The following is a 56,143-nucleotide window of genomic DNA, read 5'->3' on the forward strand; positions in this document are numbered from 1 at the left end:
ACGAATCTCAAGGGTGGACATGTGCTTAGGACTCCTTCGAGAGCGAGACGAGGACGTCATCGCCGTCGATCTTCACTGTGTAGACGTTCACGGGTTGGGTCGCGGGCGGCCCGGTGGGCTTGCCGGTCTGGATGTCGAAGCACGAGCCGTGCAGCCAGCACTCCAGCGTGCCGTCGTAGACCTCTCCCTCGCTGAGCTTGACCTCGGCGTGGGAGCAGACGTCGTGCAGGGCGAAGACGTCCTCGCCCTTGCGGACGAGCGCCACCGGCGTCTCGTCCGAACCGACCTCGACGCCGAGAACACCCCCGTCGGGGATGTCCTCGACCTTGCAGACCTTCTCGAAGCTCATACCGCGAGTTCCGCCTCTACCGCGTTCATCACGCGCTCGCGGATCTCGTCGATCTCGATCTTCTCGATGAGCTGGCCGAGGAAGCCCAGCACGACCAGGCGGCGAGCCTCGTCGTGCGGGATGCCGCGGGCCTGGAGGTAGAACAGGTGCTCGTCGTCGAGGCGGCCGGAGGCGGAGGCGTGCCCCGCTCCCGCGACCTCGCCGGTGAGGATCTCCAGGTTGGGCACCGAGTCGGCGCGGGCGCCGTCGGTCAGGATGAGGTTGCGGTTGAGCTCGTAGGTGTCGGTGCCCTCGGCCTCGACCCTGATGATCACGTCGCCGATCCAGACGGCGTGCGCGTTCTCGCCCTGCAAGGCGCCGCGGTAGTCGACGTTGCTCTTGCAGTTGGGCTGCGAGTGGTCGACCAGCAGGCGGTGCTCCAGGTGCTGCCCGGCGTCCACGAAGTAGACGCCCGACATGTCGGCGTCGCCGCCCGGCGCGGTGTAGGTGACGCTGGGCGACAGGCGTACGAGGTCGCCGCCGAGCGTCACCACGAAGCTGCGGAACGTCGCGTCCTTGGCGAGCTGCGCGTGGTGGTGCGAGACGTGCACCGCGTCGTCGTCCCAGTCCTGGAGGCTGACGACCTTCAGGTTGGCGCCGTCGCCCACGACGAACTCGATGTTGTCGGCGTAGACGGCGCTGCCCTTGTGGTCGAGCACGAGCACGGCCTCGGCCATCGGCTCCACCTTGACCACGATGTGGCCGAAGACGGCGCCGCCGCCCTCGCCCGCGGGCTCGCCGGTCAGCGTCAGCACGGTGGGCCTGGAGGTGACGGCCTCGCGCGGCACCGTGATCACGGTGGCCTTCTCGAAGCTGTTCCACGCCTGCGCGCTGACCCGGTCGCCCGGCATGAACGACTTGCCCACGCGGGCGTCGTCGCGGCCGACCGTCTCGACGGTCACCTCGGGGGCCGCGTCCACGTCCAGGCGGACGTGGCCGACCGCCGCCGAGGAGGCCGCCTTGCCGTTGTGCAGGCCCTTCAGGCGCGAGAGCGGCGTGAAGCGCCAGGACTCCTCGCGCCCGGTCGGGACCTCGAAGTCGCCCAGGTCGTAGGACGCCTTCTCGTGCAGGGTCGACAGGGGCTTCTCGTTCAGGCCCATCAGCCGACGGCTCCTTCCATCTGCAGCTCGATCAGCCGGTTGAGCTCGAGCGCGTATTCCATGGGCAGCTCACGCGCGATCGGCTCGACGAAGCCGCGCACGATCATCGCCATCGCCTCGTCCTCATCGAGCCCGCGGCTCATGAGGTAGAACAGCTGGTCCTCGCTGACCTTGGAGACCGTGGCCTCGTGACCCATCGAGACGTCGTCCTCGCGGACGTCGACGTAGGGGTAGGTGTCGGAGCGGCTGATCTGGTCGACCAGCAGGGCGTCGCACTTGACGGTGCTGGCGCTGCCGTGGGCGCCCTCGTCGATCTGCACCAGGCCGCGGTAGGAGGTACGGCCGCCGCCGCGCGCCACCGACTTGGAGATCACGGTGGAGCTGGTGTTGGGCGCCAGGTGCACCATCTTGGAGCCGGCGTCCTGGTGCTGGCCCTCGCCCGCGAACGCGACGCTCAGCGTCTCGCCCTTGGCGTGCTCGCCCATCAGGTAGACGGCCGGGTACTTCATCGTGACCTTGGAGCCGATGTTGCCGTCGATCCACTCCATGGTCGCGCCCTCGTAGGCGACGGCGCGCTTGGTGACCAGGTTGTAGACGTTGTTCGACCAGTTCTGGATGGTCGTGTAACGGCAGCGGGCGTTCTTCTTCACGATGATCTCCACGACCGCGCTGTGCAGCGAGTCGGAGGAGTAGATCGGCGCGGTGCAGCCCTCGACGTAATGGACGTAGCTGTTCTCGTCCACGATGATCAGGGTCCGCTCGAACTGGCCCATGTTCTCGGTGTTGATCCGGAAGTACGCCTGCAGCGGGATCTCGACCTCGACGTTCGGCGGCACGTAGATGAACGAGCCACCGGACCACACGGAGGTGTTGAGCGCGGCGAACTTGTTGTCGCCGACCGGGATCACCGAGCCGAAGTACTCCTTGAAGAGCTCCTCGTGCTCCTTCAGGCCCGTGTCGGTGTCGACGAAGATGACGCCCTTCTCCTCAAGGTCCTCACGGATCTTGTGGTAGACGACCTCCGACTCGTACTGGGCCGCGACACCGGCGATGAGGCGCTGCTTCTCCGCCTCCGGGATGCCGAGCTTGTCGTAGGTGTTCTTGATGTCCTCGGGCAGCTCGTCCCAGGAAGCGGCCTGCTTCTCGGTGGAGCGCACGAAGTACTTGATGTTGTCGAAATCGATGCCGGTGAGGTCAGAGCCCCAGGTGGGCAGCGGCTTCCTGTCGAACAGGCGGAGGCCCTTCAGGCGAAGGTCGAGCATCCACTCCGGCTCGTTCTTCAGCTCGGAGATGTTGCGTACGACCTCCTCGGACAGGCCGCGCTTGGCCGCCGCACCCGCGGCATCCGGGTCGGCCCAGCCGAACTTGTAATTCCCGAGGCCTTCCAGCTCCGGGCGGTCGGTGACAGTCACCTTCCGGTCTCCTTGCTCTTGTCTCTATGTGCGGAATCGGCCAATGACTGCGGGCTCACGTGCGTCGTGCACACCCCGTCGCCATGGGCGATCGTGGCCAGGCGCTGCACCGGCGTGCCGAGCAGTTGCGCGAACGCCTCCGTCTCGGCCTCACACAGCTGCGGGAACTCCGCCGCCGCGTGCGCCACCGGGCAGTGATGCTGGCAGAGCTGGTCGCCGCCCGACTTGGCCTTGCTGGCCGAGGCGGCATACCCCTCTGCCGACAGCGCCTGCGCCAGCACGTGCACGCGCTGGTCCGCCGGCACCGTCCGCATGACCGGCTCCAGCCGCTTGAGCAGGCTTGCCACCTGCTCGCGGGCGAAGTCGGCCACGGCTTGTTCTCCCATGCGCTCGGCCAGGAAACGAAGTGCGCTCCCGGCGAGGTCGTCGTAGGCGTGCTCGAAAGCACTGCGCCCCGCGTCGGTGATCGCGAACAGCTTGGCCGGCCGTCCGCGCCCGCGCTGTCCGCGCGGGCGCACCGTACGAGGCTCGATCATCCCGTCGGCCAGCAGGGCGTCGAGATGACGCCGGACGGCGGCGGGCGTGAGCCCGAGCCGTTCACCCAGAGCGGCTGCCGCGACGGGACCATGCTCCAGGATCAGCCGGGCGACGCGGGCACGGGTGCCGCGCTCTCCACCTGGCTCCATCAAGGGCATGTTTTTCACAACATCAGTGTGCCGTAATTCCTTCCCGGTTCACAAACGGATCCGACCAGGGACGGGAATGGAATTTGTCACGCAGGGTAGGCTTACCTAACTTCTCGCCCGGCCCAGGATCGTGAACGTCAGGGCCGAGCAGAGGAAGAGTCCGAGCATGACACATGCCATGGGCACCGCGGAGCCCGTACCGGCAAGTCCGACCAGCGGGGCCGCGGCCGCGCCGAGCGCGAACTGCAGCACACCCGTCAGCGCGGAGGCGCTGCCGGCCACCTGGGCGGGCTGGGAGCCGAGCGCCAGCGCGCCGGTGCCGGGCATGACCAGGCCCTGGCCCAGCATGATGACGACCAGTCCGCCGACGATGCCCCACAGGCCCAGGTCCGCCAGCGCGGCGGTCATCAGCAGGGCCGCGCCGACCAGGGCGATGCCGAGGCCGATGCGCACGAGCAGGACGGGCGGAACCCGGCCCGACAGCCGGCCGCCGAACTGGGCGGCGGCGATTAGGCCGAAGGCGTTCAGGCCGAAGATGAGCGAGTACTGCTGCGGCGTGGCGCCGTACACCTCCTGGAGCACGAACGGCGAGCCCGCGATGTAGCCGAACATGGCCGCGAAGGCCAGGCCGCCGGTCAGCGCGAAGCCCATGAACGTGCGGTCGCGCAGGAGCCGCCAGAAGGTGCTCACGGTGTGCTTGAGCCCGCCGCTCTCGCGCGCGGCCGGGGGCAGCGTCTCGCGCACGCCCGCCAGCACGGCGATCAGCAGCACCACGCCGGCGATGCTGAGCGCCACGAACACGCCGCGCCACGAGGTGAACGCGAGCAGTTGCGCCCCCGCGATGGGGGCCAGGATCGGGGCCAGGCCGCTGACGAGCATCAGGGTGGCGAAGATGCGGGCGATGGCCGCCCCGTCGTACAGGTCGCGCACGACTGCTCGCACGATGACCAGCGCGGCGCCGCCCAGCATGCCCTGCAGCAGGCGGAAGGCGATGAGCATGGGCACCGAGGGCGCGAACGCGCACAGCAGCGAGGCGAGCATGAACCCGGCCACGCCCACCATCAGCGGCACCCGCCGCCCGCGCACGTCGCTGAGGGGCCCGGCGATGACCTGGCCGACCGACACGCCGATGAGACAGGCGGTCAGCGTGAGCTGGACCTGCGCCTCCCCGCTGAGCATCTCGGAGGTGATGGCGGGCAGGGCCGGCAGGTACATGTCGATGGACAGCGGGCCGATCGCCGACAACGCGCCAAGGATGAGCAGCAGCAGTCCGCGACCGCTCTTCTGTTGTGGTTGGACGACGGCGGGCGTGGCGATTTCTGCCACGGACATGCCTGGACCCCTCTCCTCGCAAAGATGTTTGGCCCCACGCGGGCCGAGGAATCAAACCAGGTTCCGGTCCTCCTAATTCCCGGTTATCAGATATTTCCCGAGATTTCGGTCTATTGGCGCGTACGAGCCGCGGAACGGTCCAGACGCGGCCATGTCGAGCGCGGCGTTCCCCCGCGGGGCGGACCCCCTGCCGGAGTCCCTAAACTCGTGGCCATGGATTCCCCAGCCGTCGAGATCGTCGACCTGGTCAAACGCTACGGCGGCAACACCGCCGTCGACGGCCTCACCCTCCGCGCCGAGCGCGCGGCCGTCACCGCGGTCCTCGGGCCCAACGGCGCGGGCAAGACCTCCACGGTGGAGATCTGCGAGGGGTTCCGCAAGGCCGACGCGGGCACCGTCAAGGTTCTGGGCCTGGCGCCCGCGCTGCCCGAACTGCGCGCGCGGGTGGGGATCATGCTGCAGGCGGGCGGCGTGCCGCCGGCCATGCGCTGCGCCGAGTGGCTGCGGCTGGTCTCGCGCTTCTACGCCCGGCCGCTCGACCCGGGGGCGCTGCTGGAGCGGCTGGGGCTGACCGAGCACGTACGCACCCCGTACCGGCGGCTGTCGGGCGGCCAGCAGCAGCGGCTGTCCCTGGCCGCGGCCGTCGTCGGACGGCCCGAGCTGGTCTTCCTCGACGAGCCGACCGCCGGCCTCGACCCGCAGGCCCGGCACGCCTGCTGGGAGCTGATCGGCGAGCTGCGCCTGGCGGGCGTGTCGGTCGTGCTGACCACGCACCACATGGACGAGGCCGAGCGGCTGGCCGACCACGTCGTCATCATCGACAGAGGGCGCGTGGTGGCCGCGGGCACCCCCGCCTCGCTGACCGGGGCCGAGCGGCAACTGCGCTTCAGGGCGCGGCCCGGGCTGGCGCTGGAGGAGCTGCTCAACGCGCTCCCGGCGGGCAGCGCGGCGAAGGAGTCGCCGGCCGGTCACTACATCATCGAGGGCCTGGTGGGCCCCGAACTGCTGGCCACGGTGACGGCCTGGTGCGCGGCCGAGGGCGTCACGGCCGACGACCTGCGCATCGAGCGCCGCACCCTCGAAGACGTCTTTCTCGAACTGACCGGCAGGGAGCTGCGATGAACGCGCCCAGGCCGCTCCCCGAGCCCATTTACAGGAAGCCCCGATGAGCACGCCCGACTCCACCGCCGCGCTGGACTTCACCCCCGCTTCCGGCGCCGCGCCGTTCCCGCGCATGGTGCTGGCGCAGGCGGGCGCGGAGGTCCGCGCGATGTTGCGCAACGGTGAGCAGCTCCTGCTCACGCTGATCATCCCGGTGCTGCTGCTGGCCGGCTTCTCGCTGGCGCCGCTGATCGACGTCGGCGGCGGGTCGCGGGTGGACTTCCTGGTGCCCGGCGTGCTGGCGCTGGCGGTGATGTCCACGGCCTTCACCGGGCAGGCCATCGCGACCGGCTTCGAGCGCCGGTACGGCGTGCTCAAGCGGCTGGGCGCCACCCCGCTGTCCAGGGGCGGGCTCATGCTGGCCAAGACGGCGGCCGTGGCGGGCGTGGAGGTGCTCCAGGCCGTGATCATCGTGGTCGTGGGGCTGGCGCTGGGATGGCGGCCACAGGGGTCGTTCCTCAGCGCGGCGCTGCTGATCGTGCTGGGCACGGCGGCCTTCAGCGGGCTCGGGCTGCTCATGGCGGGCGTGCTGCGCGCGGAGGCCACGCTGGCGGCGGCCAACCTGGTGTATCTGGTGCTGCTGGGGGTGGGCGGGGTGGTGTTCCCGCTGAGCAAGTTCCCCGCCGGGATGCGGCCGGTGCTGGAGGCGCTGCCCATCTCGGCGCTGACCGGCGGGCTGCGCGCGGTGCTCGCCCAGGGCGCGGCGCTGCCGCTGGTCCCGGTGGCCGTGCTCATCTGCTGGGCGGTGCTGTCGCTGGGGCTGGTCTCGCGGCTGTTCCGCTGGGAGTGACGGCTGGCCTCACGCCTGTTCCGCTGAGAGTACGGCCGGTCTCACACCTGTTGCGCCGAGAGTGACGGCTGGCCTCGCCTGTTTCGAGAGGGACGGCGGCTACCCGGGTACGGGCGCGGGTCGTTCAGTGCGCAGGGCCGTGTAGCGGCGGCGGGTGAGGGCGGCGACGGCGGTCAGCGGGATCGCCGCGCCGGCCGCCAGGCCGAACAGCAGCCCGTACCGGCCGTCCTCCGCCAGCGGCCCCGCGGCCCACGAGGCCACCGCGCTGCCCACGAACAACGCGCAGGCGAAGAACGCGATCGTGGTCCCCCGCGCCTCGGGCACGATCGAGGTGGCCCAGGTCTGCAACGAGGAGTGCAGGAACGACCATCCGCCGCCGAGCAGCAGCGCCGTGACGACCACGACGGGCACGCTGACGTGCACCGCCACGAGGGCGAACCCCGCGCAGAGCTGCGCGCCCCCGACGACCATCAGGACGGGCGCGGGCCAGCGGCCCGACAGGTGCTTGACGAGCTTGGAGAAGGCCCACAGCCCCAGCCCGTACGCGGTGATCGCCAGCCCCGCCACGGCGGCGGCCAGCCCGGTGTGCTGCAACGCGGTGGCCAGGAACGGCATCGCGCCGAGCATGATCGCCCCTTCGGTGAAGGCCAGCCCGAAGACCAGCAGCGCCCACCGGTGCCCGAGCACGACGCCCAGATGGCGCAGCACCCCTCCCCCTGCCCCCTCGTGCCGGGGCGGCTCGGGCAGCGAGCGCAGCGACAGCGCGCAGGCCAGGGCGCAGGCGGCGGGCACGGCGAAGGCCACCCGCCAGTCCACCAGGCCCGCGACCACCCCGCCCAGGCCCGTGGCCAGGGCCGTGCCGAGGGCGGCGGCGGCCATGAGGTCCGTCAGGGCGCGCTGGCGTACCGAGGAGTGCACGGTGTCGCCCACATACGTCAGGCCCGTGGGGATGATCGCGCCGAAGCAGGCGCCCGTCACGACCCTGGCCACCACGAGCGCCGCCAGGGCGGGCATCAGCGCCGAGACCGCGCCCGCCGCCGCCGCGCCGTACAGCGCCCAGCGCATCACCCGCACCCGGCCGAACCGGTCGGACAGCAGGCCCCACAGCGGCTGGGTCAGCCCGTAGGCCAGGTAGTAGCCGCTGGCCGCGGCGACGGAGCCGGACAGCGGGACGTGCAGGTCCGCGGCGATGAGCACGAGCATGGGGCTCACGGCGAAGCGGTCGAAACTGCTGACGAACGAGGAGATGGACAGGGCCAGCGGCGGGCGGGCGAGGGTCTCGGGCTTTGCGGGGGCTTTCATATGTCCTTGTCCAGGAATAACGGCACAGCAAGCAATAGACCACCTTAAAGGGGGTCATGTCGGAGGCGTTGAGTAGGCTCTGACGGTTGCCCCGGCTTCGCCGTCCCTCTGCCTCGCCGTCCCTCTGACCAGCCGTCCCCCTGATTCGCCGTCCCTCTGCCTCGCCGTCCCCCTGACTCGCCAACCCTTGCTTCGCCTTGAGGAGTTCCGTGACCGCCTTCGCCCTCGACGACCCGCTCGGCCGTGGACCCGGCCTGCCCAGGCCGGGAAGCCTGCTGCGCACCGCGGCGGACTCGATCCCGCCCTCCGGGCTGGTGCTGCTGGCCATCTTCTCGGTGCAGCTCGGCGCGGGCTTCGCCAAGGAGTTGTTCGCGTCGTTGTCGCCGAGCGCGGTGGTGTTCCTGCGCATCGCGGCCGGGGCGCTCATCATGGGCACGCTCGTCCGGCCCAAGCTGAAGGGGCTGTCCTGGGGCGACTGGGCGGTCGGGGTCGGCTTCGGCCTGACGCTCGCCGTGATGAACCTGTCCTTCTACGAGGCCCTGGCGCGGCTGCCGATGGGGATCGCGGTGGCGATCGAGTTCCTCGGGCCGCTGGGCGTGGCGGTGGCGGCCTCACGGCGGCGGATCGACCTGCTGTGGGTCGGGCTGGCGGGGGCCGGCGTGGTGCTGCTGGCCCCGTGGGGCGACTCGGCGTCGGTGAGCTGGGCCGGCATCGGGTTCGCGATGGTGGCCGGGGCGTGCTGGGCCGGGTACATCCTGTTGTCGGCGGCGGCCGGGCGGCGCTTTCCCGGGACGAGCGGGTTGTCGATCGCGATGCTCGTCTCGGCCGTGGCGATCGCCCCGATCGGGGTCACGACCGGTGGCGCGGAGCTGTTGCAGCCGGAGTTGCTGCTGATCGGGCTGGGTGTGGGGCTGCTGTCGTCGGTGATCCCGTACTCGCTGGAGCTGCAGGCGCTGCGGCGGATGCCCAAGCACGTGTTCGGCATCCTGATGAGCCTGGAGCCGGGCGTGGCGGCGCTGATCGGGGTGCTGCTGCTGGGCGAGTTCCTGCAGGTGCAGCAGTGGGCGGCGATCATCTGCATCGTGGCGGCCAGCCTGGGCTCGACCCGGACGGGCAGAAAGTAGCCGCCCCGCCGGACCGGAGCGGCGGGAGCTGAGCCCCCGGAGCCAGCGGACCACGATGGCGGGGATGTGAGTCTCCGGACTGCCGGACCGGCGCCGCGGAATGTGAGTCTCCGGGCCGCCGCGCGCCCGTGGGTTGGGGTCTCGGGCGCGCGGCGGAGGGCTCGGCTCGGTGGGCGGGTGTGCCGAGCCCGGGAAGGTCAGCGGAGTGCGGGTGTCCGCTTGACCAGGCATATGCCGGAAATATCCGGCCCATTGCGGACCAGGATGATAGGGCGGGCAGCGTTCGCACAAGGCGTCGCTGCGTCGGCCCGCATTGAGATTACCGCCATTGGCGAGTGTCCGATCCCCAAATGTCGGAACTTCATGCGCAATGCCGGAACTTAACGGCTCAGTGCTCCGCCCAGATGCCCCGTACGTGACCGATGTGCTCCGCCATGAGCTGCGCGACGGCCTTGCCGTCACCCCTCTTGAGCGCGTCGAGCAGCGCGAGATGTTCCCTGGCGGAATCGGCCAGGGTGCCGCGCTCGGAGAGCTGGGACAGGCCATACAGCCGGGCCCGGTTGCGCAGGTCGCGCACCACCGAGACCAGGTGGGCGTTGCCGCACAGGGACAGCAGCTCGACGTGGAAGCGCAGGTCGGCGTCGATGTAGGCGAGCAGGTCGCCCCGCTCGCTGGCCGAGACGATCTCCTCGGCGATGGGCCGCAGCCGCTCGAACTCCTCCGCCCGCGAGCTGTCGGCCAGCCTGGCCACCGTGGGCACCTCGATGAGCTGGCGGATCTCGGTGAGCTCGTCGAGGTCGCGGTCGGACAGTTCGGTGACCCGGAAGCCCTTGTTGCGCACGGCCTCGACCAGGCCCTCCTTGGCCAGGTCGAGCATGGCCTCGCGGACCGGCGTGGCCGAGACGCCGAACTGGGCGGCCAGGACGGGCGCGGAGTAGACCACCCCCGGCCGCATCTCACCTGTGATCAGCGCGGCGCGCAGCGCGTGCGCGACCTGTTCGCGCAGGCTCTGTCGCTCTCCCACCATCGGCAGGTCGAGCCGCTCCTCGGCAGCCATCGGCCCATCCCTTTCCATGTCTATGCCTCGTAAGCGGCAGCCGCGACCACGAGGTCCTCCCACGCCATGCCTGTGCTCTTGAACACGCGCGGCCCCGAACCCGCGACCACCCGCCCGGCGATCAGCTCGGCGAGATTGCCGGCGATGTGACGGGAGGTGATCGTACCCCGGTGGATCGGAACGAGGAGGTCCCCCGCCTCTTCCAGCGCGGCCGCCCTGGCCTCGACGACCACGGTGGCGCGGGCGACGAGATCGCCGTCGAGTTCGCGGGCGTCGGGCTCGTGCGAGCCGACCGCGACGACGGTGACGCCGTCGCGGGCGAGCTTACCGGGGAACAGCGGCTCCCTGGCGGTGGTGCAGCAGGCGACGAGGTCGGCCTCGCCGAGCGCCCGCTCCACCTCCCGCGTGTCGCCGGCGGCCAGGGCCCGCGCGGTCAGGCCGAGCGCGCGGCAGCGGCCGGCGAGGGCGCCGGCCCGGTCCGCGTCGCGCCCGACCACGGTGACCTCCTCGACCGGCCGCACCTCGCGCAGCGCCAGTACGTGCCCCCACGCCTGCGGCCCGCTCCCGAACACCACCAGCCGCCGCGCCCCCGGCTCGGCCAGGTGCCGGACTGCCAGGGCGGAGACGGCGGGCGTGCGCAGCGAGGTGAGCGCGATCCCGTCCATGGCCGCCAGCGGGGCCAGGGTGTCGCCGTCGAACAGCAGGTACGTCCCCTGGATCCGGGGCAGTCCCCTGCCGGGGTTGTCCGGGGCGACGCCGGCGACCTTGACCCCGGCGTACCGGCGGGTGGCCGCGGGCATGAGCAGCAACTGGCCCGCGGGCACATCGACGACGGACCGCTGCGGCGTGGCCTCCGGGTCGAGCCCGTCCCGCAGCGCGTCCTCCAGCACCGTCACGGCCCGGTCCATCGGCACCAGCCGCTCCAGCGTGGCGGCGTCCAGGTACGGCGGCCCGCTCATCGCAGCACGCACCCGGTCCGGTTCACAGCTCGAACCCTTCGGGGAACGGGTCGCGCGGGTCCAGGAAGTACTGGGCGGTGCCGGTGATCCAGGCCCGGCCGTTGATCGACGGCAGCACCGCGGTCCGCCCGCCCACCTCGGTCTCCTCCAGCAGCCGCCCGATGAACCTGGTGCCGATGAAGGATTCGTTGACGAAGTCCCTGCCCAGCGGCAGCTCGCCGCGGGCGTGCAGCTGGGCCATGCGGGCGCTGGTGCCGGTGCCGCACGGCGAGCGGTCGAACCAGCCCGGATGGATGGCCATCGCGTGCCGTGAGTGGTGGGAGTCGGAGCCGGGGGCGGCGAAGTAGACGTGGTGGCAGCCGCGGATGCGGTCGTCCTCGCGGTGCACGGGCAGGTCTGCGGCGTTGATCGCCTCCATCGTGGCCAGGCCGGCCGCGATGATCTCGTTCTTGGCCTTGCGGTCGAAGGGCAGGCCGTAGTTGCCGAGGTCGACGATGGCGTAGAAGTTGCCGCCGTAGGCCAGGTCGTACGGGATCTCCCCGAATCCCGGCACGGTCACCGCCGCGTCCAGCCGATCGCAGTAGGAGGGCACGTTGCGCAGCGTCACCGACTCGGCCATGCCGTCCCGCACGGCCACGTCCACCTCGACCAGCCCGGCCGGCACCTCCAGGCGCACGGTCGTGACCGGCTCGGTCACCTCCACCATGCCGGTCTCGACCAGCACGGTCGCCACGCCGATCGTCCCGTGCCCGCACATCGGCAGCAGCCCGGACACCTCGATGAACAACACGCCCCAGTCCGCGTCCGGCCTGGTGGGCGGCTGCAGGATGGCGCCGCTCATGGCCGAGTGGCCGCGCGGCTCGGTCATCAGCAGGGTGCGGATGTGGTCGAGGTGGTCGCGGAAGTACACGCGCCGCTCGGCCATGCTCGCGCCGGGGATCACGCCGATGCCGCCGGTGATCACCCGGGTGGGCATGCCCTCGGTGTGCGAGTCGACGGCGTGGAAAACGCGCTTGGTCCTCATCACAGCCCTTCTGCCAGTGCCTTCTCTGTCGCCGCCCGAACGATAGCGGCCTGCTCGGCCGTCAGCGGCTGCCTGGGCTGCCGGCACGGGCCGCCGTGCCGGCCCGCCAGGTCCATCGACAGCTTGATGGCCTGGACGAACTCGGTCTTGGAGTCCCAGCGCAGCAGCGGGTGCAGCGTACGGTAGAGGGGCAGCGCGGTCTCCAGGTCGCCCGCGACCGCGGCGCGGTAGAGGGCCACGTTGGAGGCGGGCAGCGCGTTGGGGTAGCCGGCGACCCAGCCGACCGCCCCGGCCACGGCCAGTTCGAGCAGCACGTCGTCGGAGCCGATCAGCAGGTCGAGCTCGGGGGCCAGCTCTGCCAGCTCGTACGCGCGCCGCACGTCCCCGCTGAACTCCTTGACCGCCACGATCAGCCCCTCCTCGTGCAGCCTGGCCAGCAGCGCGGGAGTCAGGTCGACCCTGGTGTCGGAGGGGTTGTTGTAGGCCACGATCGGCACCCCGGCCTCGGCGACCTCGCGGTAGTGCGCGACGACGGCCCGCTCGTCGGCCCGATAGGAGTTGGGCGGCAGCAGCAGGACCGAGCCACAGCCCGCCTCGCCCGCCTGCTCCGCCCAGCGGCGCGACTCGGTGGCGCCGTACGCGCCCGCCCCGGCCATCACGTTCGCGCCGCCGACCGCCGCGACGGCGGTCTCGATCACCTTGGCGCGCTCCTCGTGGGTGAGCGTCTGGTACTCGCCGAGCGAGCCGTTTGGAACGACGCCGTCGCAACCGTTCTCGACCAGCCAGCGGCAGTGCGCGGCGTAGCCGTCGTAGTCGATCGACAGGTCCTCGCGCAGGGGCAGCGCGGTGGCCACCATGATTCCCTGCCAGGGCTTGCCGCGGTGGTGTTCCATGTGGAGGTCCTCCATGTGGGGGGCTTCAGTGAGCGGGGGGATCATCGGTGCCGGTGAGGTCGGTGCCGGCGAGTTCGGCATCGGTGAGTGAGGTGTCGGCGAGGTCGGTGCCAGTGAGGTCGGTGTCGGCGAGTGAGGCCAGGGCGCCGAGGGTGACGGGCTGGGCTATGGGGCGGCGGGGCGGCTGGGGCGGCTCGCCGGTCAGGCAGGAAACGGCGTATCCGCAGATGCGGCCCTGGCACCAGCCCATGCCGGGGCGGGCCAGGAGCTTGACGGAGCGCGCGTCGGTGGCGCCCAGAGCCTGTGCCTCGCGTACGCGTGCCAGCGGCACCTCCTCGCACCGGCACACGAGCGTGTCCGCCCGCAACCACCCCTGCCAGCCGGGCTTGACGGGGTAGGCCCGCTGCAACGCCTCACCGAAGGCCCGCCACCGCTCCCGCCGCCGCCCGATCACCGGCGCCACCTCCCCGCTGACCGCGCCCCGCGCGTCCGCGACGATGGAACGGCCCGCGATGCGGCCCTCCAGTTCGGCCAGCCGCCAGCCGCCCACGCCCGCGGGCTCACCCGCGGCCCACACGCCGGGCACGCTGGTACGCAGGGCTTCGTCCACGTCCAGCACCGGGCCGCCGTCCACATCGGGGCGGGTACGGCAGCCGAGCTGGGTGCCGAGCTCGATCTGCGGCACGAACCCGTAACCGACGGCCACGGTGTCGCACTCGACGACGCGGGTGGCCAGAACGTTCCAGTCCTTGTCGAGGCGGGCCACGGTGACGGCCTCCACCTCGTGCTTGCCATGGGCGGCGACCACGGCCTGCCGCGTCCGGTACGGCACCCGATACCTGGCCAGCGCGGCCGCGTAGCCCGCCGCCTCGCCCGCCTTGCCCAGGGCCAGCAGCGGATGCCTGGCGAGCCCGAGCCCGCCGTTGGCCTCGTACACACCGAGCACCCGGGAACCGGCCCCGGCCAGCCCGGCGGCGACGGGCAGCAGGAACGGCCCGGTGCCGGAGATCACGATCCGGCCGCCCGCCACGACCCCGCCGCCCTTGAGCAGCGCCTGCGCGCCACCGGCGGTGAGCACCCCGGGCAGGTCCCACCCGGGGAACGGCAGCGGCCGGTCATGCGCCCCGGTCGCGATCAGCAACCGCCGCGCCCGCACCCGCACCGCCCGCTCACCCGAACCGGCCACACCGGCAGCACCGGCAGCACCGGCAGCACCGGCAGCACCGGCAGCACCGGCAGCACCGGCAGCACCGGCAGCACCGGCAGAATCTACCGACCCCGGCGAGCCCGCCGACCCGCCGTCGCCGGGCAACGCGGCCGGGCTTCTGGTCAGGCAGTGGACGGTCAGGGAGCCGTCCGGTTCGCTGGAGACGTTCCACACCTGGTGGCGCAGCAGCACGTCGGCCCGCGTGCCGAGCGCCCGCCCCTGGCGCAGGAACCGGTCCAGGCCGGCCGCCGGCTTCGGCGTGGCGGCGTGCCGGAAGTACTGGCCGCCGAGCCGCACGCCGGAGTCCACCAGCGCCACCCGCAGCCCGGCCAGCGCCGCCGTCAGCGCGCCCGCCACCCCGGCGGGCCCGCCACCGACCACCACGAGGTCGTACATCATGCCGTCCGCACCTCGTCCCCGGGTTCGGCCTCCAGCAGGCAGGCCCGTTCGGGCTCCCGCCCGTTGACGGAGATCAGGCAGTCGAAGCAGACCCCGATCCCGCAGAACAGCCCGCGCGGCCGCCCGCCGAACCGGGTGGTGCGCCAGGACCGCACCCCGGCCGCGTGCAGGGCCGCGCCGATCGTCTGGCCCGGCTCGACCGGCACGGGCCGGCCGTCCACGGTGATGTGGAAGAGGGAACTCACGCGGCCTCCTCGGCGAAGCGGTCCGGTCGGAAGGGGTGCAGGTCCAGGTCGGGCCGCTGCTCGCTGAGGAGTTGCGCGAGCAGATGGCCGGTGGCGGGGGCGAGCCCGATGCCGGCCCCTTCGTGCCCGCACGCGTGGTAGAGCCCCGGTGCGCGCGGATCGGCCCCGATGACGGGCAGGTGGTCGGGACAGTACGGCCGGAACCCGCAGTACGACCTGATGGCCCGCACCTCGCCCAGCGCGGGGAACAACGCGACCGCCTGCTCGGCCAGCCGCGCCAGCACGGGCACCGACGTCGTCCTGTCGAACCCGACCCGCTCCCTGCTGGCCCCGATGAGCACGGTCCCGGCGGGCGTGCCCTCCACGACGGCCGAGGTCTCCAGCCCTTCCGAGTCGCTGGCCACGTTCGTGACGTAGGCGGCGGTGTAGACCTTGTGCCTGATCAGCGGCTCGCGCAGGGGCTCGGTGACGAGGACGAACCCGCGCCTGGGCAGGACCGGCAGGTTCACGCCCGCCAGCGCGGCCACCTCGCCGCCCCAAGTACCGGCCGCGTTGACGACCGCGTCGCCGAGCACGTCGCCGTCGGAGGTGCGCACGCCCGTCACCCGGTCCCCCGAGCGCAGGAACCCGGTCACCGTGACGCCGAGGCGCAGCCGCAGCTTGCCGCGGCCGAACTTGCCGGCGCCGTGCCTGAGCAGGGTGGCGGCGGCGAGCATGGGCTGGACCTGGGCGTCCTGCGGGTAGTACACGCCGCCGGCGAGCCCTTCGGCCAGGTGCGGCTCGTGGTCGCGCAGCGACGTGCCCGCCACCAGGGCGTACTCCACGTCCTGCTGCTTGGCGGCCAGGTCGGCGAGCTGCCGCTGGACCTCCTCGGTCTCGGCGACGACGAGGCCGCCCTTGGGCTCGTACTCGAACCCGCCGAGCTCGCCCAGCGAGCGCCACAGCCGGTTCGACAACACGGCCAGCTCCAGCTCGGGACCCGGCTCCTTGTCGGACACCAGCACGTTGCCCTCGCCCGAGCCCGTCGTACCGCCGGCCACGGGCCCCCGGTCGATCACGGTCACGTCGAGGCCGGCGCGCGCGGCGTAGTAGGCGCAGGCCGCCCCGACCACTCCCGCGCCGACGACGATCACGTCGGACATCACCACCTCCTCTCAGTAATATGTCACATACCCTTCCATGTTGGAAAGACTGTGTCCGATGGCGGGACCGGCATGGTGGGCCCCTACCATCGATGACGTGAAGCTATCCACCGACGCCCCCAACCTTTTCGGGCGCTTTTGGCGATCTTTCTGGGCCCCGACCACGCGGTCCATGCGCGGCTGGGCACTGGCGTCAGTGGTGGTCAACGCGGGCATCACGCTCACCGGTGCGGGCGTGCGGGTCACCGAGTCCGGGCTCGGCTGCCCCACCTGGCCCAGGTGCACGGCCGACAGCTTCATCCCCGTCGCCCACCCCGAGATCTCGCCGCTCCACATGGCCGTCGAGTTCGGCAACCGGCTGCTCACCTTCCTGGTCCTGGCCGTCGGCCTGGCGTGCTTCGTGGCCGCCCTGCGGATGGCGCCCCGCCGGGTGGCGCTGGTGCGCCTGGCCTGGCTGCAGCCGGTCGGGATCCTGGTCCAGGCCCTGTGGGGCGGGCTGGTCGTCAGCACGATGCTCAACCCGTTCACCGTGGGCATGCACTACCTCATCTCCAGCGGCCTGATCGCGGCCTGCTGGATGTTGTACGCGCGCGCCGGCGAGGGCGACGGACCCGTGCGCCGGGTGGTCCACCGCGACCTGCGCAGGCTCGGGCACGTGCTGCTGGCCGCGGTGTTCGTGCTGCTGGTGGCCGGGGTGGCGGTCAGCGGCACCGGCCCGCACTCCGGCGATGAGATGGCCTCGCGCTTCGACCTCGACATCGAGTCCGTGGCCCGGCTGCACGCCGACATCGCCTACGTCGTGGTGGGGCTGACGTTCGCGCTGCTGATCGCCCTGCACGTGACCAACGCGCCGCGGCCCGCCCGGCGGGCGGCGCTGGCGCTGTTCGGCGTGGAGCTGCTGCAGGGCGTGATCGGCTACACCCAGTGGTTCCTGGCCGTGCCGGCCCTGCTGGTCCTGCTGCACGTGCTCGGCTCGACGCTGGTCTGGATCGCCGCGCTCAGGACCGTCACCTCGCTGCGCTCCCGCGACGAGGAGCCTGCCCGGGTCAGCCCCTCCCCCACCGAAGCAGCCGCCGTCCTCTGAGCGGATATGCCAGGGTATGTGGTGAACGGTCCGCCACTCCCCCGGCCGCTAAGGGGCGCGATTTGCAGGGAAAAGTCCGCCTTCCGAAGTCATTACGCCAGAAGCCGTCGCGCACGGCGTTGCGCCGCTCGTACCAAGGTGTGGTGCTCGTCAGCGTGCTCGTCCTGGCGCCGATGACGTGGGCCTGGCTGAGCAGTTCCGGGCATCGCGCGATCGCCGAGGACGCGGGCTGGCTCGCGCGGGTGCCCGAGACGCAGGTCGCGCTGGTGCTCGGCGCGGGCCTGTACGGGACGCAGCCCACCCCGATGCTGGCCCGCAGGCTCGACATCGCCGCCGACCTCTACCGGGCGGGCAAGGTGCGGGCGCTGCTGCTGTCGGGCGACAACAGCCGCAAGGAGTACGACGAGCCGACGGCGATGCGCGACTACCTGCGCGCCAGGGGCGTGCCCGACGCGGTGATGGTGCTGGACTACGCGGGGTTCGACACGTGGGACTCGTGCGTGCGGGCGCGCAAGGTGTTCGGGGCCGAGCGGGTCACGGTGGTGACCCAGGAGTTCCACATCCCCAGGGCGGTGGCGCTGTGCAGGACGGCGGGGCTGCGGGCGTTCGGCGCCGGTGACGACTCGGCCAGGCGGTGGCCCTCGGCGACCTACTTCCTGGCCGCCCGCGAGGTGTTCGCCACCGCCAAGGCGTTCGCCGACGCCATGGTCCTCAACTCCGACCCGGTCTTCCCGGGGCCGCGCGAGGTCTCACTCACCCGGATCCTCGGTCAGCCGGGCGCGCCGGGCGCGTAGCCGGGCGGCGGTGAGCCTCTGGCCACCGATCTGGCGTGCATCTCCGGTACGGGGAAGTCGGCGCGCGCGGTGCTCATGCACTCCAGCAGCGCCCGCTGCTCCTCGTGGAAGGCGTGCTCGTCGACCATGTGGCGGGCCGCCCGCTCGTGCAGCAGGCCCAGCTCGGTGGCGGCGAGCTGGTAGTCGCGCATCGCGCGCAACCCGGGCTTGCCGCCGTGCGCGCGGGCCCACTGCCGGGCCTGGCGGCGCCGGGAGAAGGTCGAGAGCATGTAGATGTCGGCCTCGTTGACCAGCTTGGTCGGCTCGTACGGCGGCAGGTACCGCTGGATGAGCGCCACGATGCGCCGCCGGTCCCTGAACACCACCCCGATGAGCACGACCAGCACCACCAGCAGCGTCAGGTAGGCCACCACGAGCCCGGGGAACCCGCCGTAGGAGGCCAGGCCGTTCCACAGCCCGTGCAGGATCATCGCCGCCGCCCAGCCGGCCAGCACGTACGTGACCCGCTCGGGCCCGCCCCGCTGGGCCGCGTACGCCACGGCGACCCCGATCATGGAGCTGAACAGCGGATGCGCCAGCGGCGACAGGATGCCGCGCAACACCACCGTGACGGCCAGCCCCTTGACGCCCGAGGTGGACAGCGCGCCGAGGTAGTAGCTGACGTTCTCGCTCATGGCGAAACCGAGGCCGACCATGCTGGCGTAGATGACGCCGTCGGTGGGCCCGTCCAGCTCGGCCCGGCGGAACTTCAGCAGGCCCAGCAGCACCAGGCCCTTCATCGTCTCCTCGACCACGGGCGCGCCGAAGGTGGCCGCGATGTTGCGGGCGCTGGCCTCCGACAACTGCACGGTGTCGATGATGTAGTGCATGTTGAGCGAGTTGATCACGCCGGCGACGAGCACCGCGACGCCCGCGCCCCACGCGAAGGCGAAGATCAGGTTGCTGCGCGGCTCGGGCTCCATGCGGTCGAGCGCGAGCACCGCGGCCAGCAGCAGCGGCACGGGGGCCAGGGCCAGCGCCAGCGCGATAAAGAACTGCACGGGAGCGCCGTTGAAGACGTCGAAGGAGAAGGAGACGAGGGCGCAGATGCCTGTGAGGACCAGCCCGATGATCAACGCCAGTGACGGGCGGTCCTTCAACACCCAGCGTGGATCACGGGTCGCCATAGGGTGACTTTAACGGATCAGAGGAGCGGGGGTCCGTACGCGTCGGCGCAGTCTCACCTCGTGGCCATGCGCCACGCTCATCCGCCTCCCCCAAATCCCGCCGCCACAGTTGAAGAGCTCTTCATATATGAAGCATAAGGATGATGAAAAGCCCGGCGCAACGGCCGGGCGGAAATGGATCAGGCCAGCAGCGGATCGATCGCCACGGCCAGGAACAGCAGCGCCAGGTAAGCGTTGGACCAGTGGAAGAAGCGCATCGGCCGCAGGTCGACGCCGCTCTTGCCGGCGTTGAGCCGGCGCAGCAGGCTGTGCACCTCCCACAGGCACATCGCGCCCAGCACGGCCGCCACGGCCGGGTAGAACAGCGTGGTGCCCGCCATCGGCCACAGCGCCAGCGAGCACGCCACGGTCGCCCAGGTGTAGGCGATGGACTCCAGGATGACCCGCCGCTCGGTGGCCACCACCGGCAACATCGGCACGTTGGCCGCCGCGTAGTCCTCCTTGTAGCGCATGGCCAGCGTCCAGGTGTGCGGCGGCGTCCAGAAGAACACCACCAGGAACATCGCCACCGGCGCCCAGTCGAGCCGCCCGGTGATGCCCGCCCAGCCGATCAGCACCGGCATGCAGCCCGCGATGCCGCCCCAGACGACGTTCTGCGTCGTGCGCCGCTTGAGGAACATCGAGTAGACCAGCACGTAGAACAGGATCGCGCCGAGTGACAACACCGCGGCCAGCCAGTTGGTGGTCACCCACAGGCCGGCGGTGGAGAGCACGCCCAGCACGACGCCGAAGACCAGCGCGGCGCGCGGCGAGACCTGGTGCCTGGCCAGGGGCCTGCGGCGGGTGCGGCGCATCTTCTGGTCGATGTCGCGATCTATGTAGCAGTTGAGCGCGTTGGCGCTGCCCGCCGATAGGGTGCCGAACACCATGACCGAGATCGACGTCCACAGCGGCGGCAGGCCGCCCGCTGCGAGGAACATCACCGGCAGCGTCGTGATCAGCAGCAGCTCGATGATCCGCGGCTTGGTGAGCGCGATGTAGGCCTTGACCGTCACGCCGATCGAGCGCGGCGCCTCCACCTGTGGTGATGGGGCCGTCGCCTGCCTGTTTGTGAGCACCGTCAAGGCGCTTCCAGTCTGACGGAAGTCAACGCGTAACCTCTGATGAGAGCGGATCCATGGGCGGGCGCCGTGACGCCCCTGCGAACAACCAAACTGTAGTCGCAGGGGCGGCCGGTCCGGCCAATGGGGGGCTTGCGCCGTACATGGACACGCGAGGGTGGAATGGGAATCGATCGCCGTCTCCACTCGGTTAAGGTCCGGTGTAGGCGTGGGCAGCGCAACCTGCGACGGGCTGCCTTGGGCGGCCTGCCTCGGGCGGGACAGCCACAACCCAATGACAACTAGATTCCGGAGATCGAGCACTTGAGCACCGAACTCGTGCCAGCCCTCGAATGGACCGACCTGGACAAGCAGGCGGTCGATGTCGTTCGAGCCCTGGCGATGGACGCAGTGGAGAAGGCGGGCTCGGGCCACCCCGGCACCGCCATGAGCCTGGCCCCCGCCGCATACCTGCTGTTCCAGCGCGTGATGCGCCACGACCCGACCGACCCGAACTGGCTCGGGCGCGACCGGTTCGTGTTGTCGTGCGGCCACTCCAGCCTGACGCTCTACATCCAGCTCTACCTGTCCGGCTACGGCCTGACGCTGGACGACCTCAAGCGCCTGCGCCAGTGGGACAGCCTGACGCCCGGTCACCCCGAGCACGGCCACACGGCCGGCGTGGAGACCACGACGGGCCCGCTGGGCCAGGGCATCGCCAACGCGGTCGGCATGGCCATGGCGGCCCGCCGCGAGCGCGGCCTGTTCGACCCGGACGCCGCGCCGGGCGCGTCGCCGTTCGACCACAACATCTGGTGCATCGTCAGCGACGGCGACATCGAAGAGGGCATCAGCCACGAGGCCAGTTCGCTGGCCGGCCACCAGAAGCTGGGCAACCTCGTCGTCATCTACGACGACAACCACATCTCCATCGAGCACGACACGCAGATCGCGCTGTCGGAGGACGTGTCCAAGCGCTACGAGGCCTACGGCTGGCACACCCAGGTCGTCGACTGGACCCAGACGGGCGACTACGTCGAGGACGTCCAGGCCCTGTACGACGCGCTGACGGCGGCCAGGGCGGAGACCGACCGCCCCTCGTTCATCCGGCTGCGCACGATCATCGGCTGGCCCGCGCCGAACAAGCAGAACACCGGCGGCGTGCACGGCAGCGCCCTGGGCGAGGCCGAGGTGGCCGCCACCAAGGAAGTGCTGGGCATGGACCCGGCCAAGTCCTTCGACGTGCCGGCGCAGGTGCTGGAGCACGCCCGTGGCGTGGCCAGCCGTGGCCGCGCCGACCACGCCGAGTGGGAGAAGTCCTACGCCGAGTGGCGGCTGGCCAACGACGAGCGCGCCGCCGAGCTCGACCGCATCTCCCGGCGTGCGCTGCCGGCCGGCTGGGCCGAGGCGCTGCCCTCGTTCGAGGTGGGCGGCTCCGTGGCCACCCGCAAGGCCTCCGGCGAGGTGCTCAGCGCGCTCGCGCCAGTGCTGCCCGAGCTGTGGGGCGGCTCGGCCGACCTGGCCGGGTCCAACAACACCACGATGAAGGGCGAGCCGTCCTTCATCCCCGAGGAGTTCCAGACCAAGGACTACTCGGGCAACCGCTACGGCCGCACGCTGCACTTCGGCATCCGCGAGCACGCCATGGGCGCGATTCTCAACGGCATCGCGCTGCACGGCGGCACCCGCCCGTACGGCGGCACGTTCCTGGTCTTCTCCGACTACATGCGTCCGGCGGTGCGCCTGGCCGCGCTGATGAAGCTGCCGGTCACCTACGTCTGGACGCACGACTCGATCGGCCTGGGCGAGGACGGCCCCACCCACCAGCCGATCGAGCACCTGTGGGCGCTGCGCGCGATCCCCGGCCTCGACGTGGTGCGCCCGGCCGACGGCAACGAGACCGTCTACGCGTGGAAGACCGTGCTGGAGCACACCGACCGCCCCGCCGCCCTGGCGCTGACCAGGCAGAACGTGCCGACGTACGAGGGCACCAGCGCCGAGGGCGTGGCCCGCGGCGGCTACGTGCTGCGCGAGGCCTCCGACGGCCTGCCGCAGGTCATCCTGATCGCCACCGGCAGCGAGGTGCAGATCGCGGTGGACGGCCGCGAGTTGCTGGAGGCGCAGGGCATTCCCACGCGGGTGGTCTCGATGCCGTGTGTCGAGTGGTTCAACGGGCAGGATTCCGCATATAAGCAGACGGTTCTGCCCTCGTCGATCAGGGCTCGGGTGGCGGTCGAGGCGGGCATCGCGCTCGGCTGGCACGAGTTCGTCGGCGAGAACGGCGAAGTGGTCGGCCTCGAACACTTCGGTGCCTCCGCGCCGTACAAGACTTTGTACGAGCAGTTCGGCCTGACGGCCGAGCGCGTGGCGGCGGCGGCCAAGGCGAGTCTGGCCAAGCTCGGTCAGGACAAGGGCGAGACGACGGGAAACTGAGTAAGAACATGAGCGAGATCCTCAACAAGCTGTCCGGCCAGGGCGTTGCCATCTGGCTCGACGACATCAGCCGTGAGCGCCTGCGCAGCGGCAACCTCGAACAGCTGATCCGCGAGAAGAACGTCGTCGGGGTGACGTCCAACCCGACGATCTTCGCCGGCGCGCTCAGCAAGGGCGACGCCTACGACGGCCAGCTCCACGACCTGGCCGTGCGCGGCGTGGACGTGGGCGAGGCCGTGCGCGCGATCACCACCTACGACATCCGCTGGGCCTGCGACGTGCTGCGCCCGGTCTACGACGCCAGCGGCGGCGTGGACGGGCGGGTCTCGCTGGAGGTGGACCCGCGTCTGGCCCGCGAGAGCGAGAAGACGGTGGCCGAGGCCCGCGCGCTGTGGTGGAGCGTGGACCGGCCCAACCTGTTCATCAAGATCCCGGCCACCCAGGAGGGCCTGCCCGCGATCACGCAGGCGCTGTCGGAGGGCATCAGCGTCAACGTCACGCTGATCTTCTCGCTGGAGCGCTACCGCGCGGTCATGGACGCCTGGCTGGCCGGCCTGGAGGCCGCGCAGGCCAAGGGCCTCAACCTGGCCACGATCGAGTCGGTGGCCTCGTTCTTCGTCAGCCGCGTCGACACCGAGATCGACAAGCGCCTGGACAAGCTCGGCAAGCCGGAGCTGAAGGGCCAGGCCGGCGTGGCCAACGCGCGCCTGGCGTACGCGGCGTTCGAGGACGTCGTGAACTCCGAGCGCTGGCAGCGCCTGCGCGGCGCGGGCGCCCGCCCGCAGCGCCCGCTGTGGGCCTCGACCGGCGTCAAGAACCCGGAGTACTCCGACACCCTCTACGTCGACCAGCTCGTCGCCCCCGGCACCGTCAACACGATGCCGGAGAAGACGCTCGACGCCACGGCCGACCACGCCAACATCACCGGCGACACCGTGCGCCCCTTCTACGAGCAGGCCTGGAACACCATGGCCGCGCTGAAGGACGCCGGCGTCGACTACGACGACGTGGTGAAGGTCCTTGAGGACGAGGGTGTGGAGAAGTTCGAGGCGTCCTGGAACGAGCTGCTCGAGAGCGTCACCAAGAACCTGGTTCCGTGATGATCGTGTCCTACCGCGAGGAGGGGGTGGCCTCGGCCGCCTCCTCCGTCGCGGGGCGCCTCGTCGCCGACGGCGTGCCCGCGCGGCTCGCCGGCGGCGACCCCACGTTGTGGGGTGAGGACGCCGAAGCGGAGGCGGCGGTCAGGCTCGGCTGGCTGACCCTGCCCCGCTCCTCCCGCGAGCTGCTGCCCGCCCTGGGCGAGCTCGCGGGCCGGGCCCGTGAGGCGGGCCTGACGAACGTGGTGCTGGCCGGGATGGGCGGCTCGTCGCTGGCGGCGGAGGTCATCTGCGCCACCTACGACGTGCCGCTCACCGTGCTCGACACGACCGACCCCGGGCAGGTGCGCCGCGCGCTGACCGACGGCCTGGAGTCCACGATCGTGGTCGTGGCGGGCAAGAGCGGCTCGACCGTGGAGACCGACTGCCACCTGCGCATCTACGAGCGGCTGTTCGCGGACGCGGGCCTGGCGCCCGCCGGCCGCATCGTGGTGGTCACCGACCCCGGCTCGCCGCTGGAGCGGCGGGCCGCCGACGGCGGCCACCACGTGGTGCTCGCGCAGCCCGACGTGGGCGGCCGCTACTCGGCCCTGTCGGCGTTCGGGCTGGTGCCCAGCGCGCTGGCGGGGGTCGAGGTGGCCCGGCTGCTCGACGACGCAGAAGAGGTGCTGCCGCTGCTGTCGCTCGACGCCGGCAACCCCGGGCTCGACCTGGGGGCCGCGCTCGGCGGCGCGGCGCTGGCCGGGCGCGACAAGCTGCTGCTGGAGGACCAGCTGTCCGCCATCACCGGGCTGCCCGACTGGATCGAGCAGCTCATCGCCGAGTCCACCGGCAAGCAGGGCAGGGGAATCCTGCCCGTCGTGTCGGCCGACCCCAACGGGACGGGCGACGAACTGGTCGTGGCGATCGAGTCCGACGACGGCGACGTGCGCGTGGACGGGCCCCTGGGAGCGCAGTTCCTCACCTGGGAGTACGCCACCGCGATCGCCGCGACGCTGCTGGAGGTCGATCCCTTCGACCAGCCGAACGTGACCGAGTCGAAGGAAAACACCGCGGCCCTGCTGGACCTGCCCGACCTGCCGACCGGCGCGCCGGCGTTCGTGGACGGCCCGGTCGAGGTGTACGGCGCGGCCACGGCCAAGGACCTGCCCGGCCTGTTCACCGAGTTGTTGCGCGCCATCCCCGGCGACGGCTACCTGGCGATCATGGCCTACCTGGACCGGCTGGCCGCCTTCGACGCGCCGGTGCCCGACGGGGCCGACTTCGAGCAGATGACCGACGCCTGGATGATGGCCGACCCGGCGACGTTGCGCGCGCTGCTCGCGCTGCGCACCGACCGGCCGGTGACGTTCGGCTGGGGGCCGCGCTTCCTGCACTCCACCGGGCAGTATCACAAGGGCGGGCCCCAGAACGGGGTGTTCCTGCAGATCACCGGCGCGGTGACGGAAGACGTGGCCGTGCCCGGCAGGCCGTACACGCTGGGCCGGCTCCAGCTCGCGCAGGCGCTGGGCGATCTGGGGGCGCTGGAGACCCGCGGGCGTCCGGCCGTACGCCTGCATCTGACCGACCGCGCGGCGGGTGTCGCGCGATTGCTCGCAGCCGCACAGGAGGCTTGAGATGACAGACCCGGCAGATCCGGCAGAGCCGGCAGTGCCCGCGGAGGAGGCCGTCACCGTGGCGGCGGCCGTCGCGGGCACCGCCACCACCGAGGCGGTGGCGGCCGCCAACCCGCTGCGCGACCCGCGCGACAAGCGGCTGCCCCGGGTGGCGGGACCGTGCGTGATGGTGTTGTTCGGCGTGACGGGTGACCTGGCCAAGCGCAAGCTGTTGCCGGCCATTTACGACCTGGGCAACAGGGGGCTGCTGCCGCCCGGTTTCTCGCTGGTCGGGTTCGCCCGGCGGGATTGGAAGGACCAGGATTTCGCCCAGTTGACGTATGACGCGGTCAAGGCGCACGCCAGGACGCCCTTCCGGGAGGAGGTCTGGAAGCAGATCCGCGAGGGCATCCACTTCGTGCCGGGCGAGTTCTCCGACGACGGCGCGTTCGACGCGCTGGCCATGGCTTTGGCAGAGATCGACGAGACCAGGGGCACGGGCGGAAACTACGCTTTCTACCTGTCCGTGCCGCCGAAGTTCTTTCCCACGGTGGTGGAGCAGCTCAAGCGCACGGGGCTGTCCGACGCGCCCGACGGCTCGTGGCGGCGGGTGGTCATCGAGAAGCCGTTCGGGCACGACCTTAAGTCGGCCCACGAGCTGAACGAGATCACCACCTCGGCCTTCCCGGAGAGCTCGATCTTCAGGATCGACCACTACCTGGGCAAGGAGACCGTCCAGAACATCATGGCGCTGCGGTTCGCCAACAACCTCTACGAGCCGATCTGGAACCGCAGCTTCGTCGACCACGTGCAGATCACCATGGCCGAGGACATCGGCATCGGGGGCCGCGCGGGCTACTACGACGGCATCGGCGCGGCCCGCGACGTGATCCAGAACCACCTGCTCCAGCTCCTGGCGCTGGTCGCGATGGAGGACCCGACCTCCTTCGACGCCTCCGCGCTGCGGCGGGAGAAGGAGAAGGTGCTCAAGGCCGTGCGGCTGCCGGCCGACCTGGGGCTGGGCACCGCGCGCGGCCAGTACTCCGCGGGCTGGCAGGGCGGCGAGAAGGTCGTCGGCTACCTGCAGGAGGACGGCATCTCGCAGGAGTCCATCACCGAGACCTACGCCGCCGTCAAGCTGGAGATCGCCAACCGGCGCTGGGCGGGGGTGCCGTTCTACCTGCGTACCGGCAAGCGTCTGGGCCGCCGCGTCACCGAGGTGGCCGTGGTGTTCCAGCGGGCCCCGCACCTGCCCTTCAGCAAGGACGACACCGAGATTCTCGGCCAGAACGCGCTGGTGATCCGGGTCCAGCCGGACGAGGGCATCACCGTGCGGTTCGGCTCGAAGGTGCCCGGCACGGCCATGGAGGTGCGCGACGTCTCCATGGACTTCGCCTACGGGGAGTCGTTCCTGGAGTCCTCGCCCGAGGCGTACGAACGGTTGCTGCTCGACGTGATGATCGGCGACCCGCCGCTCTTCCCGCACCAGCGGGAGGTGGAGCTGTCGTGGAAGATCCTCGACCCGATCGAGGAGTTCTGGGCCACGCAGGGCCAGCCGGGTCCGTACGAGTCGGGTTCGTGGGGGCCGGAGTCGGCCGACGCGATGATGGCCCGCGACGGCCGCGTGTGGAGGAGGCTCTGACATGACGACGTTCATGCTGACGGACACGACGGCCGGGAAGATCGCCGCGCAGTTCACCCACCTGCGCCACCAGATGGGCGCGCCCGCCATCGGCATGGTGCTCACGCTGGTCGTGGTCTGCGAGGAGCGCCACCAGTACGACGCGCTGCGCGCGGCCACCGAGGCGGCCCGCGAGCACCCCTCGCGCATCATCGTGGTGATCAACCGCGAGCCGGAGGAGGCCATCAGGCTCGACGCGGAGCTGCGGATCGGCGAGTCCACGCCGGGTGAGGTGGTGGTGCTGCGCCTGTACGGCGAGCTGACCCAGCACGCCGACTCCGTGGTCAGCCCGCTGCTGCTGCCCGACACCCCGGTCGTGGCGTGGTGGCCGGGCCTGGCCCCCGACGCGCCGTCCAAGGACGCGATCGGGGCGCTGGCGCAGCGGCGCATCACCGACGCCAAGGGCTTCGACGACGGCGGCGTCAAGTCGCTGGTGGTCCGGGCCAAGGGGTACGCCCGCGGCGACACCGACCTGGCCTGGGCCCGCCTGACGCCGTGGCGCAGCCTGCTGGCCGCCGCGTTCGACCAGCAGGTGGGCAAGGTGCGCAAGGGTGTCGTGGAGGCCGCCCCCGGCCATCCGAGCGCGTCGCTGCTGGCCGCCTGGCTGGCCGAGCGCCTCGGGGCTCCGGTCAAGGTCGCCGAGTCCGCCGGCCCCGGCCTGACCGCCGTACGCCTGCAGCTGGGCGACGGCGAACTGGCCGTGGTCAGGACCGACGCCAGGCTCGCCACGCTCTCCCGCCCCGGCCAGCCCGACAGGAACGTGGCCCTGGCCAGGCGGCACACCTCGGAGCTGATGGCCGAGGAGCTGCGCAGGCTCGACTCCGACGAGATCTATGAGGCCGCGGTCAAGCGGTTCGCGAGGACGTACAAGGGATGACGGCAGTTCAAGGGATGGCGACCGTGAGCGTTCCCAGCATCGTCGTGCACCGCGACGCCGACGTCCTGGCCAAGGCCGTGGCGGCGCGGATCATCACCCGGCTGGTCGACGCGCAGTCGGCCAAGGGCTCGGCGTCGATCGTGCTGACGGGCGGCACGGTCGGCATCGCCACGCTGGCGGCCATCGCCGCCACGCCCGCCAGGGACGCGGTGGACTGGCGGCGGCTGGACGTCTGGTGGGGCGACGAACGTTTCGTGCCCACCGGCGACAAGGAGCGCAACGAGACCGGCGCCCGCCAGGCGCTGCTCGACCACGTGGACGTGGACCCCGCGCGGGTGCACGTCATGCGGGGACCCGACTCGGGCATGACGGCCGAGGAGTCGGCCGACGCCTACGCCGCCGAACTCCGCAAGGCCGCCAGGCCCGAGGATCACGGCCCTGTGCCGAACTTCGACGTGCTGCTGCTCGGCATGGGCCCCGACTCGCACGTGGCCTCGTTGTTCCCCGGCATGCCCGCCCTCTACGACACCCGTCCGGTGGTGGCCGTGCACGGCGCCCCGAAGCCGCCGCCGACCCGCATCTCGCTGACGCTGCCCGCCATCCAGGCCGCGCGCGAGGTGTGGGTGGTGGCGGCCGGTGAGGAGAAGTCGGGCGCGGTACGGCTGGCGCTGTCGGACTCGGGGCCCGTACAGGTGCCGGCGGCCGGGGCCAGGGGCCGGGGGCGGACGTTGTTCCTGCTGGATCGCACGGCGGCGAGCAAGATCCCGCCGGGGCTGGGCCGCATGGCCTCGCCGTGAGCTACTGACACGGCGGCGGCTCTCCGGGTTCGTGCCTGGAGGGCCGCCGGTCTCAGCCGGCGCTGACCAGGTCGTCGATCTCTGACAGGAGTGCCTGCTTGCGGTCTTGCGGCAGGTACGATGCCCGCACCCCGTTCCGCGCCAGTTGCGCCAGTTCTTCCTTGCCGAAGCCGAACGCCCGGTGCGCCACCCGGTACTCATCGGCCAGGGTCGTGGCGAACATCGGCGGGTCGTCGCTGTTCAGCGTGACGTACAGGCCCTCCTCCAGCATCCGGGGCAGCGGGTGGTCCTCGATGCGGGTGATCTGGCCCGTGCACAGGTTGGAGGTCGGGCACACGTCCAGCGGGAGCTGGGTCTCGCGCAGGTGGGCCACCAGGCGGGGGTCGGCCAGGGCGTTGATGCCGTGGCCGATGCGCTCGGCGCCGTAGCCCTCGATGACCTCCCAGACCGTCTCCGGGCCGCTCATCTCGCCCCCGTGCGGGACGCTGTGCAGGCCCGCCGCGCGGGCGGCCGAGAACGCCGAGCGGAAGGCGTCGCGGTATTTCGGGCGTTCCTGTTCGATCCCGCCGATGCCGAAACCTACCAACGCGGCGGGAGGTTCCCGCAGGGCGTGCTCCAGGGTCACCTTGGCGGCCTCCTCGCCGAGCTCTCCGGGAATGTCGAAGATGTAGGCCATCTCGATGCCGTAGTCGCTGAGCGAGCGGCTCGCGGCGATGTCCAGGGCCTCGGTGACCTCGCGCATGGGCATGCCGAGCGTGTGGTGGGCGAACGGGGTGACCTGCAGTTCCGCGTATCGGGCGCCCTGGGGCACGAGGTCGCGGGCCAGGCCGAGCACGAGGGTGGCCACGTCCTCGGGGGTGCGTACCAGCGCGTTGACGGCCTGGTACACCCGGGCGAAGTGCGGGAAGTCGGTGAAGGTGTAGAAGCGGCGCAGTTCCTCCTCCGAGGTGGGCACGCCGCTGCCGGGGTGGCGGCGCGACAGTTCCAGCACGGTGGGGACGGAGGCCGAGCCCACGAGGTGAACGTGCAGCTCGACCTTCGGAAGTGCGTCGATGAAGGTGTCGATGGTCGTCATGGCGATGACCATATGGGCGAAATATCGCGGAAAAACAGCCTTCTTGGGGAAATCTCACATCAGATTGTCAGGTTCGGTGGCTGGGTTACGCTGGGGTGCGTGACCAACGCCGAAGCGTACGATCGCGGCTTCGCCCACCTCAGCTCCCACACCGTCGGCCCCCTCCTCGCCACGGCCGGCCGGCTGGGAGCCCCGCGCCTGCTGGACGTGGGCTGCGGCACCGGCGTGGTGACGGCGGCGGCGCTCGCGCTGGGAGCAGAGGTCACCGCCGTGGACGCCGATCCGGCCATGCTGGCGCTGACCGCCCGCCGTCATCCGTACGCGACCATCCGGCACGCCGCGCTCCCCCACCTGCCGTTCGAGGACGCGCAGTTTGACGTTATAGCGGGAAATTTCGTCATTAATCATGTCCCCGACGCCCCGGCGGCGCTGCGTGAGCTGCACCGCCTGCTGCGCCCGGCCGGGACACTGGCCCTGACCTGGTGGAAGGCCGACGAGATGGCGGCCACGAGCGTCTTCACCGAGGCCATCGCCGCCGCCGAGGTGCCCTACGACTTCCCGCCCCGGCCGTTCACCGCCCACGCCACCCCGGCGCGCTTCACCGAACTGCTGGAGGCGGCGGGTTTCCGGGAGGTGGCCGTGGAGCTCGTCAGATGGCGGCACCAGGTGGATCTGGCGGCGTGGTGGACGGACATCGTGCAGGACGGCGGGCCCAGGTACGGCAGGATCGCCGCCCAGCCGCCGGAGGCCGTGGCGCGCATCAGGGCCGAGTATCTCCGGCTCGCGGCGCCGTACGAGCGGGAGGGGTTTCCCGTCTGCGCCTACCTGGCGCGGGCGAGCAGGTGAGAGGCGCCGTCAGTCACGTCGCCGGGGTCCTTGGCCGGCACACGTCCTTCAGTTGCCGGCGAACTGCTGGAATCGTACGCCGGTCAGGTCGGCGGAGACCTCCCACAGCCGCGCGGCGAGCTCCTCCGAGCGGCCAACCTCCGCCGTACGCAGCAGCTTGCCCTTGGGCCCGATGAACTCGCCGCCGCGCACGTCGGGCGAGGTCGCCGCGTAGAGCGAGGGCACCGCTCCCACCGCGGCCGGCTTCAGGAACAGCTTCGTGAGCGGCATGAGCGGTCCCAGCTTGACGATGCCCGTGGCGGCCATGCCCGGATGCACCACCATGCTCTTCAGGTCCATCCCGGCCTCGGCCGCCCGGCGCTGCAGCTCCAGCCCGAACAGCATGTTGGCGAGCTTGGAGCGCGCGTAGGCGGCGATCCGGTTGTAGCGGCGCTCCAGGCCGAGATCATCGAAGTCGATCCTGCCCGCGCTGTAGGCGTCGCTGGAGACGGTCACGACGCGGGCCGCGGGACGGACGGCCAGCAACGGCAGCAGCAGCCCCGTGAGCGCGTAGTGGCCCAGGTGGTTGGTGCCGAACTGCAGCTCGAAGCCGTCCTGGGTGAGCTGCCTGGGGACCATGGCGATGCCGGCGTTGTTGACCAGCAGGTCCAGCTCGGTCACGCCCTCGGCGAACCGCCTGACCGAGTCCAGGTCCGCCAGGTCCAGCCGGCCGTACTCGACCCGCGCGCCCGGCACGGCCCGCAGGATGCTCGCGACCGCCTCCTCACCCTTGCCCGGGTTTCGTGCCGCCACGATGACGTGCGCGCCGTGCCTGGCCAGTTCGAGCGCGGTGGGCAGGCCGATGCCGCTGTTGGCGCCGGTCACGATGGCCGTCTTGCCGGTGAGGTCCGGGATGGAGGCGGGGGTCCAGGATGTCATCGCTGCTCCGTGAATGTACGAAACCGTTTCGTACACCCTAATGATCCAGTACACCCTAATGATCCCGTAAGCCTTAGCGATCCAGCCGCCGGCGGGCCTGCCGCTCCTCCCGTTGCGTCACCTCAAGGCGCTGCCGCGCGTCGTCGAGCCTCTTGCGCGCCTTGGCCAGCTTCTTCTCCAGCCGCGCGACCTTCTCGGCCCGCTCCTCGTGCTCCGCTTTCGCCGTCTCCAGCGCCTGGAGCCACTCCTGGTGCGCCGCCCGGGCCTGCTCTCGTTCCCTGGCCCGCGCGGCCTCGGCCTCCTCGCGCCGCCTGGCCTGCTCTGCCTCGTCCTCGGCGCTCCTCTTCCTCGGGCCCGGCCGCTCGCGCGGGATGGGCGCGGGGGCGAAGCCGCTGTAGTGCAGCGGCTTGACCAGGCGCCCGCGGCGCACCTCCGCGGCCGCCTCGGCGTCCACGACGGCGGCGTCCAGGGTCTGGTCCACCTCCGTCCCCGCGCCGGCCGACAGGCCGCCCGCCTGCCTGGCGAGCCTGCCCGCCGTCCCGGTCACCTCGCCTCTGCGCCGGGTCAGCTCGGCCAGTACGTCGGCGTCCTGTTCCTGCCAGGCCGCCCGCAGCCGCTCCCCCAGGTCCAGGAGCTCGGCCAGCTCGCCGGGATGCTCCCTGGCCAGCCGGTTCACCGCCCAGGCGGACACCGTCGGCCTGCGCAGCTTCGCGATCTCCCGCGAGAGCCGTACGTCGCCCTCGTCCTTGGCCGCACGGGCCTCCGCCGTACGCGCGGCGGTGAACTCGGACGGCGGCAACGCATACAGCCGGTCCGCCACCTCGTCAAGATCCACACAGGACAAATACCCCACATCTGCGGTTCTGTAGCGCATAGTGGAGGCAGCCCCAGCCGAACGGAGGCCCCCCGGTGTTCGAACGCTTCACCGACCGTGCGCGCAGGGTCATCGTCCTCGCCCAGGAGGAGGCGCGGACGATGAACCACAACTACATCGGCACGGAGCACATATTGCTCGGCCTCATCCACGAGGGTGAGGGACTGGCCTCGCTGGTGCTCGACAGTTGCGGAGTGAATCTCGACCAGGTACGCGCCTTCATCGCGCGCGAGGTGGGCAACGGCCCGAAGTCGCCCGGCGGGCACATCCCGTTCACGCCGCGGGCCAAGAAGGTCCTGGAGCTGTCGCTGCGCGAGGCGCTGCAACTGCGGCACAACTACATCGGCACCGAGCACATCCTGCTCGGGCTGATCAGGGAGGGCGAGGGCCTGGCCGCCCAGGCGCTCGCGGACGCGGGTACGGACCTGGCGGACGTGCGCCAGCGCGTGGTGGACCGCGTGGGCCGCGGCTCCAAGGAGCGCCCGCCGGAGATGTTGTTCGGCGGCGGGTCGCTGCTGAACGATCGGCTCACCCAGATCCAGGAGAGCCTCGATCGCATCGAGCGCCACCTGGGCATCAACCGGGCGGATCCTCCCGCCGACCCGCTGCGGGGCGACGACGAGGAGGGCCTGGGCTGAGCCCGGTGCGCTCTGAGCTGAAGTCCGGTGCGCTCTGAGCTGAGGCCCAGTACGTTCCAGGCTGAGGCCGGTGCGCTCCAGGCTGAAGCCGGTTCGCTTCAGGCTGAGGCCAGGGCGCCGACCGGTAGCCGGGCCTCCACCACGCCGGGGTCCTCGGTGTAGGCCAGCGTGGCGCCGAGCGAGATCAGCAGCCTGCGCATCCGGACGTTGTCGGCCAGCATCGTGGCTCTGACCTCGGCGTACCCGAGGTCGCGGGCGGCGCGTACCAGCATCCTGGCCATCGCCGTGCCCAGGCCATGCCCCTGCCAGCGGTCCTCGACCAGGAAGGCCATCTCCGCGATGCCCGGATCGGGGGTGAACATCAGGTTGGCCATCCCCACGACCTGCCCGTCGTGCCCGGCGACCAGCGAGTATCCCCTGCTCCTGTCGCAGAGCCGGTCGAACATGCGCGGCGGCAGCGCGGGCATCGAGGTGAAGTAGCGGAACCTGCGCGACTCGGGCGAGCACCTGTCGTGCAGGTCGCGCACGGCCTCGCGGTAGATCGAGGTGAGGGGCCGCACGGCGACCTCGGCCCCGTCGGCGAGCTTGACCCCGCGCTCGCTCGCGCCGCCCTGCTCGGCGGCGGGCTGCGCGAGCCGGGCGAAGGCCGCCGCCCTGGCCGCCTCGGTCAGCGTGAACGGCAACTCGGCGCGGCGCAGCCGGACCGAGCGCTTGGGCGCGACAGGCACGACGAGCCGGGTCGGGTCGGGGAGATCGCTCACGGCCTCACCATAGACCCAGCGGGCGTCGTCCGCGCGCAGCAGTTCGGCCAGCAGTTCCGGCAGCCGCCACGGCATCGTACGCAGCCTGGAGGCCAGCAGCAGCGCCCTGGTGGGCTCGTCGGTCAGCTCGTGCGCGGTGGCGGGCACCACCTGCACGCGGCGGCCCCCGGCGGCCTCCAGGGCTTCGCGCACGGTCTCGGGGTGGGCGGGGATGTCGGCGACGAACTCGTCCACGGTGCCGTCGGTGTCGGACTGTACGCTCAGGCCGAGGATGTTGCCGCCCCTGGCCGCCAGGGCCGAGGCCAGAGAGGCCAGGCGGCCGGGTCGCTCGTCCACTGTGGTGCGGATGCGCAAGAATCCCATGTGTCCGAGCATGCCCGGCGGCTGTTACGCGCCCGCTAACGACGTGTTTCATTGCGCATTTCGTCGCAAGATGCGCCGACTTATCCCGATATAGCAGGATATGTCGCTATGAGTGCGCGTGTCCCGTTGTCGTCCGGGTTTGTGAACGGCGACGTCTCCTTCTGGTACCGGTCCCTCGGCCTGCCCGCCCCCGGCCCCCGGCTCGACGGTGATCTCCAGGCCGACGTGGCGATCGTCGGCGCCGGCTACACCGGCCTGTGGACCGCGTACTACCTCAAGCGGGCGCGCCCGTCCCTCAACGTGGTGGTGCTGGAGCAGGAGTTCGCCGGGTTCGGCGCGTCGGGGCGCAACGGCGGCTGGCTGACCGGCGACCTGGCGGGCTCGCACGAGCGCTACGGCCAGGGCGCGCGGCGGCTGCAGCGCGTGATGTACGACTCCATCGACGAGGTCATCCAGGTCTGCCGCACCGAGTCGATCGACTGCGACCTGGTCAAGGGCGGCGTGCTGAACGTGGCCCGCACCCCCTCCCAGGCCGTACGGCTGCGCGAGAGCGTGGTCTCAGCCCGCTCCTGGGGCATCGGGGAGGCCGATCTGCGCCTGGTGGACCCCGCGGACCACGTACGGATCTCCGGGGCCCTGGCGGCCTCCTGGAGCCCCCACTGCGCGCGCATCCAGCCGGCCAAGCTGGCTCAGGGGCTGGCCAGGGCCGTACGCGACCTCGGGGTGCCCATCTACGAGCGCACCCCGGTGACCGCGATCGCCCCGCACCGGGCGATCACCCCGTACGGCACGGTGTCGGCGGGTCACGTGATCCGCGCCACCGAGGGCTTCACGGCCCGCCTGCCACACCTGCGCCGGTTGTGGCTCCCGATGAACAGCTCCATGATCGTCACAGAGCCCCTGCCCCCGTCCTTCTGGGAGGAGACGGGCTGGCACGGCGCCGAACTGCTCGGCGACCTGGCCCACTACTACATGTACGCCCAGCGCACCGCCGACGACCGCATCGCCTTCGGCGGGCGGGGGCGACCGTACCTGTACGGCTCGCGCGTCGACGCCCGCGGCCACACCCACGAGTGGACGGTCGAGGCCCTGTGGCGGCTGCTGACCGACTTCTTCCCCGCCGCCCGCTCCTCCTCGATCGCGCACGCCTGGTCCGGCGTGCTCGGGGTGCCGCGTGACTGGTGCTCGGCCGTGCACGTCAACCCCGACACGGGCCTGGGCTGGGCGGGCGGCTACACCGGCCACGGCGTGACCACCACGAACCTGGCCGGCCGCACGCTGCGCGACCTGATACTCGGGGAGGAGACGGAGCTGACCTCGCTGCCCTGGGTGGGCCGCCAGGTGCGGGCCTGGGAGCCGGAGCCGCTGCGGTGGCTGGGCGTGCACGCGATGTACGGCCTGTACCGGGTGGCCGATCACCGTGAGCGTACGAGGCCGCGCACCTCGGCCCTGGCCCGTTTCGCCGACCTGATCACCGGCCACTGACAGGATGTGCGGTTGGCATCCTCCCCCTCCACGAATGGAGGAGGATTCCCACGGTCGCCCGTGAGGGTTCCTGCTTCACCGCCGCTCGCCCGCCCGAGAGGAAATCTCGTTGAGGTCTTACACCAGTTCCACAGGCGTTTCACCTCTCCGCCAGCCCGGCGGCGAGGGTGTTTCTGATCCTTCCCCGCCCGAAGGCGGGGGTTTCCTCGGAGGTATCTGATGAACATCCTTTTCCGAGGTGGCCGCGTGTTCACCCCGAAGGGCGTCCTGGCCGAGGCCGTGCTGGTGCGTGACGGCGTGATCGCCGCCGTGGGCGCGGAGAGGGACCTGGCCGGGCAGGCCACCGAGACGGTGGAGCTCGGCGGGGGTCTGCTCGTGCCCGGTTTCACGGACGCGCACGTGCATCCGATCCAGGCGGGCCTCGAACGCGCGAAGTGCGATTTGTCCGAGGTTTTCGGGCTTGATGCTTATATCGAAAAGATCGCGGACTTCGCTGCGAAAAATCCGGATAAAGAGTGGATCGACGGCGGCGGCTGGGACATGTCGGCATTCCCGGGCGGTCTTCCGCATCGCGAGCAGCTCGATTTCCTCGACCGCCCCGCGTACCTGATCCAGCGCGACCACCACGCCGCCTGGGTCAACTCCCTGGCCCTCGAACGGGCCGGCATCACCGCGGGCACGCCCGACCCCGCCGACGGCCGCATCGAACGCGACGCGGCCGGCGCCCCCACGGGCGTCCTGCACGAGGGCGCGATGGACCTAATCGGCCTGCTCACCCCCCGTCCGACCGCCCAGGACCTCCTGGACGCGCTGGCGGACGCGCAGCGGCACCTGTTCTCCCTGGGCATCACGGGCTGGCAGGACGCCATCGTGGGCTCGTACGCGGGCTCCGACGACCAGTTGCCCACCTACCTGGCGGCGGCCGGCTCGGGGCTGCTGCGGGCGCGCGTGGTGGGCGCCCTGTGGTGGGACCGCACGCGGGGCCTGGACCAGATCGAGGACCTGCTGGCGCGCCGGGCGAGCGCCGAGGGGCTCGACCGTTTCCGCGCCACCTCGGTCAAGATCATGCAGGACGGCATCACCGAGAACTTCACGGCCGCCACGCTGGAGCCGTACTGCCTGTGCGGGGGCACGGGGTTGTCGTACGTGGACCCGGACAAGCTCAGGGAGTACGTCGCCGAGCTGGATCGGCGCGGCTTCCAGGCGCACTTCCACGCCATCGGCGAGCGGGCCGTGCGCGAGGTGCTGGACAGCCTGGCGGGCACGGACCCGGCCAACCGGCACCACATCGCCCACCTCCAGGTCATCGAGCCCTCCGACGTGCCGCGCTTCGCGGCGCTGGGCGTCACGGCCAACCTGCAGCCGCTGTGGGCCACGCACCACGCCCAGATGGACGAGCTGACGCTGCCCTTCCTGGGGGAGCCGCGCTCGTCGTGGCAGTACCCGTTCAAGGATCTGCTCGACCACGGCACCCGCTTCTGCGCGGGCAGCGACTGGCCGGTCTCCAGCGCCGACCCGATGCAGGGCATGCACGTGGCGGTCAACCGCACCGAGCCGGGCGGATCCGTGCACGCCGGCTACCCGACCGCGCAGACCCCGTTCCTGCCCGGTCAGCGCATCGACCTGGCCACGGCCATGACGGCGTACACGGCGGGCTCGGCCTGGGTCAACCGTTCCCCGGCCGGCGCGATCGAGGCGGGCCGCCCGGCCGACCTGGTGGTGCTGGACCGCGACCCGTTCGAGCTGCCCGCGCGGGAGATCTGGACGACGGGCGTGCGGATGACGTTCGTGGACGGTGAACTGGTCCACGAGAAGCCCTGAGCACGAGAAAGGCCCCGGGAGAACCCGGGGCCCTTTCTCTGTTCCTGCTACGCCTGACTACCAGGGGGACTTGTTGTTACGCAGGCGCTCCAGTGCCTCCTCGAGGATCGCCTTGCCGTCCTTGTCGCTCCTGCGCTCCTTCACGTAGGCCAGGTGCGTCTTGTACGGCTCGTTCTTCGGCGGGGCAGGCGGCGCCGCCTCGTCCTGTCCGGCAGGAAGGCCGCAACGCGGGCAGTCCCACGTCTCGGGAACCGCTGCGTCACTGGCGAAGCTGGGGCGCGTCTCGTGCATGTTGGCGCACCAGAACGAGACCCGCACTCTCGGAGCCGCCTCGCCACGCTCGGCCTCCCCCATCGGGCCGGCACCGACTCGGCTGCCACGGATCGCGTTGCCACTACCCACGGATGAACTCCTCGCTCGATCGCCCCGCGTACAGACACGGGGGGAGAATCACTGTCACGCGTTGACTTCTTTGCTCAGGGCCTCATGAGAAGGCCGAGAGCGATGATGCAGACGAACCAGATCGTGCCCGTGATGACGGTCAGCCGGTCGAGGTTGCGCTCCACCACAGAGGAACCACCGAAGTTCGACGAGAAACCGCCGCCGAACATGTCAGACAGGCCACCACCCTTGCCCTTGTGGAGCAGAACGAGCAGGATCATGAGAAGGCTCGCCAGGATGAGGGCGATGGAGATTCCGAGTTCCACGGTATGCCTGTTCCTTCAGTGCTCTGTTACGCGTGACGATTCAAACTTGCCTCTTGAGGGTACGACCTGATGTCAAGTCGCACCCCCAGAACGGCTCAGTTAGCCGGGCATATCGGAGAATCGACAGATCTTCGTGAACTCACCGGCGTCGATGCTGGCCCCTCCGACGAGTGCGCCATCGACATCCGGCTGCGCCATGATCCCCTTGATATTGCCTGACTTGACCGAGCCACCGTAAAGGATACGGACCCCAGAGGCCACTTCGGAGTCATAGAGCTCAGCGAGTCTGTTTCGCAACGCTCCGCACGCCTCCTGCGCGTCCTCCGGGGTGGCCACCTCGCCGGTGCCGATCGCCCACACCGGTTCGTAGGCCACTACTATCGATTTTGCCTGCTCGGCCGTGATTTTGCGCAGCGCCCCGTCGAGTTGGGCGCAAATGTGCGCGATATGTCCGCCCTCTTGACGCACGTGCAGCGCCTCCCCCACGCACAGGATGGGGGTGAGCTCGTGCCGGTAGGCCGCCTGCACCTTGGCGTTGACCCGGTCGTCGTCCTCGCCGTGGTATTGGCGGCGCTCGGAGTGCCCGACCGCCACGTAGGTGCACTTGAGCTTGGCCAGCATCGCGCCCGACACCTCGCCGGTGTAGGCGCCGCCGTCGTGCTGGGACAGGTCCTGGGCGCCGTACACGATCCTGAGCTTGTCGCCGTCGACCAGGGTCTGGACGCTGCGCAGGTCGGTGAACGGAGGCAGGACGGCGACCTCGACCTTGTCGAAGTCCTTGTCGTTGAGCGCGAAGGCCAGTTTCTGGACCAGCGAGATGGCCTCGAAGTGGTTGAGGTTCATCTTCCAGTTACCGGCGACGAGCGGCTTCCTCGTGCTCATGAGTGGCTAGTCCTCCAGGGCCGCGAGTCCGGGGAGGGCCTTGCCCTCAAGGTATTCGAGGCTGGCCCCGCCACCGGTGGAGATGTGCGAAAAGCCGTCCTCGGGGAGCCGCAGCCTGCGTACGGCCGCCGCGGAGTCTCCGCCGCCCACCACGGTGAACGCGTCGGAGGAGATCAGGGCCTCGGCCACCGCCCTGGTGCCGCCGGAGAACGCGTCGAACTCGAACACGCCCATCGGCCCGTTCCAGAAGACGGTCTTGGCGTCGGCCAGCTTGGCGGCGAACAGCTCGCGGGTCTTCGGCCCGATGTCGAGCCCTTCCCGGTCGGCCGGGATGGCCGTGGCCTCGACCACGTCGTGCTCGGCGTCGGCGCCGAAGCTCACCGCGGCCAGCACGTCCACCGGCAGCACGAGCTCCACGCCGCGCTGGGCCGCCTCGTTGAGGAAGCCGCGCACCTGGTCGAGCTGGTCCGCCTGCAGCAGCGAGTTGCCGACCTCGTGGCCCTGAGCCTTGAGGAAGGTGTACGCCATGCCGCCGCCGATCAGCAGCCGGTCGACCTTGGTCAGCAGGTTGGCGATGACGCCGAGCTTGTCGGAGACCTTGGCGCCGCCCAGCACCACCACGTAGGGCCGCTCGGTGTCCTCGGTCAGCTTCTTCAGCACGCCGACCTCGGCCTCGACGAGCCCGCCCGCGGCGTGCGGGAGCAGCTTGGGCACGTCGTAGACGCTGGCGTGCTTGCGGTGCACCGCGCCGAAGCCGTCGCCGACGTACAGCTCGGCCAGCCCCGCCAGCTTCGCCGCGAACTCGCCGCGCGCGGCGTCGTCCTTGGACTCCTCGCCCGGCTCGTAGCGCAGATTCTCCAGCAGGGCCACCTGGCCGTCCTGGAGGGCCTGCACCGTGCTCGTCGCGCTGTCGCCGACCACGTCGGTGGCGAAGGCCACGTCCTGGCCGAGCAGCTCGCCGAGCCGCACCGCCACGGGCTTGAGCGAGAACTCGGGCTTGACCTGGCCCTTGGGCCTGCCCAGGTGGGCGCAGACGACGACCTTCGCGCCCCGCTCCACCAGGGCCTTGATCGTCGGCACCGACGCGCGGATGCGGCCGTCGTCGGTGATCGTCTCCCCGTCGAGGGGGACGTTGAGGTCGGTGCGCACGAGCACGCGCCGCCCCTTCACGTCGAGATCGTCGAGCGTGCGCATGCTCATGCTCCTGTTCCAGCGGGGCCGCGCGCCCGGCGCGGGCCCCCTTGCGTGCGCCCCGGAGGCACGCCTGTGTGCGTGCGCACCGGAGATGCGCCCTTGCGCGTGCGCGCCGAGGGCGCACTCCTTCTTGTACGCGCCGGCGGCCTTGTACGCACCGGCGGCCTTGTACGCACCGTCGGCGCGCCCTTTGGCGTGCACACCGGTGGCGCGCCCCTTCGCGTGCGGCCCGGCATCAGAGGTCGCGGCCCACCAGTTCGATCAGGTCGGCGATGCGGTTGGAGTAGCCCCACTCGTTGTCGTACCAGCCGACGACCTTGACCTGGTTGCCGATGACCTTGGTCAGACCGGCGTCGAAGATGCAGGAGGCCGGGTCGGTGACGATGTCGGAGGAGACGATCTCGTCCTCGGTGTAGCTGATGATGCCCTTGAGCGGGCCCTCGGCGGCGGCCTTCACCGCGGCGTTGACCTCTTCGACGGTGACGTCACGGCTGACGTCGACGGTCAGGTCGGTGGCCGAGCCGGTGGGGATCGGCACGCGCATGGCGAAGCCGTCGAGCTTGCCCTTGAGCTCGGGCAGGACCAGGCCGATGGCCTTGGCGGCGCCGGTGGAGGTGGGCACCACGTTGAGCGCGGCGGCGCGGGCGCGGCGCAGGTCCTTGTGCGGGCCGTCCTGCAGGTTCTGGTCCTGCGTGTAGGCGTGGATGGTGGTCATCAGACCCTTCTCGATGGTGAAGGAGTCATGCAGGACCTTGGCCATCGGCGCCAGGCAGTTGGTGGTGCAGGAGGCGTTGGAGATGATCGTGTGCCTGGCCGGGTCGTAGTCGCCGTCGTTGACGCCGAGGACCACGGTGACGTCCTCGTTCTTCGCCGGGGCGGAGATGATGACCTTCTTCGCGCCGTTCTCGGCGTGCACCTTGGCCTTGTTGGCGTCGGTGAACAGGCCCGTGGACTCCAGCACGACGTCAACGCCGAGGTCGCCCCAGGGCAGCTTGCCCGGGTCGCGCTCCTCGAAGACCTTGATCGCCTTGCCATCGACGGTGATCTCGTCGCTCGTGGCCTTCACCTCGTACGGCAGGCGGCCCAGGATGCTGTCGTACTTCAGCAGGTGAGCGAGCGTCGCGTTGTCGGTCAGGTCGTTGACCGCGACGATCTCGATGTCCTTGCCGCTGGCGGCGACAGCGCGCCAGAAGTTGCGACCGATGCGGCCGAAGCCGTTGACGCCTACGCGGATGCTCACGGGAACCGATCTCCTCGAACAGATGGCGGGCTGAAACCTCAAGCACGAACCCTATCGGACCTAAATTGGTTTAGACCACTGCAGGTCCCGGCCTGTGAATCGTCGTTCTTGCGACACGTTTTGCGAGGTTCGAGTAAAGTGCCCGACTCGTCGGAGTAAATTCGTGCATTCTCTGGGGGCTGAGATGACACATAAGCGGTCCGGCCTGCTATCCGGGCTCGTCATAGGGCTGCCGGCGGCACTCGTCGGCACGGCCGCGCTGGGGGCGGCCGTCCTGTTCGAGGAGAGCCTGCCGGAGGCCGTCATGTCGTCGGGCGGCGGGCTTTCCGTCCTGCTGGGCCTGTCGGTGCTGATCGCCCTGCTGGTGGCGCTCGCGATCGGCGCCGTGCGCCCGCGCAGCCTCCTCCTGCCGCCGATCGCCGCGCTCTACGCGGGCGGCGCCGTGGTGGCCGGGCAGATCGCGGGCACTGCCGTCCTGGTCGGCGCCAAGCGGAATACGCCCTCCGCCGAACCCGGCCCCGCCGTCGTGGGCGACATCACCCCGGCCAACTTCAACACCGGCCTGCAGGACGCGCTGACGCCCTACCGGGACCCGCTGGCGCTGGCGTGGCCGGACTGGGCGGGCGTCGCCGTGGCGGCCGTGGCCGCCCTCGCCCTGGTCACCTTCCGGGTCGTACGCGTACGCCGCACCCAGCGCATCCAGGAGGCCGCCGAGGAGCCGAAGGAGACCCGGGAACCGGAATACCGGGCCCCCTTCGAACCCGCCCAGCAACCCACCCCAAAACCAACGGCCGACCTGTTCACCCCCTGCAAACCGGCCAAGGACTGACCCACGCACCCCCCGGCCACCCATTCAGACCTTTCACGGCACCGCACTCACACGAGGCTCACACGAGCGCCGCCCACGGGCCACGCGCATGCGACGCGGAGGGCCGCCGCCCATCTGGCCGCCGTGGGAGGAGCGGGTCGACCACGACCACGGCTCACAGAGCGCGCGTCACGGCGGCGCGCCACCTCCACCGGAGGAGCGTCTCCCTGGACGGGGCCCGGCCCCGTGCGGCGGGTGGGTCCTCCCGCGCGGAGCCGTAAAGGATGGATGTCGTCCCCCGCGGCCGTAAAGGACGGATGTCATCCCGCGCGGCCGTAAAAAGATCGCGGCCGTAAAACGATCACGGGGCGAGCATGTCCACGGTGAGGTTGGCCTCGGTGTTGGGGATTCCCAGGTCGGAGGCCCGCTTGTCCGCCATGGCCAGCAGTCGCCGTATCCGCCCCGCGATCGCGTCCTTGGTCAGCGGCGGATCGGCGATCTGCCCCAGTTCCTCCAGAGACGCCTGCTTGTGCTCCACCCGCAGCCGCCCCGCCACCACCAGATGCTCCGGCGCCTCGTCACCAAGGATCTCCAGCGCCCGCTGCACCCGCGCCCCCGCCGCCACCGCGGCCCGCGCCGACCGCCGCAGGTTGGCGTCGTCGAAGTTGGCCAGCCGGTTGGCGGTGGCCCGCACCTCGCGGCGCATCCGCCGCTCCTCCCAGGCCAGCACGCTGTCGTGCGCCCCGAGCCGGGTGAGCAGCGCGCTGATCGCGTCGCCGTCGCGCACCACGACCCGGTCCACGCCGCGCACCTCGCGCGCCTTGGCGTGGATCTTCAGCCGCCGCGCCGAGCCCACCAGCGCCAGCGCCGCCTCCGGCCCCGGGCACGTGACCTCCAGCGACATGGAGCGCCCCGGCTCGGTCAGCGACCCGTGCGCCAGGAACGCCCCCCGCCAGGCCGCCTCGGCGTCGCAGGACGCGCCCGCCACCACCTGGCGGGGCAGCCCCCGCACCGGGCGGCCGTGGTTGTCGATGAGTCCCGTCTGGCGGGCCAGCGCCTCCCCGTCGCGGTAGACGCGCACGACGTAGCGCGAACCCTTGCGCAGCCCGGCGGGCGCGAGCACGAGCACCTCCGCCTTGTGCCCGAACACCTCTCCGATGTCTTTGATCAGCCGCCGCGCGGTGGCGTTGGTGTCGAGTTCGGCCTCGATCACGATCCGCCCACCCACCAGGTGCAGGCCGCTGGCGAACCGCAGCAGCGTCGAAACCTCCGCCTTTCGGCAGCACGGCTTGAGCACCGGCAGGCGGCTCAGTTCGTCTTTCACCACACCTGTCATCGCCATGCGTACGTCCTCTCCCCCATTCAGACCGGCTCTCTTGAGTCTCTCGCACCTTCGCGCAACGCCGACCAGGATCAACGCTTCTGGAGGAAAATCTCGTCCAGGACGGAGGCAAGACGTCGTGGGTCATGCCTGGGGGAGCCGTCCGCGGCCGCCACGTCGGCCATGACGAGCCGCGCGCCGAGCGCCGCCGCGGCCTTCTCCAGCGCGTCGGGATCGTCCACGACGCCGCGGTCGGCCAGTACGACGTCGATCGACAGATCGGGGGCGTGCTGCCTGAGCACCTCCAGATGTTGCTGGGAGGAGAAGTCGTCGGTCTCGCCCGGCTGGGGCGCCAGGTTGAGCGTGACGAGCCGCTTGGCCCTGGTGGCGTGCAGCGCCCTGGCCAGTTCGGGCACCTTGAGGTGCGGAAGCACGCTGGTGAACCACGATCCGGGCCCGAACACCACCCAGTCGGCCTCCAGGATCGCCGTCACCGCCTCGGGTCTGGCGGGCGGGTCCTCTGGCACCAGGGAGATCGCCTGTACGCGGCCGGGGGTCAGGGCGCACGCCACCTGCCCGCGTACGGTCGAGACGACGCCGTCGAGCTCCACCTCGGCCACGATGTCGAGCGGCACCGAGGCCATCGGCAACACGCGGCCGTGCGCGCCCAGCAGCCGGCCGACCCAGTCGAGCCCGGCCACGGGGTCGCCGAGCAGTTCCCACAGCGCGACGATCAGCAGGTTGCCGACGGCGTGCCCGTGCAGTTCGCCCTCGCTGCGGAAGCGGTGCTGGACGACCTCACTCCAGGTGCTGCCCCACTCGTCGTCGCCGCACAGCGCGGCCAGCGCCATGCGCAGGTCACCGGGCGGCAACACGCCCAGCTCCCGGCGCAGGCGACCACTGGACCCGCCGTCGTCGGCGACGGTGACCACGGCGGTCAACCGGTCGGTGACCATCCGTAATGCCGACAGGGACGCGTACAGCCCATGCCCGCCACCCAGCGCCACCACCGACGGCCCGGCCACACCACCTGCCTCGTCACAGACGACCACACCGGGCAATTCCCCGGCACCGGAGGCTGACCTGCCCAACTCATCACCGGGCCCCGCGGGGCCCGGCTCATGGTCCGAACGGCCCTCTACCGGATGCGGCAAAGCAGCTTCAAAGTCCTCATCCGTCACTCCCGCCCCACATCCCGGTGACTCACCTGAACCTCCATGCCGCGATCGCGCAGGCGCGCGGCCACCTGCTCGGCCATCGCGACACTGCGGTGCTTGCCGCCCGTGCAGCCCACGGCGAGCGTCGCATAGCTCTTGCCCTCGCGCGCGTAGCCGGTCGCGACCACCCGCAGGACCTCCTCGTAGGCGTCGAGGAACTCCTTGGCCCCGGGCTGCCCCAGCACGTACTCGCTGACCGGCGCTTCGAGCCCGTTCATCGGCCGCAGCTCCGGCACCCAGTGCGGGTTGGGCAGGAACCGGCAGTCCACCACGAGGTCGGCGTCCACGGGCAGGCCGTACTTGAACCCGAACGAGACGACGTTGAGCCGCAACCCCGGCCGGTCCTCCCCGCCGAAGTACGCGACGATCTTGTTGCGGAGGTCGTGCACGTTGTGCGAGGAGGTGTCGATCACCAGGTCGGCGTTCGCGCGCACCTCGCGCAGGATGCCCCGCTCGCGGGTGATCCCGTCAACGAGCCGTCCCTCTCCCTGGAGCGGGTGGGGCCTGCGGACGTTCTCGAACCTGCGCACCAGTTCCTCGTCGCTGGCCTCCAGGAACACCACCCGCACGCGTACGCCGCGCCCTTCGAGCTCCTCGATGGCCGCGTTGAGGTCGGTGGTGAAGGCCAGGCTGCGCACGTCGACCACGGCCGCCACCTTGTCGGCGGCCAGCTTGACCTTGCCCGCCTCCTCGGCCATCGCGAACAGCAGCCCGGGCGGCAGGTTGTCGATGACGAACCAGCCCAGATCCTCCAGGGCCTTGGCCGCGGTGCTGCGCCCGGCCCCCGACATGCCGGTGACGATGACGAACGCCGGATCGGTGCTCGCCGTCTCGCCTCTTCCGGTGTTCGCCGCCTCACTTCGTCCGGCACTCATCGCCGCACCCCGTCCGGCGTTCGTCCCCTCACTTTGTCCGGCGTTCATCGCCGCACCCCGTCCGTCGGCCCGCTCCCGCGGGCGGGGACACATGAATACTCGGCGTTGACACCCTGGCATCCTGGCGAGATCAAGGTGACTCTCCCTTCAGCGTCGACACGATGACCTCGGCGATGGACGGGCCGATGCCGGGAACCTCGCAGATTTCGGCGGCAGTGGCCTCGCGTAGCTTCTTCACGGAGCCGAAGTGCTTGAGCAGCGCCTGCCTGCGCGCCGGCCCGAGGCCGGGCACACTGTCGAGCGCGCTCTCCTTCACCGTCTTGGACCTCTTGGAACGATGGTAGGTGATGGCGAACCTGTGTGCCTCGTCTCTCACCCGCTGCAGCAGGTAGAGACCTTCACTTGAACGAGGCATGATCACCGGCTGGTCATCGCCCGGCAACCACACCTCTTCCAGCCGTTTGGCCAGCCCGCATACGGACACGTCGTCGATGCCGAGCTCGTCGAGCGCCCGCTGCGCGGCGGCCGCCTGCGGGCCCGCGCCGTCCACCACCACGAGGTTGGGCGGGTAGGCGAACTTGCGCGGTTTGCCCGTCTCGGGATCGATGGGCCCGTGACCGCCGTCACCGTCGCCGCCCGCGTCGTCGGCCCCCAGCTCGCCGGTGGCCGAGCGCTCCTCCAGGTAGCGGCGGAACCTGCGCATGATCACCTCGTAAATCGAGGCGACGTCGCCCTCCTTGGTCTTGACCGCGAAGCGCCGGTATTCGCTCTTGCGTGCCAGACCGTCCTCGAAGACCACCATCGAGGCCACGACGTTCTCGCCCTGCAGATGGGAGACGTCGTAGCACTCCATGCGCAGCGGCACCTGGTCGAGGTCGAGCGCGTCGGCGATCTCCTGCAGCGCCTTGCTCCGCGTGGTCAGGTCGCCGGCCCTGCGCACCTTGTGCTGGGCGAGCGACTCCTTGGCGTTGCGCTCGACGGTCTCCATCAGCGATTTCTTGTCGCCGCGCTGCGGCACCCGCACCTCGACGCGGGCGCGGCGCTGCTCGGTCAGCAGTTCGGCGACCGCCTCGTTGTCGGGCGGCAGCGCGGGCACCAGCACCTCGCGGGGCATGGACTCGGGGCTGGCCTCGCCGTACATCTGCAGCAGGAACTGCTCGACCAGCTCGCCCGGCGAGACCTCCTCGACCTTGTCGACCACCCAGCCGCGCTGGCCGCGGATGCGGCCGCCGCGTACGTAGAAGACCTGCACGGCCGCTTCGAGCGGATCCTCGGCCAGCGCGATCACGTCGGCGTCCGTCCCCTCGCCGAGCACGACCGCCTGCTTCTCCAGCGCCCGCTGCAGCGCCTGGATGTCGTCGCGCAGCCGGGCCGCCCGCTCGTACTCCTGCTCGGCGGCGGCCTCGCGCATGTCCTTCTCCAGGCGCTTGATGAAGCGGCTGGTGTTGCCTGCCATGAAGTCGCAGAAGTCCTCGGCCAGGTCGCGGTGCTCCTCGGGCGTGACCTTGCCGACGCAGGGGGCCGAGCACTTGTCGATGTAGCCGAGCAGGCAGGGCCTGCCGATCTGCCCGGCCCGCTTGAACACCCCGCTGCTGCACGTGCGCACGGGGAAGACCCGCAGCAGCAGGTCCACGGTCTCGCGGATGGCCCAGGCATGGGAGTAGGGCCCGAAGTAGCGGGTGCCCTTGCGCTTGGCGCCGCGCATGACCTGCACGCGCGGGAAGTCCTCGCCCATGGTGACGGCGAGGTAGGGATAGGACTTGTCGTCGCGGTACTTGACGTTGAAGCGGGGGTCGAACTCCTTGATCCAGGAGTATTCGAGCTGCAGCGCCTCCACCTCGGTGCCGACGACCGTCCAGTCGACGTCGGCGGCCGTGGTCAGCATCGACTGCGTACGGGGGTGCAGCGCGGAGAAGTCGGCGAAGTAGGAGTTGAGCCGCTGCCGCAGGCTCTTGGCCTTGCCGACGTAGATCACCCGGCCGTGGGCGTCCCTGAACCGGTAGACCCCCGGGGATTCGGGGATCGAACCCGGCTTGGGCCGGAAACTCAAGGTGCTACCCGCTGATCTCGCCACGTTTTCCAGCCTAGTAGGCCCCACCGACAAGGTTGCCCGCCGTACTCTTCGCGTTGGTACGGCGGGCAACCTCCCGGCTCCACACGTGCTAGGCCAGCATGATCTGGTCGCCCTCGACCTTGATCTCCTGGGCCGGCAGCGGCTTCTCGGCCGGTCCGGCCGTGACGGCGCCGTCGGCGATGGCGAACTTGCTGTTGTGGCACGGGCAGACGATCGCGTCGCCCTCCACGCTGCCGATCGGGCAGCCCTTGTGCGTACAGACCGCGCTGAACGCCTTGAACTCCCCGGCGGTCGGCTGCGTCACCACGATCTTCTGGTCCTTGAAGAGCGTGCCACCGCCGACGGGGATGTCGGCGGTCTTGGCCAGCGCGCCGCCTGCCTGCGGCGCACCGGACTGTGACGTGCCGGCCGTGGCCGCGGCCGATTCTGGTGCGGCCGATTCGGTGGCGGTGCCCGCCGTCGTCGTGTCGGTGCCGCCGCTGCACGCGCTGATCGCCAGCGCCAGGCCACCCGCTCCGACGCTTGCGAACACCGCCCTGCGGCTCTGAAGGTCATCTGCCATGCGCTCACCCAAACGCACGCAGGTGAGAAAATCATGAGACGCGGATCAAGCCAGTCTGATGTTGTCCCCGTCCACCTCGATCTGCTTCTCCTCCAGGGGGTCGCTCGCCGGCCCGTTCGCCACGGAACCGTCGGTGATGCTGAACTTGCTGCCGTGGCAGGGGCAGTTGATCGTGTTGTCCGCCACCTCGTCGACCGTGCAGCCCTGATGGGTGCAGACCGCGCTGAACGCCTTGAACTCCCCCGCCGTCGGCTGCGTCACCACGACCTTCTGGTTCTTGAAGACCTTCCCGCCTCCCTCGGGGATGTCGCCGGTGGCCGCCAGCGCCTTGGGCTTGGCCTCGCCCTCCGCCTCCGGTGCGTCGGAGCTGTCCGCCTTCGGTGCGTCGGACGACGGTTCCTCCGCAGGTGGCTCGACATCCGCCTCGGTGGTCGGCGAGCCGTAGCTCGCGCAAGCCGTCAGCACGGCCGCGAGTCCGGCACTCCCGGCGCCCAACACCACCGTCCGGCGCGTCGTTTCCGTCATGGTGCGTCCTCCCAGATTGGCTTTCACTTCAGGTACGGCCAGCGCCCTCGCGCCGGTTCAGCGTGCCCGAGGCCAATCCCGGTTAGTACGCACATTTACCAGTTCAGACCACCACGATGCCGTCGCCCTCGACCTTGACCTTGAAGGAGGGCAGGGGCGCGGTGGCGGGCCCCTTGGTAGCCTGCCCGCTGTCGGCGGCGAACTCGCTGCCGTGGCAGTGGCAGGGGATCACGTTCTCCTTGGGGGTGCCGACCTCGCAGCCCTTGTGCGTGCACAGCGCGCTGAACGCCTTGTAGACGCCCTGCGTGGGCTGCGTCACCACGACCTTCATGTCCTCGATCAGCTTGCCGCCGCCCACGGGCACGTCGGCCGTCTTGGCCAGGACCTTGCCCTTGAGGCTCGGCTGGGCCTGCGCTCCCCCGCCGCCGCCGCACGCGGCCAGCGCCAGCCCGCACGCGGCGACGCCGGTCGCGCCCAGCACCTCCCGCCGTCCCAGCCTGTTTTCCGACATGGCTCCGCCCCCGGTTCATAGGATTTCGTCCGCGCTCGCACCCCTTTGCCTCCCCGAGGTGCGGCTGTTACCCAGACCTCAACTTTATTGACGCCACCCGCCGGTCCGCCGATCGGGTGCCGGACTCCGGCCTGCGGCGACGTACGCACCGATCAGCGGCGGAAGCGGTCAGCGCACGGTAGGCCCACGGTCGGTCCACGGTCAGGACCGGGCTCCAGCCTGCTCCCATGACCTCTCCGACCTCGGCTCCGGCCGAACGCCCCGCCCACCTTGCCCGTGTCCGCTGGTGGCGTCGTCCCTGGGTGGCGCCGCTGATGGTGGTGGCGGCCGCCTTCCTGGCGTTCTCGTTGCCGCCGTACCTGTCGATGGACCCCGGCCAGTCCCGCGTGCCCGCCCCGGACTTCTTCCCGCCGCACTTCGCGGTGCTCTCCTTGCACGTGGTGTTCGGGTCGATCGCGATGATCACGTGCTGCCTGCAGATCTGGCCGTGGTTCCGCGCACGCCATCCCCGCGCGCACCGCGTGATCGGCCGCGTGTACGTGTTCGGCGGCTGCCTGCCGAGTGGCCTGCTGGGTCTCACGGTCGGCTTGGCGACCCCGTTCGGCCCGGTCACGATGGCCAGCAACGTACTGCTGGCGCTGCTCTGGATCGGCTGCACGCTGACGGGGTGGCGCATGGCCAGGAAGCGCAGATTCGTCGACCACCGCCGGTGGATGGTGCGCAGCTTCGCCCTGACGATGTCCATCATCACCAACCGGCTCTACGGCGCCGTCTTCACCATCCTGCTGGAGCCGCAGCTCGACACGGCCTTCCACGGCGACCCGATGTTGCTGGGCAGCACGGTCAGCGCGCTGGCGGCCTGGCTCGGCTGGGTGCTGCCGCTGCTGCTGGCCGAGTGGTGGCTGGAACGCGGCGACGCCGCCAAGCGCCGCACCCGCGCCGCCCGGCCCGCGGCGACCCGCTGACCCCCGCCGTGCGCCGATGCCACACCGCGCAGACCCGCCGTCTTCCGGCGAGCGGGCCTGCGCGGTGTCCGTCGCGAGGTCAGAACTCGAAGATCTTCCGCAGGAAGCGCCCCGTGTGGCTCTCCTCCACCAGCGCGACCTCCTCCGGCGTCCCGCTGGCCACGAGCGTGCCGCCGCGCGACCCGCCCTCTGGCCCCATGTCGATGATCCAGTCGGCGGTCTTGATCACATCGAGGTTGTGCTCGATGACGATCACGGTGTTCCCGCCGTCCACCAACCGCCCGAGCACCCCGAGCAGCCGCCGGATGTCCTCGAAGTGCAGCCCGGTGGTGGGCTCGTCCAGGACGTAGATGGTCCGCCCGGTCTGCCGCCGCTGCAGTTCGGAGGCCAGCTTGACCCGCTGCGCCTCACCGCCGGACAACGTCGTCGCGGGCTGCCCCAGCCGTACGTAGCCCAGCCCCACGTCGTTGAGCGTCTGCAGGTGCCGCTTGATCGCGGGGATGGCCTCGAAGAAGCCCAGGGCCTCCTCGATCGGCATGTCGAGCACCTCGGCGATCGTCTTGCCCTTGTAGTGGACCTCCAGCGTCTCCCGGTTGTAGCGGGCGCCGTGGCAGACCTCGCAGGGGACGTAGACGTCCGGCAGGAAGTTCATCTCGATCTTGATGGTGCCGTCGCCCGCGCACGCCTCGCAGCGCCCGCCCTTGACGTTGAAGCTGAAGCGCCCCGGCTGGTAGCCGCGCACCTTGGCCTCGGTGGTGGCCGCGAACAGCTTGCGCACGTGGTCGAAGACGCCGGTGTAGGTGGCCGGGTTGGAGCGCGGCGTACGCCCGATCGGCGACTGGTCGACGTGGACCACCTTGTCCACCTGGTCCATGCCGTTGATCCGCGAGTGCCGCCCCGGCACCGTGCGCGCCCCGTTGAGCTCCTTGGCCAGCGCGCTGTAGAGGATGTCGTTGACCAGCGTCGACTTCCCCGACCCCGACACGCCCGTGACCGCCGTGAACACGCCCAGCGGGAAGTCGATGTCGACGCCCTTGAGGTTGTGCTCGCGCGCCCCCTTGACCGTGATCTGCCGCTTCTTGTCGCGCTTGCGGCGCTTGGCGGGGATGGCGATGCTCCTGCGCCCGGACAGGTACGCCCCCGTCAACGACTCCTCGCTGGCGAGCAGGTCCTTGACAGTGCCGGACACCACGACCTGGCCACCGTGCTCGCCGGCGCCGGGCCCGATGTCGACCACCCAGTCGGCGGCGGCGATCGTGTCCTCGTCGTGCTCGACCACGATGAGCGTGTTGCCCATGTCGCGCAGCCTGACCAGCGTGTCCAGCAGGCGCATGTTGTCGCGCTGGTGCAGGCCGATGGACGGCTCGTCCAGCACGTACAGCACGCCCACCAGGCCGGAACCGATCTGCGTGGCCAGCCTGATGCGCTGGGCCTCGCCGCCCGCCAGGGTGGCGGCGGCGCGGTCCATGGTCAGGTAGTCCAGGCCGACGTCGAGCAGGAAGCCCATGCGGGCGTTGATCTCCTTGACCACCCGCTCGGCGATCTGCATGTCGCGGTCGGACAACTTGAGCGCGGCCAGGAACTTGGCGCACTCGCCGATCGACATGGCCGCGACCTCGGCGATCGACTTCCCGGCCACCGTGACCGCGAGGGTGACCGGCTTGAGCCTGGCCCCCTTGCAGGCGGGGCAGGGGATCTCGCGCATGTAGCCCTCGAACCGCTCGCGCGCCGCGTCGCTCTCGGCCTCGGCATGCCGGCGCTGCACCCACGGGATGACGCCGTCGTAGGTGGTGTAGTAGGAGCGCTGACGGCCGAAGCGGTTGGCGTAACGGACGTGCACCTGCTCGTCGTGGCCGTACAGCAGCGACTTCTGCGCCTTCTTCGGCAGCCTCTCCCACGCCGTCTCCAGCGTGAACCCGACCGTGTGGCCGAGCGCCTCGATCAACCTGGCGAAGTATTCGCTGGTGTGGCCGCCGGACCAGGGGTGGATGGCGCCGTCGCCGAGCGTCCGCTCGGGGTCGGGCACCACCAGGTCGGGGTCCACCTCCATCTTGGTGCCCAGGCCCGTGCACTCGGGGCAGGCGCCGAACGGCGAGTTGAAGGAGAACGAGCGCGGCTCCATCTCCTCGAACGACAGGTCGTCGTAGGGGCAGTAGAGGTGCTCGGAGTAGAAGCGCTCACGGCCGGGGTCGTCCTCCGCCAGGTCGACGAACTCCAGCGTGATCGTGCCGCCCGACAGTTGCAGGGCCGTCTCGACCGAGTCGGTGAGCCTGCGCCGCGCGGACTCCTTGACCGACAGGCGGTCGACGATGACCTCGATGTCGTGCTTCTCGTACTTCTTCAGCGTCGGCGGCTCCTCCAGCCGTACGACGGTGCCGTCCACCCTGGCCCTGGCGAACCCCTTGGTCTGCAGTTCGCGGAACAGTTCGGCGTATTCGCCCTTGCGGCCCCTGATGACCGGCGCGAGCACCTGGAACCTGGTGCCCTCCTCCAGGTCCATCACCCGATCGACGATCTGCTGCGGGGTCTGCCTGGCGATCGGGCGGGCGCACACGGGACAGTGCGGCTTTCCGATGCGCGCCCAGAGCAGCCGCAGGTAGTCGTAGACCTCGGTGATCGTGCCGACGGTCGAGCGGGGGTTCTTGCTGGTGGCCTTCTGGTCGATGGAGACCGCCGGCGACAGGCCTTCGATGAAGTCCACGTCGGGCTTGTCCATCTGGCCGAGGAACTGGCGTGCGTAGGCCGACAACGACTCGACGTAACGCCGCTGCCCCTCAGCGAAGATCGTGTCGAAGGCCAGGCTCGACTTACCGGAGCCGGACAGGCCGGTGAAGACGATCAGTGAGTCTCGCGGCAGGTCCAGCGAGACGTCCTTGAGGTTGTGTTCTCGTGCACCACGCACGATCAGGCGGTCTGCCACGGCGATCCCGGAAGTCGAAAGGCGGATAGGTCCACGGGGGATGGTAGACGGCGGCTCCGACAATTTCGGCTGGCCCGCTGCGCGGCCCCCGAAAATCCGTCCCTGACAGAGTACGGCCATCTCCCACGAGGGAAGGAACTCTTCAACATTCAACCTCGTGACCTGCGGTTTTATGCCCTTCCCGCGCCAGCCACCCTAGATGATGAAATATCCAGACATGACCGTCCTACCCGCGCTGCAGGCCGAGCTGGCCTCGGCGACCAACCAGCTGCTGGCCACGGCCGCGTCCCTGTCCGACGCCGACATCGCCACCCCCTCCCTCCTGCCCGGCTGGACCAAGGGACACGTCCTCACTCATGTCGCCAGGAACGCCGATTCCTACATCAACCTCCTGACCTGGGCCAAGACCGGCGTACGAATTCCGCAGTACGCCTCCTACGAGGCCAGGGCCCAGGAGATCGAGGCCACCGCCGCCCGCCCCGCGGCCCGCCTCCTGGCCGACCTCGCGGACGGCGCCGCCCGCTTCGCCACCGCCGTCCGCGACCTGCCCGAGCCGGCCTGGCAGGCCCCCGTCGAGGGCATGCGCCCGCCGCCCCACCCCGCCTGGTACGTCCTGGTACGCCGCCTGCGCGAGGTCGGCTTCCACCACGTGGACCTGGCCGCCGGCTACGGCCCGGGAGACTGGCCCGGTTCATTCGTCCGCCGCGAGCTCCACGACTGCCTGGCCACCTGGTCCCGCGCCCGCAGCACGGTGAGCGAGATCCGCCTCCTGGCCCCCGCCTCCGTACCCGAGTTCCCGGCCACGCCCGGGTCCGGGGGCGCCCGCTGGCGCGACCTCGGCGACGGCCCCGTCGTCCAGGGCGCCGCGAGCGACATGCTGGCCTGGCTCACCGGCAGGTCCGGGGGTGAGGGCGTTAGTCTGTTGCCCGCGGGGCAGTCGCACACGCCAGGTCCCGGGGGCGCCAGTCTTCCAGAACCGCCGCCGTGGCTGACGCTGCCGGCCCCCGCTGATCTACCCGCGACGCCCCCGAAGGACTATCCATGACCTACACAGGTGACGTCCAGGTCGGCGGCCCCGCCGACGTGCGCGAGCTGCCTGCGCTGACGATCTGCAAGCTCGCCGTCGGCCCGTACGACAACAACGCCTATTTGCTGAGCTGCTCCGAAACGGAGGAGTCCCTGCTCATCGACGCCGCTGCCGACTCCGACAGGTTGCTCGCCCTGATGGCCGAGCGGCCCGCCGGCGCGATCGTGACCACCCACCAGCACGGCGACCACTGGCAGGCGCTGGAGCAGGTGGTCAAGGTGACGGGCGCGCAGGTGCTCGCCCATCCGCTCGACGCGCCCGCCCTGCCGGTGCCGGTGGACCGCACGGTCGAGCACGGCGACACGATCACGTTCGGCGCGATCACGCTGGAGGTCATCCACCTGCGGGGCCACACGCCGGGCTCGATCGCCCTGCTGTACGACGGCGGCCCGGCGGGCTCGCACCTGTTCACCGGCGACTCGCTGTTCCCCGGCGGCGTCGGCAACACCTGGAAGGACCCCGAGCGCTTCACCCAGCTCTACACCGACGTGGTGGAGCGCGTCTTCGACCGGCTGCCCGACGAAACCTGGGTCTACCCGGGCCACGGCAAGGACACGACCCTGGGCGTGGAGCGTCCCGCGCTGCCGCAGTGGAAGACCAGGGGCTGGTAGATCGAGGAACGGCGGGGCCTCATCGGCGGGCGGCCAGCACGCGTACGATGCGTTCGGCCGCGTGGGCGGGGTCATCGGCCAGTCCGACGACCTCGCCCCACGACCAGCGGTAGGACCATCCCTCCGAATGCGGCACGCAGTCCACGGTCTCGGCCAGCATGGCCGCATCGGGGTGGCTGATGCGCAACGCGGGCGGGTAGGGCCGCAGCACGGCGCTCAGCCCGCGTTGTTCCAGCTCCGTCGCCAGTTTGCCGAGGTAGTACGTACGCGTGTGCTCGCGCGGCGTGGCCGACATGGATCCATCAAAGCCGAAGTAAGACGAAAAATCCTGTTACTTACGGATCGGTTAACCCTCGTGGCCAGCCCTCGGGCCCCCAGCCCTTGCCGAGACCTCAGCCCTTGCCCGTTGTCTGGACCTCAGCCCTTGCCCGTGACCTTGGCCGTTGTCTGGACCTCAGCCCTTGCCCATGGCCTCAGCCCTTGCCGGGGGCCTTGGCCGTTGCCGGGGCCGGCGTCGTGGTCAGCCCTTGTAGTGACCGACGCGCTCGGCTTCCTTCTCCTTGCGCTGCTCACGCTTGTAGAACAGCACCCGGAGCGGAATCGCCGCCACGAGCGCGATCTGCATGGTCGCCCCGATCTTGATGGGCAGGTCACCACCCTGGGGCCAGGCCACCCAGACGGCCAGGAAGGCCACGTTCACCATGATCCACCCAAGCACGACCGCGGCGAGCTGCCCCTTCGGCTTGGGGTACTCGATGCGGCTGACCATCAGCCAGGCCACGCCGAGCACGGCCAGCAGGGACCAGAAGCTCGGCTGGAACAGCAGCACGATGGAGATCACGGTCATGGCGCCCATCGGGATGGGCAGGCCCATGAAGTCGCCGCTCTTGGTCTTGACGCAGGCGAATCTGGCCAGGCGCACGACCCCGGCGACCAGCACGGCGGCGGCCGCCGCCAGCACCGCGGCGAACGGCACCTGGGCGGTGAAACCTCCCCAGATGACGATCATGAACGCGGG

General features: G+C 70.8%; 53 protein-coding genes and 1 pseudogene (2 of these 54 running past the window's edge). 19 read left to right on the top strand and 35 right to left on the bottom strand.

The features are described from left to right. The 6 genes from sufC to AB0I81_RS53320 all read right to left on the bottom strand — a co-directional run. Positions 1-21, bottom strand: the beginning of a protein-coding gene (gene sufC, locus AB0I81_RS53295; protein ID WP_360675834.1) for a Fe-S cluster assembly ATPase SufC. The gene continues 726 nt to the left of window position 1, outside the view; only the first 21 of its 747 coding nucleotides appear in the window; the start codon lies at positions 19-21; its stop codon lies beyond the left edge, outside the window. Positions 22-25: 4 nt separating this feature from the next. Further along, on the bottom strand, positions 26-349 hold the full coding sequence (locus AB0I81_RS53300) for a non-heme iron oxygenase ferredoxin subunit (RefSeq protein ID WP_360675837.1): 324 nt from the start codon (positions 347-349) through the stop codon (positions 26-28). Then, positions 346-1,488 (bottom strand): Fe-S cluster assembly protein SufD, encoded by a 1,143-nt coding sequence (sufD, locus tag AB0I81_RS53305; RefSeq protein ID WP_360675840.1) that lies wholly within the window; start codon positions 1,486-1,488, stop codon positions 346-348. Before sufD ends, AB0I81_RS53300 begins: the two co-directional genes overlap by 4 nt. After that, positions 1,488-2,900, bottom strand: coding sequence for a Fe-S cluster assembly protein SufB (gene sufB, locus AB0I81_RS53310; RefSeq protein WP_360675842.1), 1,413 nt, complete (start codon positions 2,898-2,900; stop codon positions 1,488-1,490). Before sufB ends, sufD begins: the two co-directional genes overlap by 1 nt. Further along, on the bottom strand, positions 2,897-3,595 hold the full coding sequence (locus AB0I81_RS53315) for a helix-turn-helix domain-containing protein (protein WP_360675845.1): 699 nt from the start codon (positions 3,593-3,595) through the stop codon (positions 2,897-2,899). Before AB0I81_RS53315 ends, sufB begins: the two co-directional genes overlap by 4 nt. Positions 3,596-3,691: 96 nt before the next feature. Continuing rightward, positions 3,692-4,918: a multidrug effflux MFS transporter gene (locus AB0I81_RS53320; protein ID WP_360675848.1), complete on the bottom strand. Its 1,227-nt coding sequence runs from the start codon at positions 4,916-4,918 to the stop codon at positions 3,692-3,694. A 213-nt stretch (positions 4,919-5,131) separates the two neighbouring features. Between AB0I81_RS53320 and AB0I81_RS53325 the strand changes: the two genes are divergently transcribed. Together AB0I81_RS53325 and AB0I81_RS53330 are read left to right on the top strand one after the other, a co-directional pair. Then, a complete protein-coding gene (locus AB0I81_RS53325; RefSeq protein ID WP_360675851.1) occupies positions 5,132-6,040 on the top strand; it encodes an ABC transporter ATP-binding protein in 909 nt (302 codons plus the stop codon). A gap of 43 nt (positions 6,041-6,083) precedes the next feature. Then, positions 6,084-6,869, top strand: a complete 786-nt coding sequence (locus tag AB0I81_RS53330; protein ID WP_360675853.1) for an ABC transporter permease — start codon at positions 6,084-6,086, stop codon at positions 6,867-6,869. A gap of 99 nt (positions 6,870-6,968) precedes the next feature. On the opposite strand, the gene AB0I81_RS53335 is transcribed toward AB0I81_RS53330, so the two are convergent. Then, positions 6,969-8,171 (bottom strand): MFS transporter, encoded by a 1,203-nt coding sequence (locus AB0I81_RS53335; RefSeq protein ID WP_360675855.1) that lies wholly within the window; start codon positions 8,169-8,171, stop codon positions 6,969-6,971. Between the two features lie 209 nt (positions 8,172-8,380). On the opposite strand from AB0I81_RS53335, the gene AB0I81_RS53340 reads away from it, so the two are divergent. Then, complete coding sequence (locus AB0I81_RS53340) at positions 8,381-9,295, top strand: EamA family transporter (RefSeq protein ID WP_360675858.1); 915 nt, start codon at positions 8,381-8,383, stop codon at positions 9,293-9,295. A 388-nt stretch (positions 9,296-9,683) separates the two neighbouring features. Here AB0I81_RS53340 and AB0I81_RS53345 read toward each other — a convergent pair whose 3' ends face one another. From AB0I81_RS53345 to AB0I81_RS53375, 7 genes are read right to left on the bottom strand one after another with little or no spacing between them, the layout of a single operon-like run. After that, positions 9,684-10,352 (bottom strand): GntR family transcriptional regulator, encoded by a 669-nt coding sequence (locus AB0I81_RS53345; protein WP_360675860.1) that lies wholly within the window; start codon positions 10,350-10,352, stop codon positions 9,684-9,686. A gap of 20 nt (positions 10,353-10,372) precedes the next feature. Further along, complete coding sequence (locus tag AB0I81_RS53350) at positions 10,373-11,311, bottom strand: ornithine cyclodeaminase family protein (RefSeq protein WP_360675863.1); 939 nt, start codon at positions 11,309-11,311, stop codon at positions 10,373-10,375. 22 nt (positions 11,312-11,333) lie between these two features. Continuing rightward, positions 11,334-12,335 (bottom strand): proline racemase family protein, encoded by a 1,002-nt coding sequence (locus AB0I81_RS53355; protein WP_360675865.1) that lies wholly within the window; start codon positions 12,333-12,335, stop codon positions 11,334-11,336. Continuing rightward, entirely contained in the window at positions 12,335-13,228 is an 894-nt protein-coding gene (locus tag AB0I81_RS53360; RefSeq protein ID WP_360675868.1) for a dihydrodipicolinate synthase family protein, read from the bottom strand. The genes AB0I81_RS53355 and AB0I81_RS53360 overlap by 1 nt, the downstream gene beginning before the upstream one ends. A 25-nt stretch (positions 13,229-13,253) precedes the next feature. Further along, on the bottom strand, positions 13,254-14,834 hold the full coding sequence (locus AB0I81_RS53365; RefSeq protein ID WP_360675870.1) for an FAD-dependent oxidoreductase: 1,581 nt from the start codon (positions 14,832-14,834) through the stop codon (positions 13,254-13,256). Next, entirely contained in the window at positions 14,831-15,079 is a 249-nt protein-coding gene (locus AB0I81_RS53370; protein WP_360675873.1) for a (2Fe-2S)-binding protein, read from the bottom strand. The genes AB0I81_RS53365 and AB0I81_RS53370 overlap by 4 nt, the downstream gene beginning before the upstream one ends. Then, positions 15,076-16,221: an FAD-dependent oxidoreductase gene (locus AB0I81_RS53375; protein WP_360675876.1), complete on the bottom strand. Its 1,146-nt coding sequence runs from the start codon at positions 16,219-16,221 to the stop codon at positions 15,076-15,078. Before AB0I81_RS53375 ends, AB0I81_RS53370 begins: the two co-directional genes overlap by 4 nt. Positions 16,222-16,393: 172 nt before the next feature. Here AB0I81_RS53375 and AB0I81_RS53380 point away from each other — a divergent pair, with 172 nt between their 5' ends. Continuing rightward, positions 16,394-17,305, top strand: a complete 912-nt coding sequence (locus AB0I81_RS53380; RefSeq protein WP_360675878.1) for a COX15/CtaA family protein — start codon at positions 16,394-16,396, stop codon at positions 17,303-17,305. Between the two features lie 62 nt (positions 17,306-17,367). Beyond that, on the top strand, positions 17,368-18,099 hold the full coding sequence (locus tag AB0I81_RS53385; protein WP_360675880.1) for an ElyC/SanA/YdcF family protein: 732 nt from the start codon (positions 17,368-17,370) through the stop codon (positions 18,097-18,099). Here the strand turns inward: AB0I81_RS53385 and AB0I81_RS53390 are convergent. Then, a complete protein-coding gene (locus AB0I81_RS53390; protein ID WP_360675882.1) occupies positions 18,075-19,265 on the bottom strand; it encodes a PrsW family intramembrane metalloprotease in 1,191 nt (396 codons plus the stop codon). The two genes, AB0I81_RS53385 and AB0I81_RS53390, sit on opposite strands and share 25 nt — an antisense overlap. 179 nt (positions 19,266-19,444) lie before the next feature. Then, positions 19,445-20,389 (bottom strand): heme o synthase, encoded by a 945-nt coding sequence (locus tag AB0I81_RS53395; RefSeq protein ID WP_360675884.1) that lies wholly within the window; start codon positions 20,387-20,389, stop codon positions 19,445-19,447. 300 nt (positions 20,390-20,689) lie between these two features. Here AB0I81_RS53395 and tkt point away from each other — a divergent pair, with 300 nt between their 5' ends. From tkt to pgl, 6 genes are read left to right on the top strand one after another with little or no spacing between them, the layout of a single operon-like run. Then, entirely contained in the window at positions 20,690-22,798 is a 2,109-nt protein-coding gene (gene tkt, locus AB0I81_RS53400; RefSeq protein ID WP_360675887.1) for a transketolase, read from the top strand. 8 nt (positions 22,799-22,806) lie between these two features. Further along, entirely contained in the window at positions 22,807-23,898 is a 1,092-nt protein-coding gene (tal, locus tag AB0I81_RS53405) for a transaldolase (RefSeq protein WP_360675890.1), read from the top strand. Then, on the top strand, positions 23,898-25,511 hold the full coding sequence (locus AB0I81_RS53410; protein WP_360676016.1) for a glucose-6-phosphate isomerase: 1,614 nt from the start codon (positions 23,898-23,900) through the stop codon (positions 25,509-25,511). The genes tal and AB0I81_RS53410 overlap by 1 nt, the downstream gene beginning before the upstream one ends. Before the next feature lies 1 nt (position 25,512). Beyond that, the gene (zwf, locus tag AB0I81_RS53415; protein WP_360675892.1) at positions 25,513-27,132 is read left to right on the top strand and encodes a glucose-6-phosphate dehydrogenase; all 1,620 of its coding nucleotides are present in this window, start codon (positions 25,513-25,515) and stop codon (positions 27,130-27,132) included. Between the two features lies 1 nt (position 27,133). Then, positions 27,134-28,048 carry a glucose-6-phosphate dehydrogenase assembly protein OpcA gene (locus AB0I81_RS53420; RefSeq protein ID WP_360675895.1) on the top strand — a complete coding sequence of 305 codons (915 nt, stop codon included), beginning with the start codon at positions 27,134-27,136 and terminating at the stop codon, positions 28,046-28,048. A 23-nt stretch (positions 28,049-28,071) separates the two neighbouring features. Continuing rightward, positions 28,072-28,845: a 6-phosphogluconolactonase gene (gene pgl, locus AB0I81_RS53425; RefSeq protein WP_360675898.1), complete on the top strand. Its 774-nt coding sequence runs from the start codon at positions 28,072-28,074 to the stop codon at positions 28,843-28,845. A gap of 52 nt (positions 28,846-28,897) precedes the next feature. On the opposite strand, the gene add is transcribed toward pgl, so the two are convergent. Beyond that, positions 28,898-29,920 carry an adenosine deaminase gene (gene add / locus AB0I81_RS53430; RefSeq protein ID WP_360675901.1) on the bottom strand — a complete coding sequence of 341 codons (1,023 nt, stop codon included), beginning with the start codon at positions 29,918-29,920 and terminating at the stop codon, positions 28,898-28,900. Positions 29,921-30,019: 99 nt separating this feature from the next. On the opposite strand from add, the gene AB0I81_RS53435 reads away from it, so the two are divergent. Further along, complete coding sequence (locus AB0I81_RS53435) at positions 30,020-30,766, top strand: methyltransferase domain-containing protein (RefSeq protein ID WP_360675903.1); 747 nt, start codon at positions 30,020-30,022, stop codon at positions 30,764-30,766. A 48-nt stretch (positions 30,767-30,814) separates the two neighbouring features. Here AB0I81_RS53435 and AB0I81_RS53440 read toward each other — a convergent pair whose 3' ends face one another. Together AB0I81_RS53440 and AB0I81_RS53445 are read right to left on the bottom strand one after the other, a co-directional pair. After that, complete coding sequence (locus AB0I81_RS53440; protein ID WP_360675906.1) at positions 30,815-31,684, bottom strand: oxidoreductase; 870 nt, start codon at positions 31,682-31,684, stop codon at positions 30,815-30,817. A 73-nt stretch (positions 31,685-31,757) separates the two neighbouring features. Next, positions 31,758-32,519 (bottom strand): hypothetical protein, encoded by a 762-nt coding sequence (locus AB0I81_RS53445; protein WP_360675909.1) that lies wholly within the window; start codon positions 32,517-32,519, stop codon positions 31,758-31,760. 74 nt (positions 32,520-32,593) lie between these two features. Between AB0I81_RS53445 and AB0I81_RS53450 the strand changes: the two are divergent. Continuing rightward, a pseudogene (locus tag AB0I81_RS53450) lies at positions 32,594-33,010 on the top strand (Clp protease N-terminal domain-containing protein); the annotation flags it as partial. 284 nt (positions 33,011-33,294) lie between these two features. On the opposite strand, the gene AB0I81_RS53455 reads toward AB0I81_RS53450, so the two are convergent. Continuing rightward, positions 33,295-34,320 (bottom strand): GNAT family N-acetyltransferase, encoded by a 1,026-nt coding sequence (locus tag AB0I81_RS53455; RefSeq protein WP_360675911.1) that lies wholly within the window; start codon positions 34,318-34,320, stop codon positions 33,295-33,297. 108 nt (positions 34,321-34,428) lie between these two features. Between AB0I81_RS53455 and AB0I81_RS53460 the strand changes: the two genes are divergently transcribed. Both AB0I81_RS53460 and AB0I81_RS53465 read left to right on the top strand, forming a co-directional pair. Then, a complete protein-coding gene (locus AB0I81_RS53460) occupies positions 34,429-35,805 on the top strand; it encodes an FAD-dependent oxidoreductase (RefSeq protein WP_360675914.1) in 1,377 nt (458 codons plus the stop codon). A 246-nt stretch (positions 35,806-36,051) separates the two neighbouring features. Further along, positions 36,052-37,626: an amidohydrolase gene (locus AB0I81_RS53465; protein ID WP_360675917.1), complete on the top strand. Its 1,575-nt coding sequence runs from the start codon at positions 36,052-36,054 to the stop codon at positions 37,624-37,626. 57 nt (positions 37,627-37,683) lie between these two features. Here AB0I81_RS53465 and AB0I81_RS53470 read toward each other — a convergent pair whose 3' ends face one another. The 5 genes from AB0I81_RS53470 to gap form a co-directional block, all read right to left on the bottom strand. Beyond that, positions 37,684-38,028 carry an RNA polymerase-binding protein RbpA gene (locus AB0I81_RS53470; protein WP_148433012.1) on the bottom strand — a complete coding sequence of 115 codons (345 nt, stop codon included), beginning with the start codon at positions 38,026-38,028 and terminating at the stop codon, positions 37,684-37,686. A 74-nt stretch (positions 38,029-38,102) separates the two neighbouring features. Further along, on the bottom strand, positions 38,103-38,333 hold the full coding sequence (secG, locus tag AB0I81_RS53475) for a preprotein translocase subunit SecG (protein WP_185103359.1): 231 nt from the start codon (positions 38,331-38,333) through the stop codon (positions 38,103-38,105). Positions 38,334-38,432: 99 nt separating this feature from the next. Next, the gene (gene tpiA / locus AB0I81_RS53480) at positions 38,433-39,215 is read right to left on the bottom strand and encodes a triose-phosphate isomerase (RefSeq protein WP_360675921.1); all 783 of its coding nucleotides are present in this window, start codon (positions 39,213-39,215) and stop codon (positions 38,433-38,435) included. Positions 39,216-39,221: 6 nt separating this feature from the next. Next, on the bottom strand, positions 39,222-40,409 hold the full coding sequence (locus AB0I81_RS53485; RefSeq protein ID WP_360676019.1) for a phosphoglycerate kinase: 1,188 nt from the start codon (positions 40,407-40,409) through the stop codon (positions 39,222-39,224). Positions 40,410-40,644: 235 nt separating this feature from the next. Next, complete coding sequence (gap, locus tag AB0I81_RS53490; protein WP_360675924.1) at positions 40,645-41,649, bottom strand: type I glyceraldehyde-3-phosphate dehydrogenase; 1,005 nt, start codon at positions 41,647-41,649, stop codon at positions 40,645-40,647. Positions 41,650-41,833: 184 nt separating this feature from the next. On the opposite strand from gap, the gene AB0I81_RS53495 reads away from it, so the two are divergent. Continuing rightward, positions 41,834-42,478, top strand: coding sequence for a hypothetical protein (locus tag AB0I81_RS53495; protein ID WP_360675926.1), 645 nt, complete (start codon positions 41,834-41,836; stop codon positions 42,476-42,478). A gap of 340 nt (positions 42,479-42,818) precedes the next feature. On the opposite strand, the gene whiA is transcribed toward AB0I81_RS53495, so the two are convergent. The 7 genes from whiA to AB0I81_RS53530 all read right to left on the bottom strand — a co-directional run bounded on the left by whiA (position 42,819) and on the right by AB0I81_RS53530 (position 49,542). Next, entirely contained in the window at positions 42,819-43,799 is a 981-nt protein-coding gene (whiA, locus tag AB0I81_RS53500; RefSeq protein ID WP_043628190.1) for a DNA-binding protein WhiA, read from the bottom strand. Between the two features lie 71 nt (positions 43,800-43,870). Continuing rightward, positions 43,871-44,788 carry a uridine diphosphate-N-acetylglucosamine-binding protein YvcK gene (gene yvcK, locus AB0I81_RS53505; protein WP_360676023.1) on the bottom strand — a complete coding sequence of 306 codons (918 nt, stop codon included), beginning with the start codon at positions 44,786-44,788 and terminating at the stop codon, positions 43,871-43,873. Positions 44,789-44,955: 167 nt separating this feature from the next. After that, complete coding sequence (gene rapZ, locus AB0I81_RS53510) at positions 44,956-45,870, bottom strand: RNase adapter RapZ (RefSeq protein ID WP_360675929.1); 915 nt, start codon at positions 45,868-45,870, stop codon at positions 44,956-44,958. A gap of 130 nt (positions 45,871-46,000) precedes the next feature. Then, positions 46,001-47,944 carry an excinuclease ABC subunit UvrC gene (uvrC, locus tag AB0I81_RS53515; protein ID WP_360675932.1) on the bottom strand — a complete coding sequence of 648 codons (1,944 nt, stop codon included), beginning with the start codon at positions 47,942-47,944 and terminating at the stop codon, positions 46,001-46,003. 88 nt (positions 47,945-48,032) lie between these two features. Further along, positions 48,033-48,506, bottom strand: coding sequence for a Rieske (2Fe-2S) protein (locus AB0I81_RS53520; protein ID WP_360675935.1), 474 nt, complete (start codon positions 48,504-48,506; stop codon positions 48,033-48,035). A 45-nt stretch (positions 48,507-48,551) separates the two neighbouring features. After that, the gene (locus tag AB0I81_RS53525) at positions 48,552-49,031 is read right to left on the bottom strand and encodes a Rieske (2Fe-2S) protein (RefSeq protein WP_360675937.1); all 480 of its coding nucleotides are present in this window, start codon (positions 49,029-49,031) and stop codon (positions 48,552-48,554) included. A gap of 103 nt (positions 49,032-49,134) precedes the next feature. Further along, a complete protein-coding gene (locus tag AB0I81_RS53530; RefSeq protein ID WP_360675940.1) occupies positions 49,135-49,542 on the bottom strand; it encodes a Rieske (2Fe-2S) protein in 408 nt (135 codons plus the stop codon). Between the two features lie 227 nt (positions 49,543-49,769). On the opposite strand from AB0I81_RS53530, the gene AB0I81_RS53535 reads away from it, so the two are divergent. Next, complete coding sequence (locus tag AB0I81_RS53535) at positions 49,770-50,507, top strand: DUF2306 domain-containing protein (RefSeq protein WP_360675943.1); 738 nt, start codon at positions 49,770-49,772, stop codon at positions 50,505-50,507. A gap of 79 nt (positions 50,508-50,586) precedes the next feature. On the opposite strand, the gene uvrA is transcribed toward AB0I81_RS53535, so the two are convergent. After that, the gene (gene uvrA, locus AB0I81_RS53540; RefSeq protein ID WP_360675945.1) at positions 50,587-53,427 is read right to left on the bottom strand and encodes an excinuclease ABC subunit UvrA; all 2,841 of its coding nucleotides are present in this window, start codon (positions 53,425-53,427) and stop codon (positions 50,587-50,589) included. Positions 53,428-53,644: 217 nt separating this feature from the next. Here uvrA and AB0I81_RS53545 point away from each other — a divergent pair, with 217 nt between their 5' ends. Both AB0I81_RS53545 and AB0I81_RS53550 read left to right on the top strand, forming a co-directional pair. Next, positions 53,645-54,472 carry a maleylpyruvate isomerase family mycothiol-dependent enzyme gene (locus AB0I81_RS53545; protein ID WP_360675948.1) on the top strand — a complete coding sequence of 276 codons (828 nt, stop codon included), beginning with the start codon at positions 53,645-53,647 and terminating at the stop codon, positions 54,470-54,472. Then, positions 54,469-55,125, top strand: coding sequence for an MBL fold metallo-hydrolase (locus AB0I81_RS53550; RefSeq protein WP_360675951.1), 657 nt, complete (start codon positions 54,469-54,471; stop codon positions 55,123-55,125). The genes AB0I81_RS53545 and AB0I81_RS53550 overlap by 4 nt, the downstream gene beginning before the upstream one ends. A gap of 19 nt (positions 55,126-55,144) precedes the next feature. Here AB0I81_RS53550 and AB0I81_RS53555 read toward each other — a convergent pair whose 3' ends face one another. Further along, a complete protein-coding gene (locus AB0I81_RS53555; protein ID WP_360675953.1) occupies positions 55,145-55,420 on the bottom strand; it encodes a hypothetical protein in 276 nt (91 codons plus the stop codon). Positions 55,421-55,645: 225 nt separating this feature from the next. Then, positions 55,646-56,143, bottom strand: partial view of a CDP-diacylglycerol--serine O-phosphatidyltransferase gene (gene pssA / locus AB0I81_RS53560; protein ID WP_360675956.1) — the 3' portion only. It continues 342 nt past the right edge of the window; 498 of the gene's 840 nt are visible here — the last part of the coding sequence; its start codon lies off the right edge, out of view; its stop codon occupies positions 55,646-55,648.

The sequence above is a fragment of the Nonomuraea sp. NPDC050404 genome, from assembly GCF_040655495.1.
In the GTDB taxonomy this organism is placed as follows: domain Bacteria; phylum Actinomycetota; class Actinomycetes; order Streptosporangiales; family Streptosporangiaceae; genus Nonomuraea.

Excerpts from the sequence above, each read along its gene's own strand:
- AB0I81_RS53555 (WP_360675953.1), bottom strand. The coding sequence starts at position 55,420 with ATGTCGGCCACGCCGCGCGAGCACACGCGTACGTACTACCTCGGCAAA.
- AB0I81_RS53350 (WP_360675863.1), bottom strand. The coding sequence starts at position 11,311 with ATGAGCGGGCCGCCGTACCTGGACGCCGCCACGCTGGAGCGGCTGGTG.
- AB0I81_RS53460 (WP_360675914.1), top strand. The coding sequence starts at position 34,429 with ATGAGTGCGCGTGTCCCGTTGTCGTCCGGGTTTGTGAACGGCGACGTC.
- AB0I81_RS53330 (WP_360675853.1), top strand. The coding sequence starts at position 6,084 with ATGAGCACGCCCGACTCCACCGCCGCGCTGGACTTCACCCCCGCTTCC.
- AB0I81_RS53550 (WP_360675951.1), top strand. The coding sequence starts at position 54,469 with ATGACCTACACAGGTGACGTCCAGGTCGGCGGCCCCGCCGACGTGCGC.
- AB0I81_RS53365 (WP_360675870.1), bottom strand. The coding sequence starts at position 14,834 with ATGATGTACGACCTCGTGGTGGTCGGTGGCGGGCCCGCCGGGGTGGCG.
- AB0I81_RS53440 (WP_360675906.1), bottom strand. The coding sequence starts at position 31,684 with ATGACATCCTGGACCCCCGCCTCCATCCCGGACCTCACCGGCAAGACG.
- tal (WP_360675890.1), top strand. The coding sequence starts at position 22,807 with ATGAGCGAGATCCTCAACAAGCTGTCCGGCCAGGGCGTTGCCATCTGG.
- AB0I81_RS53410 (WP_360676016.1), top strand. The coding sequence starts at position 23,898 with ATGATCGTGTCCTACCGCGAGGAGGGGGTGGCCTCGGCCGCCTCCTCC.
- AB0I81_RS53485 (WP_360676019.1), bottom strand. The coding sequence starts at position 40,409 with ATGCGCACGCTCGACGATCTCGACGTGAAGGGGCGGCGCGTGCTCGTG.
- AB0I81_RS53545 (WP_360675948.1), top strand. The coding sequence starts at position 53,645 with ATGACCGTCCTACCCGCGCTGCAGGCCGAGCTGGCCTCGGCGACCAAC.
- AB0I81_RS53315 (WP_360675845.1), bottom strand. The coding sequence starts at position 3,595 with ATGCCCTTGATGGAGCCAGGTGGAGAGCGCGGCACCCGTGCCCGCGTC.
- AB0I81_RS53420 (WP_360675895.1), top strand. The coding sequence starts at position 27,134 with ATGACGACGTTCATGCTGACGGACACGACGGCCGGGAAGATCGCCGCG.
- AB0I81_RS53525 (WP_360675937.1), bottom strand. The coding sequence starts at position 49,031 with ATGACGGAAACGACGCGCCGGACGGTGGTGTTGGGCGCCGGGAGTGCC.
- AB0I81_RS53355 (WP_360675865.1), bottom strand. The coding sequence starts at position 12,335 with ATGAGGACCAAGCGCGTTTTCCACGCCGTCGACTCGCACACCGAGGGC.
- AB0I81_RS53535 (WP_360675943.1), top strand. The coding sequence starts at position 49,770 with ATGACCTCTCCGACCTCGGCTCCGGCCGAACGCCCCGCCCACCTTGCC.
- AB0I81_RS53530 (WP_360675940.1), bottom strand. The coding sequence starts at position 49,542 with ATGTCGGAAAACAGGCTGGGACGGCGGGAGGTGCTGGGCGCGACCGGC.
- AB0I81_RS53345 (WP_360675860.1), bottom strand. The coding sequence starts at position 10,352 with ATGGCTGCCGAGGAGCGGCTCGACCTGCCGATGGTGGGAGAGCGACAG.
- zwf (WP_360675892.1), top strand. The coding sequence starts at position 25,513 with ATGACAGACCCGGCAGATCCGGCAGAGCCGGCAGTGCCCGCGGAGGAG.
- AB0I81_RS53495 (WP_360675926.1), top strand. The coding sequence starts at position 41,834 with ATGACACATAAGCGGTCCGGCCTGCTATCCGGGCTCGTCATAGGGCTG.
- AB0I81_RS53380 (WP_360675878.1), top strand. The coding sequence starts at position 16,394 with ATGCGCGGCTGGGCACTGGCGTCAGTGGTGGTCAACGCGGGCATCACG.
- tpiA (WP_360675921.1), bottom strand. The coding sequence starts at position 39,215 with ATGAGCACGAGGAAGCCGCTCGTCGCCGGTAACTGGAAGATGAACCTC.
- AB0I81_RS53360 (WP_360675868.1), bottom strand. The coding sequence starts at position 13,228 with ATGGAACACCACCGCGGCAAGCCCTGGCAGGGAATCATGGTGGCCACC.
- AB0I81_RS53325 (WP_360675851.1), top strand. The coding sequence starts at position 5,132 with ATGGATTCCCCAGCCGTCGAGATCGTCGACCTGGTCAAACGCTACGGC.
- AB0I81_RS53390 (WP_360675882.1), bottom strand. The coding sequence starts at position 19,265 with ATGGCGACCCGTGATCCACGCTGGGTGTTGAAGGACCGCCCGTCACTG.
- AB0I81_RS53375 (WP_360675876.1), bottom strand. The coding sequence starts at position 16,221 with ATGTCCGACGTGATCGTCGTCGGCGCGGGAGTGGTCGGGGCGGCCTGC.
- AB0I81_RS53335 (WP_360675855.1), bottom strand. The coding sequence starts at position 8,171 with ATGAAAGCCCCCGCAAAGCCCGAGACCCTCGCCCGCCCGCCGCTGGCC.
- rapZ (WP_360675929.1), bottom strand. The coding sequence starts at position 45,870 with ATGAGTGCCGGACGAAGTGAGGCGGCGAACACCGGAAGAGGCGAGACG.
- AB0I81_RS53320 (WP_360675848.1), bottom strand. The coding sequence starts at position 4,918 with ATGTCCGTGGCAGAAATCGCCACGCCCGCCGTCGTCCAACCACAACAG.
- whiA (WP_043628190.1), bottom strand. The coding sequence starts at position 43,799 with ATGGCGATGACAGGTGTGGTGAAAGACGAACTGAGCCGCCTGCCGGTG.
- AB0I81_RS53520 (WP_360675935.1), bottom strand. The coding sequence starts at position 48,506 with ATGGCAGATGACCTTCAGAGCCGCAGGGCGGTGTTCGCAAGCGTCGGA.
- add (WP_360675901.1), bottom strand. The coding sequence starts at position 29,920 with ATGACGACCATCGACACCTTCATCGACGCACTTCCGAAGGTCGAGCTG.
- sufD (WP_360675840.1), bottom strand. The coding sequence starts at position 1,488 with ATGGGCCTGAACGAGAAGCCCCTGTCGACCCTGCACGAGAAGGCGTCC.
- AB0I81_RS53455 (WP_360675911.1), bottom strand. The coding sequence starts at position 34,320 with ATGGGATTCTTGCGCATCCGCACCACAGTGGACGAGCGACCCGGCCGC.
- AB0I81_RS53300 (WP_360675837.1), bottom strand. The coding sequence starts at position 349 with ATGAGCTTCGAGAAGGTCTGCAAGGTCGAGGACATCCCCGACGGGGGT.